Here is a 56847-nt window from a genome sequence, read left to right on the forward strand (position 1 = left end):
GATGATGGCGACGATCACGGCGATCAGGCCGAGACCGACTACGAGACGCCGGCGCCAGTACACCTTGCTCGACTGGGGGCCGACTGGATGCTTGAGCGTCGACATACCGACAGGGTAGGCACCCGCGCCCCGACCGGGGGTGAGGCGCTGCGGCGAGCCGCCACCCTCTCAGGAACACGCCGGCGCAGCATCCGCTCAGATCGACGGAGGGCGCTCACCCGGGCACGCCACGACCTCAGCGCAGCTGCTTGAGCATGCGCGTGTTGCCCAGGGTGTTCGGCTTCACACGGGCGAGGTCGAGGAACTCGGCGACGCCGTCGTCGCGGGAACGCACCAGCTCGGCGTAGACGGCCGGGTCGACGGTCTCGGTGCCCATGTCCTCGAAGCCGTGCCGCTCGAAGAACGGCACCTCGAAGGTCAGGCAGAACAGCCTGGAGAGGCCGAGCTCCCGCGCGTCGTCCTCGAGAACGTCGAGCAGGGCGTGCCCGACGCCGCGACGGAGCCACTCGGGGGCGGCGGCCAGGGTGCGCACCTCTCCGAGGTCCTCCCACATGACATGGAGTGCACCGCAGCCGACGACCTCGCCATCCGCGGATTCGGCGATGCGGAACTCCTGCACGGACTCGTACAGGACGACGCGTTCCTTGCCCAACAGGATGCCGCTCTGCACGAGGGGCTCCACGAGCCTGGCGATGTGGGGGATGTCGCTCGTGCGGGCACGGCGCACGGAGAAGTCGGTCACGACCCCAGCCTAACGAGGCCGCCGTGCAGCATTAACGAGAGGAGGGGCCGGGCGACCCGAACGCCCGACCCCTCGCTGATGATGCTCTCAGTCCGCGGTGATGGCGAGGTCGGGGGTGACCCCACCCGTGCCCACGGATGCACCGGCGTTGATGCCCACACCGGCGGGCACCTCGCGACGCGTGGTGGTGAACACGAACTCGCCGGCGATGAAGTCGACGTGCACGTGGTCGCCCGAGCCGAGCTCGCCGTGCAGGATCTTCTCCGACAGGCGGTCCTCGACCTCGTGCTGCACGGCGCGACGCAGCGGGCGGGCACCGAGAGCGGGGTCGAAGCCGACCTCGATGAGGCGCTCCTTGGCCGGAACCGTGAGCTCGACGGTCATGTCGCGGTCCAGCATCCGCTCGCTCAGACGCTTCACGAACAGGTCGACGATCTGCAGGAGCTCGGCCTTGTTCAGCTGCGGGAAGACGATGATCTCGTCGACACGGTTGAGGAACTCGGGCTTGAAGTGCTTCTTGAGCTCGTCGTTGACCTTGCCGCGCATGCGGTCGTAGTCCGTGGCGCTGTCGCCCTCGAGAAGGAAGCCGACGGGTCCGCCGGAGATGTCCTTCGTGCCGAGGTTGGTGGTCATGATGATCACGGTGTTCTTGAAGTCGACGACACGACCCTGGCCATCCGTCAGGCGTCCCTCCTCCAGGATCTGGAGCAGCGAGTTGAAGATGTCGGGGTGCGCCTTCTCGATCTCATCGAAGAGCACGACGCTGAACGGCTTGCGGCGCACCTTCTCGGTGAGCTGGCCGCCCTCCTCGAATCCGACGAACCCGGGAGGAGCACCGAACAGACGCGAGACGGTGTGCTTCTCGCCGTACTCGCTCATGTCGAGCGAGATCATGGCTGCCTCGTCGTCGAACAGGAACTCGGCGAGGGCCTTGGCGAGCTCGGTCTTTCCGACACCGGTCGGGCCGGCGAAGATGAACGAGCCGGAGGGGCGCTTCGGGTCCTTGAGGCCAGCGCGGGTGCGTCGGATGGTCTTGGCGAGTGCCGAGATGGCCTCCTCCTGACCGATGACGCGCTGGTGCAGGGCCTTCTCCATGAAGACGAGTCGGCTCGACTCCTCCTCGGTGAGCTTGAAGACGGGGATGCCGGTGGCCTGCGCGAGCACCTCGGCGATCAGGCCCTCGTCGACGACCGCTGTGGTCTTGACGTCGCCCGACTTCCACTGCTTCTCGAGGCGCAGACGCTCGCCGAGAAGGTTCTTCTCCTCGTCACGCAGCGACGCGGCCTTCTCGAAGTCCTGGTCCTCGATCGCGGTCTCCTTGGCGGCGCGAACCACGGCGATCTTCTCGTCGAACTCGCGCAGCTCGGGCGGGCTCGACAGGATCGAGAGGCGCAGGCGAGCGCCGGCCTCGTCGATCAGGTCGATGGCCTTGTCGGGCAGGAAGCGGTCGCTCACGTAGCGGTCGGCGAGGTTCGCAGCCGACACGATCGCACCGTCGGTGATGGACACCTTGTGGAACGCCTCGTACTTGTCGCGGAGTCCCTTGAGGATGTTGATCGTGTGGGGCAGAGACGGCTCGGCCACCTGGATGGGCTGGAAGCGACGCTCGAGAGCGGCATCCTTCTCGAAGTGCTTGCGGTACTCGTCGAGCGTGGTGGCGCCGATGGTCTGCAGCTCGCCGCGTGCGAGGAGCGGCTTCAGGATGCTGGCGGCATCGATCGCGCCCTCGGCTGCACCTGCTCCGACGAGCGTGTGGATCTCGTCGATGAAGACGATGATGTCGCCACGGGTGCGGATCTCCTTGGTGACCTTCTTCAGGCGCTCCTCGAAGTCACCGCGGTAGCGGCTGCCGGCGATGAGCGACCCGAGGTCGAGCGAGTAGAGCTGCTTGTCCTTGAGGGTCTCGGGAACATCGCCCTTGACGATGGCCTGCGCGAGGCCCTCGACGACGGCGGTTTTTCCGACACCGGGCTCACCGATGAGCACGGGGTTGTTCTTGGAGCGGCGCGACAGGATCTGCATCACGCGCTCGATCTCCTTCTCGCGCCCGATCACCGGGTCGAGCTTGCCGTCACGGGCGGCCTGCGTGAGGTTGCGACCGAACTGGTCGAGGATCTGCGAGCCACCCTGCGCCTGCTGCTGTTCGTTGGCACCCACCTGCACCTGCTCCTTCCCCTGGTATCCGGAGAGCAGCTGGATGACCTGCTGGCGCACGCGGTTGAGGTCGGCGCCGAGCTTCACGAGGACCTGGGCTGCGACGCCCTCGCCCTCGCGGATGAGGCCGAGCAGGATGTGCTCGGTCCCGATGTAGTTGTGGCCGAGCTGGAGGGCCTCGCGGAGGCTGAGCTCCAGCACCTTCTTGGCACGCGGCGTGAACGGGATGTGACCGGTGGGCTGCTGCTGGCCCTGACCGATGATGTCCTGCACCTGCTCGCGCACGGCGTCGAGCGAGATGCCGAGCGACTCGAGCGCCTTCGCGGCGACGCCCTCACCCTCGTGGATCAGGCCGAGCAGGATGTGCTCGGTCCCGATGTAGTTGTGGTTGAGCATCTTGGCCTCTTCCTGGGCCAAAACGACGACACGACGAGCTCGGTCGGTGAATCTCTCGAACATCTCTACTCCTCTCGGCGCCACGCGCGGATGCGGTGCCGATAGAAAGAGAGTAGCCAGCGATCCGAAGCGAAATGGCGGTGTTCGCCCTCGGCGCACGGACCCTGACGACTGGCTGAGTGCTCGCCCGTTGACATCCGCGATCCAGCCGCCTAACGTATCGATTATCGTTGTTATCGATAATCGTTAGGAGTGCATCGTGACCATCACCGAGACGCACAGGCCGAGCCGGGGCGACAGGATCGGCCTCTGGACCTTCGCCGTGGCCGGAGTGGCGATCGCCGGTTGGGCGGTGTGGACAGCGATCGCTCGGATCATCGAGGTGCTGCCCAACAAGGACGTCGCAGTGCTCGCGGCCTTCTCCGGAACCCAGGCCATGGCCCCCATCGGACCCGACGGCGCCGAGGTGGCCGTCGAGCTCGACCAGGCCATCGTCACGGCGCCGTCCCTTCCTGACGCATCGCTTGCGGCGATCGTCATCCAGCAACTGGTGCTCGCGGCGTCCGTCGTCGGAGTCGTCGTCTGCCTGATCTGGCTCATCCGCAACATGGCCGTCGGCACCGTCTTCAGCCGCACGAACTCCGTGCTCGTCACCTCCGCCGGTTTCCTCGGCATCGCCGGGTACTTCCTGGTCCCGTTCTTCGGCAACATGGCGGCCAACGGCGCCTTCGCTCGAATCAGCGACCGCACCTTCGACAACGTCGTCATCTCGGTGGCGCCGTTCGATCTCGTGATCATCGCGTTCGTGGTCGCGCTCGTTGCGACGGTGTTCGGGGTCGGCGAGCGCCTCCAACGCGACACCGACGGCCTCGTCTGATGGCCCCGGCCGGAACCCCGGACTCCGGGGCGGTGCATTGCCGGCTCGACGAACTGCTCGCCGCCCGCGGCATGACCCTCACCCGGCTGAGCGAGCTCGTGGGCGTGAGCGTCGTCAACCTCAGCGTGATGAAGAACGATCGGGCCCGCGCCATCAGGTTCTCCACCCTCGAGGCCGTCTGCCGGGCTCTCGACTGCGAGATCGGCGAGTTGTTCGTGCTGCGACGGTGACGGATGCCACCGCCCGGCGGATCACAGCTCGCTCCCGGTTCGGGCTCAGCGCATCGCCTTGAGCGTGATGCTCTGGTCGTCGACCCGGATGCTCACGTCGGAGTCGGTCGTGACGTCTTCAGGGGTCGCGAAGACGGTGGTGTGGGGCGCGTAGTCGGCGGTGCAGGCCTTGTCCGGTGGGATGGGGACGACGGACACCACCAGCGAGTTCGACGACGCGACCCGCATCCTCTCGCCGATCGGCGGGCATCCGGAGCTGCCGTAGAGGGTCAATGCGATCTGTTCGCCGCTGTCGAGCCACGACGCGTAGGGCGCCAGCGCGCTCTCCCCACGGTCGACGACGCCCTTCGGGCCGCCCGCGAAGTTCTCGACGGCAGCGCTGCCCCGAGCCCCGCTGCTGCCGCTGCCGCCGCCGGATCCGGCACCGCTGCAGCCCGCGAGCGCCAGCCCCGTCGTGATGACGGCGACGGATGCGGCGAGCCGTGCGAGGCTCCGGGCGCTGAACATGCGGCCAGCCTACGCTCGGGTGCTGATGCTCGGGAAGGCGAGCGCAATAGGCTCTCCCCATGAGCAATCTGGAGAAGCACCCGGCCGAGCTCATCCTCGACGAGCCGGCCGTCGCAGCCCTCGACACTGCCGCCCACGACGTGCAGATTCTGGAGGCGCGGGAGGTGCCGCTCGGCGGGCCTCGGGCGATGAAGGTGCACCGCACTCTGCCGCAGCGCGGCCGCCCCACCATCGGCGCGTGGTGTTTCGCCGACCACTACGGGCCGGGCGACTCCGACAGCATGGTCGTGCCGCCGCATCCGCACACCGGACTCCAGACGGCCAGCTGGTTGTTCGGCGGCGAGATCGAACATCGCGACAGTGTCGGAACCCTGGGACGCATCCATCCAGGACAGCTCAACCTCATGACGGCCGGCCGCGGCATCTCGCACTCGGAGGTGTCGCTCGGCGACGCCACGAAACTGCACGGGGTGCAGCTGTGGATCGTGCTTCCCGACGACGCCCGCCACGGAGAGCCGTTCTTCGAGAGGCACACGGCTGTGGCGGTCTCGGTGGCGGATGCCGACCTGCAGGTGTTCGTCGGCGACATCGCCGGAGTGACGACCGACGCCTCGGTCTTCACTCCCCTGCTCGGCGCCCAGCTCGATCTTCCGCTGTTCGGACGCGCCGAGCTGCCGCTCGACCCCGACTTCGAGCACGGCCTGCTCGTCGACGTCGGGCCTCTCACGGTCGACGGCGTCGAGGTCGCACGCACCGAGCTCGCCTACCTGTCTCCCGGACGCACTACCGTGACGGTGACGGCGGGCGAGGCCGGCGCCCGGGCGCTGCTCCTCGGCGGAGAGCCGTTCGCAGAGCGCTTCATCATGTGGTGGAACTTCATCGGCCGAACGCACGACGAGATCCAGCAGTTCCGGAGCGACTGGCAGACGGATGCGATCACCCACGGCGATCCCGGGGGCCGCTTCGGCATCGTCGACTACGACGGCCGCGCTCTTCCGGCGCCCGAGATGCCGACGGTGCGCCTCAAGCCGCGGTCGTAGCGACCGGATCGCCCATGGCCCGCTCGCAGAGGGCCGAGCGAAGCGACCGCCCGACGCGCAGCCCTGGAGCGCTTCGGCCGCAGACTTCCGTCCCGGTCTCTTCGGGCTACATCACTGCAGAGCGCTCGTCAGACGCGCGAGGTTGTCGAGCACGGTAGAGCGCAGGGGCTGCGCCATCCAGTCCTCGAGGGTGAGCTCCTTGCTGGCGGCACGGTAGTCGTCCTCGACGGCACGCATCTCCTGAACGAAGCTCTTGCCTCGCACCATCAGGGAGACCTCCATGTTGAGGCCGAAGGAACGCATGTCCATGTTGCTCGAGCCGATGACCGCCACGTCCTCGTCGATCGTGAAGTGCTTCGCGTGGAGGATGTACGGCGCCTTGTACATGTAGATGCGCACGCCACTGCGCAGCAGCGCCTCGTAGTAGGAGCGCTGCGCGTGCCAGACCAGCGCCTGGTCGCCGATCTCCGAGACGAACAGGTCGACGGCCACACCCCGTTGCACAGCCGTCGTGATCGCGTAGAGCATCGCCTCGTCCGGCACGAAGTACGGGCTGGTGATGACGATGCGCTCCTGCGCGTTGTAGAGCAGCGCCAGGAAGAGCCGGAGATTGTTCTCGCCGGCGAATCCGGGACCGCTCGGCACCACCTGGCACTCGAGCAGGCGCGGGTCGTCGATCGACTCGAGCACCTCCGCCTCCTTCTCCAGGAGCACGTCGGACTCGATGAACCAGTCGGTGATGAAGATGAGGTTGAGCGCGTCGACGACGGGTCCGTCGACGCGGGCCACGAGCTCCTGCCACTTGAGGCCGCGCTTGATGTTCGACTTCTTGTTGTAGGTGCGATCGATGAGGTTCTGCGACCCCACGAAGGCCGTGCGTCCGTCGACCACCAGGATCTTGCGGTGGTTGCGCAGGTCGAGCCGCTGGTTGTTGCCCTTGAGCGGCTGCACGGGCAGCATCAGGTACCACTCGGCACCCATGTCGGTGAGGCGTCTCAGGGTGGCCTTGTAGTCGCGGGTGTGCGACGAGGCCCAGTGATCGAGCAGCACGCGCACCTTAACGCCCCGCTGCACGGCCGCTTCGAGCGCATCGAAGAAGGCGGCGGTCGTCTGGTCGCACGAGAGGATGTAGAACTCGACGTGCACGTACTTGCGTGCCGTCGCGACCTCGGCCGTCATGGCGTCGATCGATCCCTGGTAGCTCGCGATGAGATGAGCGGAGTTGCCGTCGACCATGGGCATCGCACTCAGGTTGGAGTTCAGTTCGACGATGGCGCCGAACCACGCCGGCCACTGCTCATTCGCCTGCCGCCCCTCAGGGACGTCGGTGTTCGCGCGGATGAAGGCGTCCATCTCCTTCTGCTTCGCGCGCCTCTTGCGCGGAAGCTTCGGATTGCCGATCAGCAGGAAGAGCAGGACGCCGATGTAGGGGATGAAGAAGACGGCCAGCAGCCACGCCGTGGCAGCCGTCGGTCGACGATTGCGCGGAATGATGATGATCGCCGCGATACGGATGGACCAGTCGATGATGAGCAGAAGCGCGACGACAAGCAGCGACAGGTCCGTCGACGACATCTGCGCTCAGACCGCGGGCTTGTCGCGGTGAGGCGCATCGAGGCCGAGCTTGGCGCGCTCTTCTGCCTCGATCTCGCTGTAGACCTTGCGCTCGGTGCGGTCGGCACGGAGCAGGGCACGCATGATGAACCAGAAGATGCCGCCGACGAGTACCGTCGGCGTGAGCGACCAGAGCGCGTTGACCCAGAAGTTGTCCATAGCCCTGCCATTCTACGGCCCCGGATGCCGCTCCCCCACCGGCCGCTCGACCGGCGCCCCGACGGGTACCCGAATGCAGGCCGGATCGCGTCATTCCGCCGAGGACAGGCCAGCCTGGCCTGTTGCCGCGCATCCGGCCTGTCTTCGCAACGCGTCACCCGCGGCTCGGGCGTCCGCATCTCAGCAGCTCGCGGAGCACGCCGATGCATCCGTCGATGTCCGTCATCACCTGGTCGTAACCGAAGCGGTGATAGCGCATACCCCGACGGATGCTCTCCGCGTCACGGCGGTGGTCGACCGCCACCTGCTGAGCCGAGGAGTGCCATCTGTATCCGTCGACCTCGACGATCAGCCAGCCGTCGATGAGCAGGTCGACCCGGCCGACGGATGAGACCTGCACCTGCACCTCCACCCGCCAGCCCTGGGCGAGGGCTGCGAGCCGAAGCAGAGTCTCCACCCCCGAATCCGCGAGCCCGTTCACATCGCGACGCAAACGCCGGAGCCGGCGCGGAAGGCGATCGAACAGCTCGTCGACCCTGTGGGCCGGCAGCAACCCCAGTCGTACAGCGCTGTCGACGGACGCGATCCCGTGGGCGGCCTCCGGTTCGCGGCGAAGCAGATGCTCGAGGGCGTCGATCGCCGACGCCCTCCACGGCCGAGCGTCGTCGACCTGCGGCGGCCGCCTGGCCTGCACGCGGTACTCCCCCTCGCCGACCGGCGACAGCCTGCTGGCCGAGTGCGGCGTCGCCACGCACAGACCGGTGTCGTGGGAGACCCAGACGCCCATGCTGCGCAAGGCGCTCTCCCCACCGAGAAACCCTCGGAGCTCGATCGCCCGCACCGCAGCGGGCTCGACGCCCGGAGCGGCAAGCCAGGACCGTCCGACCGAGCGCAGGATTCCTCGATCTACAGCGGCCCGCATCGCTGCGTCGGTGTGGCCCAGCCGGCGTAGCCGCGAGCGCGGAGCGAGCTGGCCGAGCCCGGCCATATCGGCCGCGAGGGCAGACTCGCGCGCTGCGGCGCGGATCGAGGAGGCTGAGACAGGGCGGGCGCTGAGGGTCTGCATCCGCCCATGCTGCTCTCGATGACGGAGACTGGAGCCGTCGGCGACGCTCAGCGAGCGATGCCGCGGGCGCGCGCGGGTTGGGGAGGATGCTCGAGAACAGGCCGAAGCGCCGAGAATAGGCCAGCCTGGCCTGTTGCCGCGCTGAACGCGCGATCCGGCCTGTTCTCCGACGACGGGGGGGGGTGGGACGCGGCTAGTTCGAGACGATGCCGATGATGCCCGTCACGATCATGTAGACGGCAACGCCTCCGACGGCGAGCCAGATGCCAAGGCGTGTGTTGGAGACGGGCTTCTTCCCGCCGTTGTCGGGTTCGAGCTCGCTCTTCGGGAGATAGTCGTTCATCACTTCACCAGGGGGAACAGGATCGTCTCGCGGATGCCGAGGCCGGACAGTGCCATGAGCAGACGATCGATGCCCATGCCCATGCCGCCGGTCGGAGGCATGCCGAATTCGAGGGCGCGGAGGAACTCCTCGTCGAGGCGCATGGCCTCGGGATCGCCGCCAGCAGCGAGCTTCGCCTGCTCGATGAAACGCTCGCGCTGCACGACGGGGTCGACGAGCTCCGAGTAGCCTGTCGCCAGTTCGAACCCGCGGATGTAGAGGTCCCACTTCTCGACCACGCCCGTGCGCGACCGGTGCGCGCGAACGAGCGGAGAGGTGTCGACGGGGAAGTTCATCACGAAGGTCGGCCGCACGAGGTCGCCCTTGACGAAGTGCTCCCACAGCTCCTCGACATACTTGCCGTGCAGCGGATGCTCCACCTCGACTCCCTCCGAGGCAGCGATCGCGCGCAGCTCATCGATGGGCGTCTCCGGCGTGATCTCCCGGCCGACCGCCTCGGACAGGCTGCCGTACATGGAGATGCGGTCCCACTCGCCGCCGAGGTCGTACTCTGTGCCGTCGGCCCAGGTCACCACGTGCGATCCCGACACGGCCACGGCGGCGTCCTGGATCAGTTTCTGCGTGAGATCGGCGATCGAGTTGTAGTCGCCGTAGGCCTGGTAGGCCTCGAGCATGGCGAACTCGGGCGAGTGCGTGGAGTCGGCACCCTCGTTGCGGAAGTTGCGGTTGATCTCGAACACCCGGTCGATGCCGCCCACGACGGCGCGCTTCAGGTAGAGCTCCGGAGCGATGCGCAAGTACAGCTCGGTGTCGAACGCGTTCGAGTGGGTGACGAAGGGGCGAGCGGATGCTCCCCCGTGCATGACCTGCAGCATCGGCGTCTCGACCTCGATGAAGTCGAGGTCGTCGAACGTTCGGCGCAGGCTCGCGACGGTCTTGGCGCGGTTGACCACATTGGCGCGGGCCTGGTCGCGGGAGATGAGATCGAGGTATCGGCTGCGCACCCGGTTCTCCTCGGAGAGCTCGCTGTGCAGGTTCGGCAGGGGCAGGATCGCCTTGGCCGCGATGGTCCAGTCGCGCACCATGATCGACAGCTCGCCGCGACGACTGGTGATGACCTCGCCCGAGACGAAGAGGTGGTCGCCGAGGTCGACGAGTTCCTTCCACGCCACCAGGCTCTCCTCGCCCACCTCGGCGAGCGAGACCATGGCCTGGATGCGCGATCCGTCGCCGGACTGCAGCGCGGCGAAGCAGAGCTTGCCGGTGTTGCGGAGGTGGACGACACGACCGGCGATCCCCACGATGTCGCCCGTGGCGACGTCGGCCTCGAGGCCCTCGTGACGGGCGCGCACCGCGGGGATGGTGTCGGTGACGGGGACGCTCACCGGGTAGGCGCCGCCTGCTGCATCCGTCGCCTCGGCGATGAGTCGCTCGCGCTTGGCCAGGCGCACGGCCTTCTGCTCCGAGATCTCCTCGGCCGTCGGCTCGTCGGTGGTCGTCTGGTCGTCGGCCATGAATGTCTCCGTGGGTGCGGGCCCCGTGGCCCGCGTCAGTTCAGGGTGATGGTGGTGTTGTCGATGAGCCGGGTCCCCCCGACGAGTGCGGCCACGAGAACTGTCGCCGTTCCGCGGAAATCGTCGTCAACCGGAAGGAAGGTCGCCGGATCGACGACGACGAGATAGTCCAGTTTAACGGCGTCGTGGTCGCCGAACGCCCCAGCCGCCTCGGCGAGCACCTCGGCGACGCCCTCGAAGGCCGTGTTCTCCGCGGTGCGCAGCGCTTCGGAGAGCGTGATGGCCGCGAGTCGCTCCTCATCGGAGAGGAAGCGATTGCGGCTCGACAACGCCAGGCCGTCGTGTTCGCGCACGGTGTCGACGACCTCGATGCTCGATGCCAGATTGAGGTCGGCGACCATCTGCCGCACCAGGAACGCCTGCTGGGCGTCCTTCCGGCCGAAGACGGCGACGTCGGGCTGGGTGATGCCGAGCAGCTTGGCGACGACAGTGAGCATTCCGTCGAAATGGCCGGGCCTGGCTGCACCCTCGTAGAGAGTTCCGACATGACCGGCCGTGACGCGGGTCTCGACAGCACCGGTCGGATACATCTCGTCGACGGACGGGGCGAACACGAAGGCCGCGCCGTGCGCATCGAGCGCTTCGAGGTCGGCTTCAAGGGTGCGCGGATACCGATCGAGATCCTCACCGACGCCGAACTGGAGCGGGTTCACGAAGATCGACACGATCACCGTCTGGCCCAGCTCCCGCGCGCGGTCGACGAGAGCCAGGTGCCCGGCGTGCAGGGCACCCATCGTCGGCACGAGCACGATCCTGTCACCGGATGCCCGTGCCGAGCGGACGCTCTCGCGCACGGAGGCGATCGTCGTCAGAACCGTGACGGTGTGGCCGGCGGTGGTCGTGTGGGTCATCTCACTCCTCGGATGCGGGAGGGTTGTCGAACCCGTATCCGGTGTCGGCCAGCAGATCGGCCACATCGATGGTACTCGCGCCGCTGCGGGCGAGAGCCGCCTCGACCGAGGAGCGCACGAGCGGCGCGATGAACGTTCCGGCGTTCTCGATGCCGATGCCGCGCAACAGCCCGGCGGCCTGGTCGACGATGGCGCTCGAGAACGACACGGCCGTCTCCACAGCCTCGGCGTAGGCGGGACGGTCCGCTTCGGCGACGATGTGCGGCTCGCCGCCCATCTCCACCACGAGTGCCTGTCCGATCGGCAGGACCGGAGCCGGGGCCGTTACGGCGAACCAGGCCTCGGCGAGCCGGGAGATGTCGAGGCTGGTGCCCGTGAACGTCATCGCGGGATGCACGGCGAGCGGGATGGCCCCGCGCTGCAGCGCCGGGGCGAGCACGTCGGTTCCGTACTCGGCCGCGGTGTGCAGCACCAGTTGTCCCGGCTGCCATGCACCGGTCGCGGCGAGTCCGGCGACGAGGGCCGGGAGCTCGGCCGCCGGCACAGCGAGGATGACGAGTTCGCTGCGCTCGACGACCTCGGGAACGGTCAGGACGGGCACTCCCGGAAGCATCGCATCCGCTCGCTCGAGGCTCGATTCGGACACCGCCGAGATGCCGACGAGGGCGTGGCCGGCTCCGGCGAGCGCGGCTCCGAGAACGGGCCCGACCCTGCCTGCGCCCACGATGCCGATGCCCAGCCGCCCTGCGCGGCTCGATGGCGTCGTCGGGCTCATGATGTGCTCCAGTGGTGGCTCGTGTCCGAGGCCGCGTAGGCGACAGCGTCTGCCTCGGCCTCGGCGAACAGGCTCACGGCGGTGGCGGCGTCGGCGACATCGAGTGACGCGACGACCGGACCGGCGACGGTCTGCAGCTGCACCGCCGCCAGCCGCAGCGAACGCTGGAGCGGACCCTGCGTGAGCGAGACGCTCTGCACCCTCGCGTACGGCACGATCGCGAGATGTCGCGACACGATCCCGTGGCGCAGCAGCAGCACTCCGGATGCCGCCCGGAAGCCGGTGCGTCGCCACGAGAACGGACGAAGCCAGGCGGCTCGGCGCGGAACGCCCGTGTAGTCGTCGCCGCCCCGGGAGACGAGCCCGGCGCGGATCACGAGGTCGGCGTCATCGCCGACGAAGGCGGGCAGCATGAGGCCGAGCACGCGCGACACGTCGTCGGCGGTTCCGACGGGCATGACGGTCGTGTGATCACGGTTCTGGCTGTCGCTCCGGGCGCGGCTCGCCGTGTTGACCTGGATGCGCCACCAGCCGAAGGGACGCCAGAGCAGCGGCTGGCTCACGCCGATGGCGTGGATGCGGCCGGGCGGGAGCGTCTCGTTGTTCGTGGAGAGCAGGCCGTACCCGACGCGCACGCCGTCGGGCGTGCCCGCGATGCTGTAGCGGAGCATCCGCGTGACCCGGTTCCAGTAGTAGCTCACGCTTCCGATGAGGATGGGCAGCACGGCGAAGACGGGCCAGATGGCATCGTTGGCGAAGCCGACGATCAGCGCCACTCCCGCTGCCAGCACGAAGACCGTGTAGCCGCTGAGCAGCACGGACCCGATCAGCCGTACGACGGGGATGCGCACGACCGACTCCGGCGGTGCCAGGTCGGCGTCGAGTTCGGGGGCGAGGAACTCGGTGACCCGCTGGTTGATGACTCCGGGAACCGCGGATGCCGGTGCGCGTGGCGGCATGCCCGTGGAAGCGTCACCCTCGGGGGCGGCCAGGGCAGCGGCGGGGTCATCCCCATCGACTCGGGCGCCGGTGGGCGACTCGGCGGGCGACGGGACGTCGCGGCTCGCCCGCAGGCCGGACGCGAGCTGCAGGATCTCGCGGCGGAGCGCATCCGCCGCCGTCGATCCGAGGTAGGCGAGCTGCACGTTGCCGTCGTTGCCCGCGACGGCGACGTCGAGCTTCGCCGCGCCGAAGAGACGGGGCAGGAGGGACCGCGTGATGGTGACGCCCTGCACCCTGTCGAGGCGCGCACGCCGATGGGTGCGGAAGAGGATGCCGCTGCGCACCTCGACGAGATCGTCCGTCACCCGAAAACTGTGCATGCGCCACGAGAGGTAGAAGCCGGCGATGATCAGGATGAGCACCGCGAGCACGCCGAGGAGTGCCCAGCCCACGAGGCCCCGAGAGTAGATGTCGTCGAGGGGGTCGTCGCCGTAGCTCGGCACGTGGAAGAAGAACTCGACGAGCCGTTCCCGCAGGTTGGCGATCACGAAGCCGGCGATGGCGACGAAGGCGATGCCTCCCCGCAGCAAAGGCGATGCAGGATGCAGGCGATGCCACTCGCCGTCGGTCAGGTTCACAGTCCCGCCCGGCGGCTCTCGGCCAGAGTCACGAGCTGGTCGCGCAGCTCCTCGGCATCGGCTTCCGGCAGGCCGGGGATCGCGACGGCCGTCGATGCCGCAGCCGTCACGAAGCGCAGGTCGGCCAGACCCAGGGCACGCGATACCGGTCCCCGCGTGATGTCGACGAGCTGCATCCGCCCGTATGGGACGGCGACGAAGCGCTGGAACATGATGCCCCGGCGGAACACGAGGTCGTCCGCGCGCAGGGCGTAGCCGATGGAGCGCACCCGACGAGGCTCGACGATGATGCTGATGAGGAAGAACACGATCGCGACAGGCAGCGCCCATCCCGCCCACGTCCACTCCCACGCGAGCCAGGCGACGGCGATCAGGCCGCAGACGACGACGGCCGCGATGCCGAGCTGCACGAGCCCGGCGACCAGGTACTTGGGCGACACCCGCTTCCAGGCGATTCCGGGCAGGTCGATGCGCGATTCGGCCGCGGCACCGCTGTCGGCGCCGGCGCTCGCCATCGCGACGTCGTCGTCATGATCGGTCTCAGGCATGTGCTTCCACTTCATCGTCGGGCTCGTCACTGCTGGGCGGGATCGTGCAGAAGTACTCGGCGACGAGGCCTGCGGCGAGCAGGACTGCCGCGGCCACGACCGAGGCGACCGCCATCCAGATCGAGCCGAGGCCCGGGATGGCCGTGCGGGTGAGGAGGTAGACCAGAACGCCGAGGCTTCCTCCGAGGAGCAGGGCGCCGGAGAGGGACGACGCCTTCGCGAGGGCGGCGACGCGCATGGCACGGAACGGGTTGATGCGCTCCTTCGACTTACCGGTGACGGCACGGCGGATGGGCACGGCGAACGCGATCACGACGGCCGCGATGGCCAGGAGCGCCAGAGGCAGCGAGAGCGGCGGCACGAACACCGCTCTTCCCGTCGCGGCGGTCCCCAGCTCGAGGAGGTAGCCGACCACCAGCCCGACGAGGGCGAGGGCGGTGAGGGTCGTCGGATGCGTGCGGGTCATCGCGCCGTCCATCCGGCGTCGGCCGGCCACACCGCGACGGCGTCGGCCGGCGGCAGTGCTGCGAGCAGCGCGTCGATCCGTCCGTGGCCGGGCAGAACCGCATCCGGTTCGATCTCGAGCCAGGGGGCCAGCACGAAGGCGCGCTCCGCGGCCCGCGGATGCGGCAGCGTCAAGCGCTCGTCGTCTGAGCTGAGGTCCCCGAAGGTGATGATGTCGATGTCGAGGGTGCGGTCGCCCCAGCGTTCGTCGCGCGTGCGCCCGTGGTCGGCCTCGATGGAGTTGACTGCGTGCAGCAGGGCATCGGCGTCGAGCGTCGTCGCGATGGCGACCACGGCGTTCAGATATCGAGGGGCCTGATCGTCGGTTCCGGTGAGCTTGACGGCTGTCGACTCCACGAGCTTCGACGCCGCGGTGAGGCGGATGCCGTCGGTGTCGGCGATCTCGGCGATGGCTGTGGCGATCTGCTCGGAGCGGTCTCCGAGGTTGCTGCCGAGGGCGAGCACGGCGTGGCTCTCCACGGCTGCGGTGCGCGGCGCGGCGCTCACGCGCGACCCCGGGTGATGCTGACGGCCACGTCGTCGAATCGCTCGGGGATGGGGGCGTGCGGCTTGTGCACCGTGACCCGGACCTCCTGGGCGGCTGGATGCTCGAGCACGGTGGTCGCGATGCGTTCGGCCAGGGTCTCGATGAGATCGACGGGATCGCGGCGCACGGCCTCGGCGATCTCAACGGCGAGCTCCCCGTAGTGAATGGTCTGCGCCAGCTCGTCATCGGCCGCCGCTGACGAGAAGTCGAGCCACACCGTGGCGTCGATCACGAACTCCTGGCCGTCTCGGCGCTCGTGATCGAACACGCCGTGATGCGCGTCGACGCGCAGGCCGGTGATGGTGATGCTGTCGAGCGTCTTATCCACGCTCTCCACCTTGCCATGCGCGCACGACGTCGAGGGCGCGCCGCGTGCCGAGAACGTCGTGGACGCGCACGCCCCACACGCCCGCGCGAGCGCTCAGAGCGCTCACCACGGCCGTCGGCAGATCGCGATCCGCCACGGGTGCGTCGGCAGGGAGGAGATGCCCGAGGAACCGCTTGCGGGAGGCTCCGATGAGAAGCGGGAACCCGAGACCGGCGAGATCGCCCAGGTTGCCGAGCAGTTCCCAGTCGTGCTCCGCACGCTTGGCGAAGCCGAGTCCGGGATCGAGGATGATGCGGTCGGACCTGATGCCGGCGGCCAACAGGGCCTCGACACGGTCGGCGAGTTCGGTGCGCACGTCGGCCACGACATCGCCGTAGCGAGCGAGATCGTTCATGTGCTTCGAATGACCGCGCCAGTGCATGGCCACGTAGTGGACGTCGAGGTCGGCGACGGCGGCTGCCATGTCGGGGTCGGCGAGTCCGCCCGAGACGTCGTTCACGACCGCGGCTCCGGCTGCGACGGCCTCGATGGCCGTCGAGGCGTTCATCGTGTCGACGCTCACCGCGATTCCCGCGGCGCTGAGCGCTGCGATCACGGGGATTACGCGGTGCTGCTCTGCGACGGGGTCGACCCTCTCGGCCCCGGGGCGGGTCGACTCCCCGCCCACGTCGATCAGGTCGGCGCCCTCGGCGACCAGCATCTCTGCATGGGCGATGGCTGCGTCGGTGTCGACCCAGCGTCCGCCGTCACTGAACGAGTCCGGCGTGACGTTGAGCACGCCGAGGATGACGGTGTCGACGGATGCCGTCATGTCAGCTCCGCGGGGATTCGCCGATGAGCGCCATGAGCTCGGCCCTGGCGACGGGATCCGTCAGCTCTCCGCGACTGGCCACGGTCACCGTCGAACTGCCGGCCTGGCGCGAGCCGCGGGCGACGACGCACCTGTGGACTGCATCCATCACCACGAGGACCCCGCGGGCGCCGAGGCCTGTCTCGAGGGCCTCGGCGATCTCCTCGGTCAGGCGTTCCTGCAGCTGGGGCCTGGTGGAGAGGGTCTCGACGACATCGGCGAGCTTGCCGAGTCCGACCACGCGCTCACCGGGAAGGTAGGCGACGTGCACGATCCCGACGAACGGGAGCAGATGGTGCTCGCAGATCGACCTGAAGTCGATCCCCCTCACGATGACGGCATCGCTTGTCTGCGGCAGGCCGTCATCGCTCACGCCCAGGGGCACGGCGTCGAGCAGATGCGACACGGGGTCGACCTCGAGCCCGCCGAAGAACTCCGCGTAGGAGTCGGCGACGCGCTTCGGGGTCCTCACGAGTCCCGGTCGGGATGGGTCCTCGCCGATCGCGAGAAGCAGCTCGGTCACCGCTGCCTCGATGCGCGGCCGATCGACGCCCGTCACGCGCGCTCCCGGTCTATGCCGTCGCCGGACGCGGCTTCACGGCGCGAGTGCGCGCGGGAGCCGGTGCGGCGGGAGCCTCGGTGTCCGACCCGACTCCGCCATCCGTCACCGTCTCGTCGATCGGTGCAGGGGTCGGGAAGTCGATCGGCGGGCGCTCCGACAACGGACGCGATTCGCTCGAGAGCCACAGCGGACGCTCGGGGAGCTTCTTGATGTCCTTGAAGATCTCGGCGATCTCGTTGTGGTCGAGCGTCTCCTTCTCGAGGAGTTCGCGGGCGAGGTGATCGAGGATGTCGCGGTTCTCGTTGAGGACCTGCCAGGCCTCGTCGTGAGCCTTCTCGATCAGCGCCCGCACCTCGGCGTCGACGCGCTCGGCGATGCGCTCGGAGTAGTCGCGCTGGTGGCCCATGTCGCGTCCGAGGAAGACCTCGCCCTGCGACTGGCCCAGCTTGACCGCTCCGACGTCGGCACTCATGCCGAACTCGGTGACCATCTTGCGTGCCGTGGCCGTGGCCTTCTCGATGTCGTTCGACGCACCGGTCGTCGGGTCGTGGAAGACGATCTCCTCGGCGACGCGTCCGCCCATGGCGTAGGCCAGCTGATCGAGGAGCTCGTTGCGGGTGATCGAGTACTTGTCCTCGAGCGGGAGCACCATCGTGTACCCGAGGGCACGACCGCGCGGAAGGATCGTGATCTTCGAGACCGGATCGGTGTAGTTCATCGCCGCCGCTGCGAGGGCGTGGCCACCCTCGTGGTAGGCCGTGATGAGCTTCTCCTTGTCCTTCATCAGACGCGTGCGGCGCTGCGGACCGGCGATGACGCGGTCGATGGCCTCGTCGAGCGCACGGTTGTCGATGAGCTGGGCGTTCGAGCGCGCCGTGAGCAGCGCGGCCTCGTTCAGCACGTTGGCCAGGTCTGCTCCGGTGAAGCCCGGCGTCTTGCGGGCGACGATCTCGAGGTCGACGCCCTTGGCGAGAGGCTTGCCCTTGCCGTGCACCTCGAGGATCTTCTTGCGACCCTGCAGGTCGGGCGCGTCGACACCGATCTGACGGTCGAAGCGGCCGGGACGCAGCAGTGCGGGGTCCAGGATGTCGGGGCGGTTCGTGGCTGCGATGAGGATGACGTTCGTCTTCGGGTCGAAGCCGTCCATCTCGACCAGGAGCTGGTTGAGGGTCTGCTCGCGCTCGTCGTGGCCGCCTCCCATGCCGGCGCCACGGTGACGGCCGACGGCGTCGATCTCATCGACGAAGATGATGGCTGGAGCGTTCTGGCGGGCCTGCTCGAACAGGTCACGCACGCGGCTCGCGCCGACGCCGACGAACATCTCGACGAAGTCAGAACCCGAGATCGAGTAGAAGGGCACTCCCGCCTCTCCGGCGACAGCGCGGGCGAGCAGGGTCTTTCCGGTACCGGGAGGGCCGTAGAGGAGCACGCCCTTGGGGATGCGGGCCCCGACGGCCTGGAACTTCGCCGGCTCCTTGAGGAAGTCCTTGATCTCCTGCAGCTCTTCGAGCGCCTCGTCGCTGCCGGCGACGTCGTCGAAGGTGACCTGAGGGCTCTCCTTGGTGACGAGCTTGGCCTTCGACTTGCCGAACTGCATGACCTTGTTGCCGCCGCCCTGCATGCCGGAGAGCATGATCCAGAAGAACACGCCGATGAGCAGGAGCGGGAGGAGGAAACCAAGCGCCGAGAGGAACCAGTTGGGCTGCGGAACCTCGTCGGTGAACCCCTTCTTGGGTGCCGCCGCGTTGACGGCGTTGACGACCTCTTCACCGCGAGGGGTGACGTAGTAGAACTGCACCTGCTCGCCGTACTTCGGGTCGGCGCTGGTCAGGGTGAGGTCGACGCGCTGCTCGCCGTCGACGATCTTGGCGCTGGCGACCTTGCCGTCGTTCAGGAACTCGAGGCCCTGCTGGGTCGACACCTCGCGGAAGCCCGACATCGTGATCAGGCTGGACCCGACCCAGACGGCGATGATGGCCAGAATGATGTACAGGAATGGTCCGCGCAGGAGCTTCTTCACGTTCATGGTGCTCTGAGGGTATCGCCCGGCCGCTGTGCACTTGCTCCATGTTCGCTCACGGCTTGCCGCAGCACGGCTGTGCGGGAACGATCACTCGGAGCGCGCAACCGCCGACGGAAGCCTCACGCTCTCGATGAGCTCGCCGATCTCTGGCCTGTTGGGCGTCTCCTCGACCACCGCGAAGCGGTCGCCCGTCCGTCGGTAGAGACCTGCCCGCGGCGGCATGTCCTTGATGCGCGAGTTGTCGACGATGAGGAAGTAGCCGCCGTCGTCGAGGCTGTCGAGCACCGAGGCGACACCGGCGCGGAGCATCTCGTCGGAGAAGTACAGCTGGCGCAGCAGGTTGGCCACCTTGATGAGGGTCGGCCTCGGCTCACCCCACCGCGTGAAGACGTCATGCTGACGGTAGGTGACCCTGGGGTCCGACTCCATCAGGGCTCGCGCGTCGGGATTCAGCAACAGCACCTGCTCGACAGGCACGTCGGGGCGGAGGGAGCCGGTGATCCGACGCCGGTAGAGCCACTTGACGAGGCCGGACAGCGACGGCCAGGCGACCGCTCGTGGACCGACGACGAGGATGCACTCCCCCGACTGGTCGAAGAGGAAGGTGCGTCCACCCGACCTCCGGGCCGTGAGGTGGAAGTACAGGTCGGCGATGATGTACTGGCCGAATGTGGGCAGCTTGCCGATCAGGTCGACCGACGTGGATCCGTCCGATGCGCCGATGTCGACGATGACGGCATCCGTCAGGTCGATGTTGTCGATGATGAGAGCGTCGGCTGCGGGGTGCCTGTCGCCTTCGGTGATCTTGATCGTGTCGCCGACGTGGATCGCCGACATGGCACGACGGAAATCCTCAGCAGAGACGTCGGGATCGAGGATGACACTGGGGTCGCGCCAGAAGAACCGGCTGAACGCCTTCTGCAACGGGGCGGGCCAACGCCCGGAAAGCGGCCTGATCGGGAGTCGCATGGCGTCAATATAGCTTCCGGCCAACCCGATCGCTATGAACGGGGCGAAACTGGCGCGTCGGTTGCCCCGGGGCGCGCGCGGTCCGGCCTCAGCTGTAGACGTGCGGCGCGAGGATGCCGACGCCGCGGAGGTTCCGGTACTTCTCGGCGTAGTCCAGGCCGTAGCCGACGACGAACTGGTTCGGGATGTCGAAGCCGAGGTACTTGACGTCGACCTCGACCTTGGCCGCATCGGGCTTGCGCAGCAGGGCGCAGATCTCCACCGAGGCGGCTCCGCGGGTGACGAGGTTCGACTGCAGCCAGCTCAGCGTGAGGCCCGAGTCGATGATGTCCTCGACGATGAGCACGTGGCGACCCGTGATGTCGGTGTCGAGGTCCTTGAGGATGCGCACGACTCCACTCGACTGGGTGCCGCTGCCGTAGGACGAGACGGCCATCCAGTCCATGTTGGCGTGGATGCGCAGCTCACGTGCCAGGTCGGCCATGACCATGACCGCACCCTTGAGGACACCGACGAGGAGCACGTTCTTGTCTGCGTAGTCGACCTCGATCACCCGGGCGAGTTCGGCGAGCTTCGCGTGGATGTCTTCTTCGCTCAGCAGCATCTCGGTGAGCTGACCGTCGATGTCGTGGGATTCCATGGCCTGGGGTTTCCGTTCCGCTTGGGTCGATCAGGTGTGATCCGGGGTGATCCGGGTGGGATCAGATGGGGGTCGACGCTGCGGTGAACACGATCAGTCCGCCGTCGCGTTTCACTCTAATACCCGGCAGATCGAGGGATTTCTGGCCGTGCCAGTCCGTGACCAGCCGAGCGACCGCCAGCGTCTGCACCCTGCTGAGGCTCACGCCGAACTCGCTGTCCACCACATGGCGAATGATGCGCTGGCGCAGTGCAGCCGGGTTCGCCGCCAGGGCGCCGACCGACACGGCGATTCCGGCCTCGGCCGGCTCGCAGATCTCCTCGATGGTCTCCTCGACCATGGAGTCGAGTGCCTCAGAGTCCTCGCGCAGCTGCTCGGCCGTGCGCGCGAGCGCTTCGGCGATGCCCGGCCCGAGCTGCGCCTCGAGTACCGGCAGCACGCTGGACCGCACTCGCACGCGGGCATAGCCGTCATCCTCGTTGTGCGGGTCGTCCCAGACGTCGAGGCCGGCATCGATGCAGTACTGGCGCGTCGTCGATCGCCGGATGGCGAGCAGCGGTCGCCGCAGGTGTCCGGATGCCGCAGCCATGCCCTGCAGGCTCGCAGCTCCCGAACCCCGGGCGAGACCCAGCAGCACCGTCTCGGCCTGGTCGTCGAGGGTGTGGCCCACGAGCATGGCGAGTGCGCCGGTCTCGGCGACGGCGGCGTTCAGGGCCCGATAGCGGGCGTCGCGTGCTGCCGCCTCTGGCCCGCCGGCATCCGTCGACGAAGCGACATCGACGCGAGCGACCAGCACCGGATCGAGGCCGAGCGAGCGCGCCTGGACAGCCGCTCGCTCCGCAACGGCGGCGGAATCCGACTGCAGGGAATGGTCGACGATCACGGCGCCGGCACGCATCCCTGAGCGCGGCGCCTCGAAGGCCGCTGCAGCGGCGAGGGCGAGGGAGTCGGCACCGCCGCTCAGCGCGACGAGGAGGAGTTCATCCATGGAGGCGGGAGCCAGATCGTCGATGCAGCCGCGCACCGCACGGCGGACGTCGGCGATGGCGGGGGTCAGCCGGGGACGGCGCTCGGACTCCATCCAGTAACCTTAAGCCGACTTTGCCGACACCCAAGGAGAACAGAACATGGCCGCATACGACGTCGTCGTCGAAATCCCGAAGGGGAGCCGCAACAAGTACGAGGTCGACCACGAGACCGGTCGTGTCTACCTCGACCGCGTGCTCTTCACGAGCTTCGCGTACCCGACCGACTACGGGTTCTTCGAGAACACCCTCGCCGATGACGGCGACCCTCTCGACGCGCTCCTGCTGCTCGAGTACCCGGTCTACCCGGGCGTCGGCGTCTCGGTGCGCCCCGTCGGCTACCTCGACATGAGCGACGAGGCCGGCGGAGACGCCAAGGTCATCGTCGTGCCGGCCAAGGACCCCCGCTGGGCGCACATCCAGGACATCGACGACGTTCCGGAGCAGACGAAGAACGAGCTCAAGCACTTCTTCGAGCACTACAAGGACCTGGAGCCGGGCAAGTGGGTCAAGGTCGAGGCGTGGGGCACGGCCGCTGAGGCCGAGGCGATCATCCAGAAGTCGATCGAGGCGTTCCCCGGGCACGAGAAGCACTAGTCCTTCCCGCGTGACGGAACGCAGAAGGGGCGAGCTGCGGCTCGCCCCTTCTGCGTTCCCGGAGAGAGCCGGTGTCGTCTAGCCCGGGCGCCCGACCATGCCGGCGACGTCGTAGCCGCCCCAGATGTACCACTCGCGTACGGGCTTGCCCCAGTCAGCGGCCTCGAGGATGCGGTCGCCGCCGAGGTAGATGGCCACGTGGTAGTAGTCGCCGCCGCTGCCCCAGAAGATGAGGTCGCCGCGCTGACGCTGGGAGTAGGGCACCAGGCGCCCCTGTCCGGCCATGGTCCAGTACTGGTTCGTGGCCGAGTGGGTGCCGATGTAGGAGCCCGCGGCCGCGTAGGCGGCCTTGGTGAGTCCCGAGCAGTCCCAGGTGTTCCAGCTGTCGCCGGGAGACGCGTAGGGCTTGCCGAGCTGGGCCGAGGCGAATCCGATGGCGGTCTCCACCAGGTTCCCGTTCGGAGCCGGAGCCGGAGCGGGCGCGGGGGCTGGAGCCGGGGCCGGTGCCGGCGCGGGAGCCGGGCCGCTTCCGCCGCCGCCTCCTCCTCCGCCGCCATTGTTGGCTGCCTCCTCGGCCGCCTTGTCGGCCGCAGCCTTGTCGGCGGCGGCCTTCTCGGCAGCGGCCTTCTCGGCAGCAGCTCGTTCTGCTGCCGCTGCGGCCTCCGCCGCGGCGATGCCCTGGATCCGATCCTTCTCGAGCGCAGCCGTCGTGTCCTTCAGCGTGGCGAGCTGGCTGTAGAGCTCGTCGGAGTACTTCACCTGTTCGGCGTAGGCGTCCTCGGCCGCCTTCGCCGCGACCTGAGCACTGGCGAGCTTGGTCTCGGCATCGGCTGCGAGCTTCTTGCGCTCGGCAGCAGCGGAATCGGCCGCTGCCGCCAGAGCTCGCGCCGTGTTCGCGTCCTGCAGGGCCTCGGTGTAGATCTCCTGCGACTGCTCGCTCAGCTTCGATGCCGACCCGAGGCGATGCAGCAGGTCCTGAGCTTTGTCGCCGTTGAGGAACAGGTCGACCGAGAGATCCTTCCCGCCCGAACGTGCGAGATGGGCTGCGATGAGGCCGGCGCGCATCTTCGACGTCTTCGCGGTCTTCGCCGCGGCATCCGCCTGCGAGCGCAGGTCCTTCTCGCGCTCCTGGGCCGCCGTCAACGCCTCGAGGGCATTGCGGTAGGCCTCGGCGGCGATCTGGGACTGCTTCGACGCCTCCTCGGCTGCCGCGGAGAGTCCGGAGAGCAGCTCGGTCACGCGACCGATCTCCGCCTTCTTCGTGGCCTCGTTCTTCTTCGCGGCCTGGATCTCGTCCCACGACGGATATCCCGGGTCGGCGAGCGCTGGAGCGACGATGCCGACGGATGCCGTCACGGCCCCGGCCGTCACCACGGCGAACAGCGAGAACGGGGTCAGTCGCGATCCGCGCGAGCGGTCCTTCTCAGCCAAGCGGTACTCCGAGTCCGGCCATCCACGGGAATGGGTTGATGCGGTAGTCGCCCTGGTACACCTCGAAGTGCAGGTGGCATCCCGTCGATGCACCCGTGGTGCCGACGCCCGCGATGTTCTGGCCCACATTGACGTGCTGGCCGACGCCGACGTACGTTCCGCCGTAGGCGATGTGCGCGTAGCCGGTGTAGATGCCGTCGCCGTGGTCGATCTTGACGTAGTTGCCGTAGGTGCCGAGGTACCCGGCGTAGACGACGGTGCCGCTGGCCGCGGCGAAGATGGGAGCACCGCATCCGGCGCCGATGTCGGCTCCGTAGTGGAAGGAGCCGCTGCAGCCGCCACTGCCACACAGCGACGCACGCGGGCCATAGCCGTCGGTGATGGGTCCGCCTGCAGGCACACCCCACAGGCTCTGGGGAGAGACGTAGCCACCGGGCAGGCCGGCACCGTTCCAGCCGCCGCCTCCTCCGCCGCCGCCACCGCCACCGCCACCTGCGGCAGCTGCTGCGGCGGCCTCGGCTGCGGCAGCAGCACGGGCTGCGGCCTCGCGCGCCAACCTCTCCCGCTCGAGGCGGGCTCGCTCCTCGACGCCCTTCTGGTACGCCGTGGCGACCTTGGCCTGGGTGTCCTGGAGGAAGGCGAGCTGGGCCGCGAGTTCTGCGCTCTTCGCCTGCGACTCGGCCAGCGCGGCCTCGGCCGCCTGCTGGGCCTCGATCGCGGCGGCGAGGGCGTTCTCGGCTGCGATGCGCAGCTTCTCGCGCTCGCCCTGGGCGACCTTCGCCTGCTCCCCGAGCGACTTGGCCGTGTTCGCAGCCGTACGCGCTGACTCGTAGATCTCCGAGCTGCGCTCCACGAGCTTGCTCATGCTGCCGAGCTGGGACAGCAGGGCATCGGACCTCGCCGCATTCTGGTCGAGCATGAGATTCGCGGTGAGGTCGGTTCCGCCGGTGCGGTAGAGCTGGGCGGCGAGCTGGCCCGCCTGCGCCGTCGCGGCGTCGGCCTCCTTCTGGCTCGCGTCGGCCTGCGCCTGGATCTCGGTGGCCTTCCGCACGGCCTCGTCGTAGGCGTCCTGCGCGAGCTGCAGTTCGGTGCCGCGCTTCTCGGCCTCTGCCTGGGTCTCGGCCACCTGCACCTCGATCTGAGCGATGAGGTCGGTGATCTGCGCGACCTTGTCGGCAGCGGCGGCGGTGTTCGACTTCGCCTTCTGCAGGTCCTCCCAGGTGGGGTATTCGTCGGCGGCGGCCGGCGAGACGAGGCCACCCGTCAACGCCAGCGCGATGACGACGGCGATGGCGGCAAGCCGCGAGCCGGCGCGCAGGCGCAGCGAACGAGAGCTCGCATCCGGTCGTCTCCGGCGAAGCCCGTACTTCCGCTCGCGGTGTTCCATGGGTCCCCACTCGATCGCGCTGGGGGGTCGCGCAATCACTCTGGTCACTTCTGTAACTCTAACAACAGCGGCGAAACACCCGACTGATGGCAGCCGAGTGCGTCGACGGGATCCGCCGCGAGGAATCTAACCCGATGCCGAAGCGAAAACCGGCTCATCCGGCGCCTGTCGCGGAATTCGGATGCAGGCGCATGTTTCCGGGGCAGACACGGGGATTCCTGCCTCGATTTGTCACTCCGCGCGCCACACCGTATGCTTATGCGTCGGTGGTCATCGCTTGATGGCTCATCCGGCCCCATCGTTTAGAGGCCTAGGACGGCGCCCTTTCACGGCGTTAACACGGGTTCGAATCCCGTTGGGGTCACCGAGAAATCGGATCTCTAAATTGAATATAGAATGGTTTCACATCGAGGCCCTGTAGCGCAGTTGGTTAGCGTGCCGCCCTGTCACGGCGGAGGTCGCGGGTTCAAGTCCCGTCAGGGTCGCAAAGGCGACAAGCCCTTTCGAAAGAGAGGGCTTCTCCTTTAAGCGGCATCGAGAATGCCTAGGCTCTGTAGCTCAGTTGGTAGAGCGCACGACTGAAAATCGTGAGGTCACGGGATCGACGCCCGTCGGAGCCACCACAAGCCCCTGGTCCCCACGGATCGGGGGCTTTTTCGCGCTCGTGCTGCGCTGGACTGTCAACACCGTTCTCCTGACCAGAACGCGAACTTACCCCCACTCTGGGGTCATTCCCCTCCCCCGTGGATCGATAGTGTCGAACCATGCATAGCTGAGCACAGTTCAGCTTGCGTATACCCGATGCAGTACCTGTAAACCCGAAATGCAGGGAACGAACCGCCATGTCAGCACTTTGCGCTGGCTTCTGCCTACCTGAAGCCACCAATCCATCCCCTCGGCCACGCGCCCCCTACGCGCCGTCCGGACTCCAGATCGTGGAGTCCGAATGAGCGAGAGTCGACCCACACCCACACCCACGCCCGCAGCGGCGGCTGAGCCTCCGCGCACCCTGCGTCTCGTCGAGACGCAGGCGACGTCGAGCGTTCCGCCGCACGTCGACACACACCTCTCCGGCCTGCTCTGGGCTCGTCGCTATCGCGACCTGCTTCGCACCTCCGACTCGGTGATCGTCGTGCTCGCCATCGGAACCGCGCTCGTCACGGGGCTGCTGACGACAGGGGCCCCCGTGGGCAACCTCCTGTCCTACAGTGTCGGTCCCATCGCGCTCGCGGCCATCTGGCTGGCATCGCTGGCCGCATTCCACACGCGGGGCTCGCACACCATCGGTGTCGGCGCCCTCGAGTACAAGCGGGTCACCAACGCCACGGCGCTGGCCTTCGGACTCTTCGCGATCGGATGCATCGTCTTCACGGTCGACTTCGCCCGCATCTACTTCCTGGTCGCCCTGCCGGTCGGGCTCGGTGGCGTGGTCGGCATGCGCTGGCTGTGCCGCAAGTGGCTGCTGCGCCAGCGGCGCTTCGGCCACTACCTCGCCCGGGCCATCATCGTGGGCGACCGCGCCGACGCCGAGTACGTCGCCCAGCAGGTCGAGCAGAAGTCCGGTGCCACGTTCGTCGTCGTCGGAGCAGCCCTCGACGGAGACAACGTCGCGGACCTCGTGGCCGGTGACCGCCACATCCCCGTCATCTCCGACGTCAACGGCGTCGCACAGGCCGCCGCCGAGTGGCGCGCCGACACCGTGATCGTCGCCGGTCCACGGGCCGGCGAGAGCGACTACATCCGCACTCTCGGCTGGAGCCTCGAGGGTACGGCGACCGAACTCGTGCTCTCGAGCCGGCTCACGGATGTCGCAGGGCCCCGCATCCACTTCCGTCCTGTCGAGGGCCTGCCACTCATCCACGTGGAGATCCCGACCTTCGAAGGGTGGAAGCACGTCCTGAAGCGCACCTTCGACGTCGTATTCGCCGCGACCGCCCTTCTGATCCTCGCGCCGGCACTCGTCGTGATCGGGTTGTTCGTGCACTTCGACAGCCCAGGGCCGGTGCTCTTCCGTCAGGAGCGCTGCGGTCGCAACGGGCGCACCTTCCAGATGGTGAAGTTCCGTTCGATGGTCGCAACAGCCGAGGACGACCTCGCTGGCCTTCTCGATCGTAACGAGGCCAACGGCGTGCTCTTCAAGCTGCGCAACGATCCCCGCGTGACCCGCGTCGGGCGCCTCCTCCGTAAGTACTCGCTGGACGAGCTCCCTCAGATCTGGAATGTGCTGAACGGTGACATGAGCATCGTCGGCCCGCGCCCACCGCTGCGATCCGAGGTCGACTCCTACGAGAAGGACGTGCACCGCCGCCTCTTCATCAAGCCGGGCATCACCGGGCTGTGGCAGATCAGCGGCCGATCCGACCTCAGCTGGGAGGAGAGCGTGCGCCTGGACCTCTACTACGTGGAGAACTGGTCGCTCACCGGAGACATCATGATCATCTGGCGTACCTTCAAGACCGTCCTCCGTCCCGTCGGGGCCTACTGAGATGCGGATCGCGATGATCGGCACCCGGGGAGTGCCAGCCGCCTACGGCGGATTCGAGACCGCAGTCGAGGAGATCGGCCGCCGCATGGTCGAGAACGGCCACGAGGTCACCGTGTACTGCAGGAGGACGGACGAGCGCCCCCAGTCGAGCTACCTCGGCATGAACCTCGTGCACCTTCCGGCCCTCCACCTGAAGACGGCCGAGACCCTCTCGCACACGGCGTTCTCCGTTGCGCACGCGGTCACCCATCGGCGGCCCGATGCTGCTTTCGTGTTCAATGCCGCCAACGCGCCGTTCCTGCCCGCCCTGCGTGCACGCGGCATCCCGGTGGCCGTGCACGTGGACGGCCTGGAGTGGAAGCGTGACAAGTGGGGTGCCAACGGGCGTCGCTACTACCGGTGGGCCGAATCCATGTCGGTGCGCTGGGCCGACGCGCTCATCGCCGACGCCGACGGCATCAGCCGGTACTACCGCGACGAGTTCGCGGTTCCCACCGAGCTGCTGACGTACGGGGCCAAGATCCTCACCGACACCCCGTCCGACCGGCTCGCCGAGCTCGATCTCGAGCCAGGCGGCTTCCACCTCGTCGTCGCCCGATTCGAACCCGAGAATCACGTCGACGTCATCGTCGAGGGCTACAGGCAGAGTGCGGCCACCAAGCCGCTGATCGTCGTCGGCAGCGCACCGTACGCCGCACAGCACACCCAGAGCATCCGTGAGGCGGCGGGCGGCGACCCCCGCATCCGGTTCCTGGGCGGCGTCTACGACCAGGATCTGCTCGACCAGCTCTACGCCCACGCCATGACCTACCTGCACGGTCACTCGGTCGGCGGCACGAACCCCTCTCTGCTCCGGGCCATGGGCGCGCGCACGGCGATCATCGCGTGGGACGTCGAGTTCAACCGTGACGTCGCCGGCCCGAGCGCCCAGCTGTTCGGCAGCCCAGCCGACGTCGCGAGGCTCGTGGGCATCGCCGAGTCGCGCCCGGATCTGGTGGACGCCGACGCGGATGCCGTCCAGAAGCGAGCCGAGTCCGTCTATCGCTGGGACACCGTCGCCCTGGGCTACGAGGCCCTCGCCGAGCGACTCGTCCTCGGCTACTCCACGAGCGGGGAATCCCACCCACGATCGACCAACTCGGAGCGATCGCACGCCGTCAAGCCACGCCTCGTCTCGACGGACACGGCCCTGAGCGGATCGAGGCGACGATGACCGGGGATGCCGCCACCAGCCCTCGGGCGGAGCGATACTCGGACATCGTGCAGCGGCTGGCCGGAGCCCAGAAGAAGCGCGCCCGTGGCGCGCCGGCCTACTCCGTCTACATCAATCGTCCGGCGGGCCGCCGCCTCGCGGCCGTCGCGTACCTGGCCGGGCTGACGCCCAACGTCGTCAGCATCATCAGCGCTGTCTTCACCTTCAGCGCCATCGTCGTCATCGCCGCGGCTCCAGCGGTCCCGTGGATCGGGGTGCTCGTCGCGGCCCTCCTGCTCATCGGCTACGCGCTCGATTCCTCCGACGGCCAGCTCGCCCGCCTGCGCGGCGGCGGAACTCCGGCCGGCGAATGGCTCGACCACGTGCTTGACGCCGCGAAGACCTCCGCACTGCACCTGGCCGTGCTCATCACCTTCTACCTGCACTTCCCGATCACCAACGCGGCCTGGCTGCTCGTACCGATCGGCTTCACCATCGTGGCGACGGTGTCGTTCTTCGCGATGATCCTCAACGACCAGCTCAAGGGACGGCATCCGTCGGCCGTGGAGGCGCCACAGCGCGCCAGCAGCCCGCTCCGCTCGCTGCTCGGAATCCCGACCGATTATGGGGTGCTCTGCCTGTCCTTCCTGCTTCTCGGGTTCCCGCCGGCCTTCCTGGTCGTGTACACGCTCCTCTTCGTCGCCAACGCGGCCTACCTCCTCCTGGCCCTGGTGAAGTGGTTCCGAGACATGGGCGCCCTCGTGCCCGCCGGGAAGTCGTGACGCCGCAGCAGGCTGGAGCCCCCAAGACCGCGATCGTCGTCGTGAACTACGGGTCGTCGGCACTTCTCTCCGCCAATCTCGCCGCGGGCGACGCACCGGGCGCCGCCACCGAGACCGTCATCGTCGACAACTTCACCAGCACGGCTGAAGCCGAACGTCTCGCACATCTGGCGGCGGAGAACGGATGGCGCGTCGTCTGGAACGAGCGCAATGTCGGATTCGGCACGGCGGTGAATGCCGGCGTCGAACACGCCAGGTCACTCGGGTGCTCGGCGTTCATCGTCTTGAACCCGGATGCGATCATCACGGCGGCGGTGGCGGCAGAACTCTTCGCCAGCGTCGTGAGCAACCGCAACGTCCTGGTCGCGCCGCGGATCGTGCGAACCGACGGACGCCCCTGGTTCGAGGGAGCGACGCTCGACACGACGACGGGATTCACCTCGACGGCGCCGGGGTCGGACAGTGCGTCCATCGACGGGTGGATCACCGGAGCCTGCGTCGCCGTCCATGACGACCTGTGGACGCGATCCGGCGGCTTCGACGACGACTACTTCCTCTACTGGGAGGACGTCGACCTGTCGTGGCGATGCCGGACGGCCGGCGGGTTCCTCAGAGTACGCGCCGACCTCGAGGTCGTGCACGATGTCGGCGGCACTCAGGCCGGCACCGGCAAGACCCCGGCCTACGTCTACTACAACTGTCGCAACCGGCTGTTGTTCGCTGCCAAGAACCTTCCTGCCGAGACGCGCAGGGCCTGGAGCGCACGGAACGTGAGCTACGCCTACAGGATCATCACGCGCGGGGCGGGCCGACGCGTGCTCTACCGCAGGCCCCGGCTCATCGCCGCAGCCATCAGCGGCACCTGGGCCGGTGCTCGAGGCAGGACAGGGGCGCAGAGATGAGCAGCCCCGCGTCCTCGCGCAGCCTCCGAGTGCTGGTCGCGCATCCCGGAGCCGAGCTCTTCGGGTCTGATCGGATGCTCGTCGAGAGCGTCGCGGGTCTCCGGGCAGCCGGCCACGCCGTGCTGGTGACCGTGCCGACGGGTGGTCCGATGCTCGACGTCGTCCGCGCGATGGGGGCCACTGTGGTCATCACCCCGACCCTCGTGCTGCGCAAGAGTCTCATCGCTCCGACGGGATGGCTGAAGCTCATCTCCGGCACCGTCCGCGGCCTTGTCGCCGGCATCCGGTTGGCACTGCGTGCCCGACCCGACGTGATCTACGTCAACACCGTGACGATCCCCTTGTGGATCGCCGTCGGACGGGTGACGGGTCGACCGGTGCTCTGCCACGTGCACGAAGCCGAGCGCTCGGCCCGCCCTGTCGTGCGTCGCGCGCTCTCGGCACCGGTGCTGTTCGCTCGAACTGTCGTGGCCAACAGCGCATTCAGCGCAGGGGTCCTCGAGGACTCCTTCCCCGAACTCGGGCCGCGCGTGGGCGTCGTGGCGAACGGGGTGGCCGGACCTGCCGAGACGACGAAGGCGCGCGACGGCATCGACGGACCGCTGAGGGTGCTCTACGTCGGCCGCCTGTCCGACCGCAAGGGTGTCGATGTGGCGATCGCGGCCCTGGCCGAGCTGCGGAGAGGGGGGACCCCCGCCGAGCTCGAGGTGGTCGGGTCCGTGTTCGCCGGCAATGAGGAGTACGAGGAAGCACTCCGCGACCAGATCCGTGACGAGGGACTGGGTGGAGCCGTCAGCATGCTCGGCTTCCAGCCCGATGTCTGGGACGCCTATCGGCGATGCGACGTCGCGGTCGTTCCGTCCCGGGTCGACGAGCCGTTCGGAAACACCGCCGTCGAATCCCTGTTGGCGGGCAGGCCCGTCGTGGTGAGTGACACGTCCGGCCTGCGCGAGGCGTCGTCGGGGTTCGAGAGCGCCCAGCGGGTGAGACCTGGGGACGCCGGTGCTCTCGCCTCTGCGCTCCGCCGCGTCTACGACGACTGGCCGACCTTCCGTGACGCGGCGCTCGTCGACCGCGAGGTCGCGCATTCCCGCCACAGCACCGAGCTCTACCGGACGCGCATGGCGGCCGCGGTCGAGGCCACCGCCGCCGGCCGTCCCTGGGGCGCAGGGGACTCCGATGTCGGCACCTGAGGTTTCATCGGCCGACCGGGTAGTGTTGCGGCAAAGAGAAGGAGGGGGAGGGATGGATCCGCGGATGTACCTCTCGGCGCTGCGCCGCCGTTGGCCGTTGATCATCATCCTGGGCATCCTCGGTGCAGCAGTCGCCTTCTTCTACGATTCGACGTTGCCGACGCTCTACAAGTCCACCGCGAGCGTCTTCGTGTCGACGCAGCGAGGCGATACGACGAGCGAGCTCGTCCAGGGGTCGAACTTCGCCCAGGCGAACGTGCAGTCCTACGCCCGACTGGCGACGACACCCCTGGTCCTGCAGCCCGTCATCGATGAACTCGATCTCGACACGAGCGTGAACGGCCTGGCCTCGGTCATCTCGGCCGATACCCCGCTCAACACCGTGATCATCCAGATCACGGTGCAGAACAGCGATCCTGCACGTGCAGCGATGATCGCCGACGCCGTGACCTCCTCCCTGTCGACCGTCGTCGAGAAGATCTCGCCGACCAGCGCCGACAAGACTCCGGCCGTCAAGATGACCCAGATCGCGTCGGCGCAGGTGCCGGCGGCGCCCTTCGCCCCGAACACACGGCTCATCGTCGCGACCGGGCTGGCCGTCGGACTCGCGCTCGGACTGGTCCTCGCACTGATCTGGGAACTTCTGGACACTCGGGTCCGCAGCGAGAAGGAACTGACGGCAATCACGGGCCTTCCCGTGCTGGGAGCCGTGGCCAAGGGTCCGTCGAAGAAGCCCGGCTGGATCGCCATGCGCAGTGATTCGCACAGCATGCAGGCCGAGTCATACCGAAGGATTCGGGCCAACCTCGAGTTCGCCGACATCGAGCGAGCCGTGCGGAGCGTGATCGTGACCTCCGCGACCGCCGGCGAGGGCAAGTCCACGACGTCGCTGAACCTCGCTCTCGCCATGGCTGAACGCGTCGGTCGGGTCCTGCTCATCGATGGCGACCTGCGCCGCCCCACCATCGCGGATCGCTGCGGACTCGAAGGCTCCGTCGGCCTGACCACGGTTCTGCTCGGCAAGATCTCCGTGGCTGACGCCGTGCAGCGCTACGCGCGCACGGTCGACGTCCTGGCGTCGGGAGTGATCCCCCACAACCCCGGGCAGCTGCTCGGTTCGTCGGCGATGGCCGCGCTGCTCGCCGAGGTGTCGAAGACCTACGATTTCGTGGTCATCGACACTCCGCCACTCCTCGCCGCCACGGACACCCTCGGACTCGCCCATGCGACCGACGGTGCGATCGTGGTCGTCAAGTACAAGTCGACGCGTCGTCAGCAACTGGCCGAGGCTGTCGGATCGATGCGCACCGTCAACGCCCGGTTGCTCGGCGTCGTGTTCGACCGGATCCCGACGCCCAAGGCGATCGAGTACTACTCCTACCACGCGAAGCACTCGAACGGCTCGGCCGACCTGACGGCGTCGGGGCTGGACGAAGTGGACGAGACGGCACCTTCCACCATCGCGCCGGCGGCGCAGCCGGAGTCGCCGGTTCCCGCCGAGGACGTCGAGCCGGCTCGGGAACCAGCACCCTCGGCCGAGCCGCAGGCGGTGGCTCCGACCGTGACCCGCACCAAGAAGACGCGCCGCGCTCGATCGGACGTGATCCACACGAGTGACGCCGGAGCGACAGTCGTCGTGGAGAGCTGACGCCGGTGCACGCACAGGGTCCGGAGAACTCGGGCCTCACCATCCGATTGGTCGCAGGCTTCGCAGTCCTGGCCGCCGGCTCCCGGATCTTCGTGGGCGGCAGCCTCACCGTCGGATTCGTCGTCGCCCTCGTCCTGCTCCCCCTGTGGGTGCCGGTGCTGCGGCGGTACTGGGGTGCCACCGTGTTCGCCGCCCTGGGGATCCTCGCCGCGCTCTCGGGGATCTGGCTGCGCGAAGTGACTGCGGTGAACCACGCCTCGAGCGTCTCCGGCATGATCGCGGGCGTCATGATGCTCCTCGGGATCGTCACCGCCGTCGGCGTGGTGCTGTGGGCCCGCACGATCATCCCCGACTGGATGGTCGGCGCCCTGTTCGGTTTCGCGATGCTCGCCAGCGCCACCCTCGGCGCCGAGACCGGCAACGACAACCCGTGGAAGTTCGGCGTCGGCTTCCCGGTCATGATCATCGTGCTGTCGCTGGTGAGTCGCCCCGGCCTGCGCACCCTCGAGGCCATCGCTCTGCTCGTCTTCGCCGTCGTCGCCCTCGGGACCGATTCGCGCTATCGATTCGCGACGCTCATGATCACGGCGGTCCTCGTCCTCTGGCAGATGCTCCCCCAGTTCCGCACCCGTCGTGCCAGCTCGCTCGCCATGGTCGCGATGGTCGGCATCATCGCCGCCATCACCTACAACCTGGCGACTGCCCTGATCGTCGACGGCTATCTCGGCGAGCAGGCCCAATCACGCACGATCGCCCAACTGGAGGCATCCGGCTCACTCCTGCTCGGAGGTCGGCCTGAGGCCGCGGCGAGCATCGCGCTGTTCCAGTCGAACCCGTGGGGGTTCGGAGTCGGCGTTCAGCCCAACCTCGACGACATCCTCGTCGCCAAGACCGGCATGGCGTCGATCGGGTACCAACCCAACAACGGCTACGTCGAGACCTATCTCTTCGGCGGAGGGTTCGAGCTCCATTCCGTCGCGGGCGACCTCTGGAGTCAGTACGGCATTCCCGGGCTGGCGTTCGTGGCGTGGATCGTCGTGCTCGTGCTGCACACGCTGGGGCAGGGGCTGTCGACGCGTACGGCCACGAGCATCACGATGTTCCTCGGCATCTCGACGCTGTGGAACGTGCTCTTCAGCCCCATCTACGGTTCCCTGCCCACGCTGGTGCTCACCGTCGGGCTCGGGCTTCTCCCGCTGGCAGCCGCGAAGCCGCTCGGCTCGGATCCGCCTGCCCTCGTCTCAAGTCGAGACGCCCTGAGCCCGCTTCCGTAGTCGGAGCGCCGGGCGCTCGACGAAGACCCAGCTCGCCACGGCGAACGGGATCGTCAGGGCGATGGACAGGACGACGAAGCCCGGGATGCCCCAAGCCGCAGCGCCGAGAAGCACGAGGGTCTGCTGGATCGGGAACGCGTAGACGTAGATGCCGTACGAGATGTCGTTCCGCAGCCAGAAGATCCGCTGACGCAGCAGCGCGCCGGTGGTGATGACCGCATAGGCGAGAGGAATGGCGGCGACGACCCTGTAGTCCGGAAGCCAGGCCGAGGCGATGACGATCGCCATCGCGACGATCACCAGCGTCCAGGACGCGCGAATGCGGTGTCGGAAGTGGTACACGAGGCCGCCGGCGAGGAACATGATTCCGAAACGCGCCGCGGCGTAGACGTAGAAGTTGTCGATCGGGCCGTACGACGTCGCGAGCACTCCGATCACGCAGAGGACGAAGGCCGCCGGGAGAGCCCAGCTGCGCTTGATCAGTCCGGTGACCCCGAGGAGGAGCACGCCGAGGTAGCAGAGGAACTCCCACCACAGGGTCCAGATCGATCCGTTCCAGACACCGGAGTCCGGCACCCCGAGCGGAGTTCCGGCGATGTCGTACTGGAAGATGCGCAGGCTGGAGTTCTTCAGCACGTAGCCGACGGCATCCGCCCAGAAGCCCGGTGGGAACACGGAGCCGGACAACCAGATGGCGAGGGGCGCGATCGCGAAGGCTGTGATGATGAGGCAGGTGTAGAAGGCCGGAAGGATGCGGAGCAGCCGGGCGCTGAGGAAGGCCCACCAGTTCGGTCGACGCATCCAGCTGGAGACGATCAGGAAGCCCGAGGCGGCGAAGAAACCGTCGACCCAGATGAAGGCCAGGAGCTGACGGAGCGGTCCGTCGGGGATGTCCTGGCCGGTCAACGGGAAGGCATGCCAGACGATCACGCCGCTCGCGAGCAGCAGTCGCACGGCGTTCAGGCCGTTCGCCCGCGGATCGAAGCGGGCGTCGAGCGTCATCGTCGACCGTTCGGCGACTCTGACCGTCATGAGACGGCGTCCGACTGGTCGACTCTCATGAAAGGCCGCAGAGGGTCCTGGGCGACTCCGTGGCTGAGGTAGTCGGGTTCGGCGTGCGGGTTCACCGGGGTGTCGAGGATCAGGCGATCACCAGCGAGGTGCTCGGCCAGGTGGATGAAGCTCGAGAAATGGGGACCGATCAGGTAGCCGGATGCCGCCAGCAGGTAGAGATCGACGATCGAGGCGCGCACGGCCTCGGCCGAGTTGTACGCGCCCTTGTCGGTCTGCGCGACGACTCCGGGCACCGTCGCGATGATGCGCTCCTGCACCTCGGGGACATCGCAAGAGAGGAAGAACCGGACGTCGGGGTCGGCATCCCTGATCTGCTGCATCCGTGCGACGAACCACTCCACCGGGGACGTCTCGCGGGTCACGGAGTGGGACACGGCATGCGCCCGCACCATGACACCGACGTACGGGGCGCCGCGAAGGTGTGTGTCGAAGAAGGCCGTGACGGCTCGCGCGATCTCGTCGGCGGGCTGGAGGGCGCGGAACTCCTCCTGCCAGGACCGGGCACCGGCCGGGAGCTGGATCGGACTCCCGGTCCTGATCTGCCAGACGTGCTGGCGCCGCTTCTCGTCATCGAGCCAGGTCAAGGTCTCGTCGACGTAGGGGTACACCTTCGCGAGCACTCGGGATGTCGCACGAGAGATCGTGCGACCCGAGAAGTCCCACAGCTCGGGGAACTTCGGGCCGAAGAGCTTGCCGGTGGGCCAGACGTAACTGAAGTCGCGGTTCTCGTGGTCGGCCAGGCTCTTGCAGCCGAGCACAACACGCACCCGGTTCCCGAGTCCGGAGTCGTATCCGTTGTAGGCCACGATCGACGGGCGCAGCAGGGGGAGGGTCATCTCCTCACCTCCCGCGGAACGCGCAGCGCCGGACGGGACCGGTGGGGACCGCCCGCACGTGTCGCGAGTCTACCCACGCCACCGCGCCGGACGACGCGATAGGTTGGGGATCGCTCAGCTTCCGTCATCCGTTCACCCGACTCGAAGGACGACCGACCATCACCAGCCCGTCCCGTCTCCCGCATCCGCCGCTCCGGATCCTGCAGTCCTTCGGCGAGCCGGGGCCGACGACGAATCCCTACCTGACGCAGCTGCTCCGCCGGGTTCCCGGTGTGGCGCAGAGGCCGTTCACCTGGCGCACCGCGCTGTTCGGACGCTACGACGTGTTCCACCTGCACCTGCCCGACGTGCTGTTCCTCCGCAGCAGCCGACTGAGATCCGCCGGCGGCGCTCTTCTGTTCCTGGCCCTGCTGGTGCGGCTGCGGCTGACCAGAACGGCCCTCGTGCGCACCGCCCACAATCTCGCGCCGCACGAGCGTCGCGGTGTCGTCACCACGGCACTCGATCGGCTCAGCGCCCGCGGGACCTCGCTGTGGATCCGGCTGAACGATCGCACGACGGTTCCGGATGGCGCCGCCGCTGCCACCATCCTGCACGGCGACTACGTCGACTGGTTCGCCGGGCGACCGCATCCGTCCCGCCAGCCCGGACGTCTGCTGTTCTTCGGGTTGATCCGTCCGTACAAGGGAGTCGAGAACCTCGTCTCCGCCTTCCAGGACGTCGATGACCCGGATGCCGCCCTGCGGATCGTCGGCCGCGCCACTCCCGAGCTCCAGGCCGAGATCGAGGCTGCCGCCGGTGGCGACGCACGCATCGACGCGGCGTTCGAGTACGTGGACGACGAGCGTCTCGCCGCGGAGGTGGGTGCAGCGGAGTTGGTCGTGCTCCCCTACCGCGAGATGCACAACTCGGGGGTCGCCATCCTGGCACTCTCCCTGGACCGGCCCATCCTGGTTCCGGAGAACCCCACGAACGCCGATCTCGCGGCGGAAGTCGGAGCGCCGTGGGTGCAACGCTTCACGGGAACAGTGGATGCCGCCGACCTCACCCGCGCGCTGAGTGCTGTGAGTGCTCTCGGACCGGATCGCCCCGACCTGTCGAGGCGATCGTGGAGCACCGTCGGCTCGCAGCACGCTGAAGCGTACGAGCGCGCAGTGCGCATCCGGCGCGGGTAGTTGGGCCACGGAGCTCAAGCGCGCCTGTACTCCGAGTAGACGTGGCCCCATGCTCCCGCCACCATCCCGAGCCCCCGATTGAGAGTGCGCTGGCCGTGCGCGTCACGTGACGTCGAGCGCGCCAGACGGCCCCATCCCGACCGCGCGGCGCCCTGGGCGACTCGGGCCGCGCCGCCGGCCGTCAGTGACAGTCGAGCGAGGAGACGGCTGGGCGTGGATCGGCTGAGCAGGAGAGTGGTGCGGCTCCAGGTGTTGCCCATCCTGTAGTAGCGCTGAAGCACCCAGCGGCGGGTGAGACGGGACGCAGGCACGATGTCGAGGACGACGGCGTCATCGCACCACACGATCCGCTCGCCGGCCACGGTCAGGCTGCGGGTGAACAGCGTGTCAGATCCGCCGCTGAGACCGAACTCCTCATCGAAGCGCAGGCCGAGCCTGCGCACCACGGCGAGGTCGAGAAGCAGGTTGTTCGTCGCAGCGACCTCGACCTCGGTGCCGGTCGCGAACCGCTCGCGCGCGAAGAAGCCGCCGCCGACGATCCACGGGTCCGGCTCCTCCTCGTAGTGGGAGATGACGGGCCCGGCGATGCCAGCCGGTCGTTCCGCACGATAGGTGGAGAGCAAGGCCGCCAGCCACTCGCCGACGGGACGTTCATCGTCGTCGATGAAAATGAGCAGGTCGGAGCTTGTCGACTCGTCGATGGCGCGATTGCGGGCGGCCGCGATTCCCGGCGTCGGCTCATGGATGTAGTGAACGAATCGCGGGGGGAATGTGCGGGTCGTCTCCTCGGCCGAGGCCTCCGGCGCATTGTCGATGACGAGGACGTGCACGTCATCGTCCGACGCCTGTGCCTGCTCCACGAGTACGGGGAGGATCGCCACGAGGTCGGCGGGGCGACGATACGTGAGCACTCCGATGGTCACCACGAGCGTGGTGTTCTCATCGTCAGCAGTACGCATCGTCGCCCCCTCCAGCGATCCTTCGGCGACCTCTCTACTGGGAGGCTGTTGCGAACAGGTTGTCGAAGCGACCGGTGACGGGCGCGTTCGTCGCGGAGCTGGGGAGGAAGACCTGAATGGCCACTCCGCCTGCGACCTGCATCGCCGCCGTCGAGTCCGTACCGGTGACCTGCCAGGTCGTCGGTTCCAGTTCTCCGACGCGCCAGACCTTGGCGCGCGTGGTCGTCGGGGAGGTACCGGTGACCTGGACTCGCACCTGCAGCTGCTCGCCGGGCGTGTAGCTGAGCCCTGGAAGAACGATCGCCGTGCCTCCTGACGCCTGCAGTGTGACTGCACCCGTCGCGAAGAACCTGAGCTTGGCACCGTAGGTCCCCGTGCCGACCGTGCGTCCGTAGACCGAGGCGTACGTGCCCGTCCCCGTCGGAACCTTGTCGATGGAGACCTGCGTGCGAACCTCGGAATCCGTCGTCGAGACCCCGTTGAGGTAACCCGTGAGCGTTCCGCCGAGCGGCGCCTTCAGGTTCGCGGTGCCCGAGCCCACCGAGAAGTTCGCCGTACCACCCGACACCGTCCAGGCGCCGCCGACGTCGGCGGTCCCGAGTCCGTTGCTCGTGGTGCGTCCGAAGGCGTCGGTGGCGTACACGGCCGGGCCGGGAGGCGCGACCGTGGTGACGCTGCTGCTGGTGGTCCCTGTGCCGGACGCGTTGTCCGTCACCGTCAACGTCACCGTGTAGGTTCCGGCCACCGCGTAGTCGTGCGTGGCAGTCGCCCCTGTTGCGGTGCCGCCATCACCGAAGTTCCACGCGTAGGCGGTGATGGTGCCGTCGGTGTCCGACGACGCCGATCCGTTCACAGCCAGGTTGAGGTTGTTCACCGTCGTTGTGAAGGATGCCGTCGGCAGTGCGTTCGGCGGCGGAGCGGACACCGTGACCGAGGTGGTCTTCGTGTTGGTCGCCCCGTCATCGTCTGTAACGGTCAGGGAGACCGTGTACGTGCCGGCGGCAGCGTAGGGATGCGTTGCGGTGGCCGTCGTGGCCGTTGCTCCGTCTCCGAAGTCCCAGGCGTAGCCGGCGATCGTGCCGTCGGAGTCGGTCGACGTCCCGCCGTCCACCGAGAGCGAGAGGAAGTTCGCACTCGTGGTGAACGCAGCGGTGGGGGCGACGTTGGGCGGCGGCGCCGGTGCGACGATCACCTCACTGGACGTCGTCGTGGTGGCCCCCTTGTTGTCGGTGACAGTGAGGCCGATGGGGAACGTCCCCGCGGCCGCGTACGAATGCGCCGCGGTCGGACCGGTTGCGGTCCCCCCGTCACCGAAGGTCCACGCATAGCTGGCGATCGTGCCGTCGGAATCGGTCGATCCGCTGCCGTCGACGGTCACGTCGAGGTTCGTCACCGTCTTGGTGAAGGATGCCGTCGGCGGCACGTTCGGCGGCGGCGACGACACGACCACGGATGAGGAGGTCGTTCCGGTCGCACCCTTGTTGTCCGTCACCGTCAGCGACACCGTGTACGTTCCGCCGGCCGCGTAGTCGTGGGTCGGCGAGACTCCGGTGGCAGTACCGCCGTCACCGAAGTTCCACGCGTAGCTCGCGATGGTGCCGTCGGAGTCGGTGGAGCCTGATCCGTCGACCGCGACCGTGAGGACGCCGGGCGTCGACGTGAATGACGCTGTCGGAGCGACGTTCGGGGTGACTCCCGTGCCGAGGGCGTAGTGCGCCGAGACGTCCGTGGCGCTCAGCACGGTGCTGTACACGGCGGCCTCGTCGATGCGTGCGTTGATGAACGCGCTCGATGAGCCCCAGGTAGTGTCACCGCCGACGCGCCAGTACCCGTCGTAGCCCTGGGCGTCGGTCTGCCCGTTGGTCCCGATGAGTTCGCCATCGAGGTAGAGGGCCATACCGGTCGACGTGGACTGCGTCGCCACCATGTGGTGCCAGAGACCGTCGTTGTATGCCCCTGGGGTGGTGATCGTGTTCGTGAATCCGGTCCAGACCCCGAACACCACCTTGCCGTCGTCCTGCATGTAGACGTGGCGGTCGTAGCTGCCCGAGGTGCCCGAGTTCGCGGAGCCGAAGCCGATGAGCTTGCCTCCACTGTTCGTCGTGGTGTTGAACCACAGCTCCTCGGAGTAGTTCTTCGGGTTGCTGAACACCGTGTTGCTGGCCACCAGCCCGTTGGAACCGTTGAACGATGCGGCCTTGTTCGTGGTGCCCGCGATGGCGCCGGTGACGCCCTTGGTCACGCCCCCCGAGTAGGAGCCGTCGTTGTCCGCGGTGCCGGAGTCGTTCGCCGTCCCGGCTCCGACGCCCTCGTTGAGGCGCCAGTACAGGTCGGGAGAGTCATTGAACACTCGAGCCCCGTAGCTGTCGGCCGGTGCGGTCGGGATGCTGCTCGTGCGGCCGGACTTCACCCAGTGCGAGTCGACCTGCTGGAGCGACAGCGGAGCGGGGTAGATGGCGACGTCGTCGATCGTTCCCTGGAAGAAGTTCGCACCTGCCCAGGACGAGTCGCCACCGATGCGCCAGAAGCCCGAGTAGGCCTGACCGTAGGTGGTGTCGGAACGCTGTCCGACGCGCAGGCCGTCCACGTAGAGCTGCATGCCCGACGGGCCCAGGTTCCCCACCACGTGGTGCCACTGTCCGTCGTTGTACCCGGTCGCGCTCTGCAGCGTTCGTGACTGGCCCGGGTACACCCCGAACAGCACCCGACCGGCGCCGTCCATGTACACGTGACGGTCGTAGTTCGACGACGTTCCCGTGCTCGAGTTGCCGAATCCGACGATCTTTCCGCCGGCGGTGCTCGTCGTCTTGAACCACGTCTCGATCGCGAAGCTGTCCGGGCCCGGGATCGCGGCCTGAGTCGACACGAGACCGCTCGAGTCGCCCGAGAAGGTGGCCGCGGTGTTCGAGTCGGAGCCGATGGCTCCGGCCGCACCGAAGGTCACGCCGGAGCCGGCAGCGGAGTCCTGCGAACCGGCCCAGTCGTAGACCGTGGGGCCAGAGGTCTCACCCAGTCGCCAGAAGTCGGTCGGGTCGTCGTCGAGCACGTCGGTGGCGTACGCCGAGAGCGATCCGGTCGATGCGACGACGACGCTCACGTTGTTGCCGTTGACGACGTTGCCGAACGGGTCGGTCACTCGGATGCGGTAGGTGTACGTCGCTCCTGGTGTCAGGCCGGTGTCGACGAACTTCATCGTCGGCAATGTGTAGAAGTTGGAGTTCACCGTCGTCGTGTAGACCGGGCTGGCGGTGGCGCCGTTGCGGATCACGTCGTACTTGAGGCTCGCATTGTCACGATCCCAGTTCGCCGGCCACGCGATGCGTGCCGTGCCGGTCGCGAACGAGACGACGTTCGGGACGTAGTTGGCCCCACTGAGTCGGGGCGCATCCTTGTTGGGAGCGACGGTCTTGGCGGCGAAGCGCACGAGCCCCTGCTGCTTGATGTTGTTCACGCGGGTGAACTCGCCGCCGTAGAGGACGTACTTCTTGTCGGCGCTGCCGCTGACCGACCAGCCGCCCTGGCCGACGCCGGTGAAGGTTCCGGTGTTGATGTCGGGGAACCAGTCGAGCAGGGCGGGACGAGGCGTTCCGCCCCAGTTCGTGTAGCCGAGCGGGTCGTTGGTGATGGTGCCCTGCACCGTCTTGGTGAAGGCGAGCGCGCGGTGCATCTGCCACGGGTCGGTCTGCGGGAAGGCGCCGATGTTTCCGCAGTAGTGCGCGTGACTCGTCGTGTAGATCGTGTCGCCGGCCGGGTACACCGAGTACGTGTCTCCGTGGCAGTCCTCGACCCAGATGATGTCTCCTGTGTCCCAGGTCGCGTAGAAGGTGCCCTCGAGCGTGCCGGATCCGTAGTGCTGCCCGGTGCCGTAGACGCCGCCTTCATCGGAGGCGAGGCTGCTGATCGCAGCGTTGGCATCGGCGTTGCGGACCTTGTTGTTGACGTTGAACGTCTTGATCGCCGCGGTGGTTCCATCGAGGGAGGCCAGGCCGTAGCCCGGGTTGGACGAGCCGTTCACGCTCTGGAAGTATCCGCCGATGACGACAGTCGACCCGTCGGACTTGACGACGATGGACGTGGCCTGACCGTTGGCGATCTGCGGAGTCCAGGCGGTCCTCGTGGCGCCGGTCGCGGCGTCCAGGGCGGCGCCACCGGCCACCGCGACACTGTTCGCGGCCGTGAACTGGCCGACGACGTAGACGGTGGAGTCGGTGACCGCGACGGCGTTGATCTTGCCGTTGATCACGGGCTTGAAGGTGGGGATCAGGGCCCCGGTCGCTGTGTCGAATGCCGCGATGCGGTAGCGCGTCGCTCCTGCGATCGAGGTGAAGCTGCCGACAACGTAGAGCCGCTTGCCGTCGGGCGAGACCGCGAGGTTGCGCACCCGGGCATTGGCGTTGGGAGCCCACGAAGCGTCGAGGACGCCTGTCGTGAGGTTGTACGAGAGGATGTTGTTCCGGACGACAGTGTTGACCCCGGGATCGGCGCCGGCTGGCCTCGCCGTGCCGAACTCACCACCGGCGAACACCTTGTTGCCGACGACCTCCTGGTCCCAGACGACGCCGTCTATCTGGACCGTGGGGAGCACGTCCGAGGAGACGGTCTCAGGTGTACCGGCTATCGGTGGCGCCGTATCGGCGACCGCCGGTTGAGCGACCAGTACGAGTCCGGCTGTGACAGCCAGGACTGTAGCGATGGAAAGTACACGTGAGCGGGCGAAGACACGCATCGGGCAGGCCTCATTCGGGTATGGAGGCGACCTTCGGGTGATCGCCAGCCTGAGGCAGAGTTTAGTGACGAATACTCAAACTCAATCCCCCCCAAAAGGGGCCGATTCCTTAACCGGCGACAGAACCCTGGAACGCCGTCACGGGAGTTCCGACCTGGTAATCGAACGTGATCAGGACGTCGTCCCGCTGGTCCTCGGGAATCGTGAAGATGAGAACCCCCTCGGCCGTCCCGCCGGCAGCCACCTCCGCCGGCAGCGGAACGCCCCCAGGCTCGGGCAGGCTGTCGGCCGGCGTCTGTTCCGGCCCGTAGTACACGTTCACCAGCGCGCCGGCGAGGGAGACGGCGGCGGCCGTCGTGTTCGACACCGTCACCGTGAAGCGAACGGCCGGACCGGCGACATCGCCTGCGAGCTCGGCCTCCCCCTCCACTGCCTCGAAACCGCTGACGGACACCGCGACACCTGGTGCGGGCTGCGCCGTCGATTCGATGGGCACGGTGGTCTCGATGGGAATGGGCGGTGTCGGCGTGGTGGTCGGTGTCGCCTGGTCGGATGGCGCGATCTCGCCGCTCGTCGAGGTTCCGGTGGGCTTCTGCGAGCTGGACCCGCCCGGACCTCCGGGCGTACCGGCGGCGTTCCCGATCAGTGCGATGACGATCGCGACGACGGCGAGCACCACCAGTCCCGCAGCGATGAGCAGGATGATGCGGCGCCGCGACGGATCTGCGCCCGCCGAGGTGTTCGGATCGGTCATGGCTGAGCCTCTCTGGGGGAGAGGTCACACTATACGAGCATCCGCCCCACCCATGCCAGAGACGCCGCCCCACCCGTTCGCGGCACGCGCGAGCGGGTGGGACGGCGTCGGGTCAGCCCTGGGGATCAGCCCTTGCGGACCGACACCGGCGACATGTCGTCGGCCCAGTAGTTGCGCTGGGTGTCGATCTTCGTCGTCGTCGGAGCGATGATCGCGCAGTTCGCGACCGACGTGTTGCGCCCGAAGGTGCTGTCGGTGATCTTCAGCCCGGTCACCGGTCCGAGGCTGCCCTGGGCGATGTTGATGGTGCAGCCACCGCCGTCGGCATAGTTCCGCGTCCAGCTCAGGTTGGTGACCCTGGCGCGGTCCTGCGTGACCATGAGCGCCGCATTGTGAGCGCCGGTCAGAGTGTTGTGATCGATGGTGATGTTCGATCCACCCTGCACCTGGATGCCGTCGTCATGGGTCGGCGTGCCGTTCCAGGCCGGGTCCTTGTCGAGGTGGAGGTTGTCGTGCAGCCAGGAGTCCTTGAGCGTCACCTCGCCCTCGGTCAGGTGGATCCCGTCGGTCACGTGGTGGATGTTCAGCCGCGTTGCGGTGAAGTGCGAGCCCATGATCCCGCTGACACGTCGATCCATGGCCGCGAACAGCTCCGAGTCCTGGATGACCAGGTTCGGGTTGTGCAGCAGGTTGTTGACCAGCGGGCCGGAACCGGCCCGACCGCGGATGATCGAGTTCTTGATGGTCACGTTCGCCGCCTTGACGACGATCGAACCATGCACATCGAGGGAGTCGATGACCGTTCCTGCCGCCGTCACGGTGATGTCACCGTCGTGGACCTTGAGCGTCGTGCCCGCGGGCACTCCGGTGTTCTTCGGACCGGGCATGCCGCCCGTCGGAGCCGGTGCCGGTGCCGGGGGCTTCGGCGCGGTCGTCGGGGTCGGAGTCGGAGTCGGCGTCGGCGTCGGCTTCGGAGTGGCCGTCGGCGTCGGCTTCGGAGTGGCCGTCGGCGTCGGCTTGGCGGGAGGCGTGGGCGCCGGGGTCGGAGTGGCCGTGGGCTGGGGTGCCGGAGCACTCGAGCCGGTCGGCACGACCTGGGCGAGGACCTCGAGCTTCAGACGCACGCTGGCGGAGGAGTTGCGGATCGAGACGGCTCCCGACTTCGCGACGAGCGGCAGCAGCACGGTGTTCGTGGAAGCCTGGCCGGGTTCGGCGATGAGGGCCGTGGTGGGGCAGACGGTGGCCGTCGAGCACGCCGACACCGTGGTCGATCGCCAGGCGCCGCTTCCGACGATGCGGACGAGCGCGGCTGTGGCAGTGGTCGACACTCCGGCGAGGGGCACTGATGCCGAGCCGCCGGGAGCAAGGACGATCTCGGAGGTCGCGCTCGGAACATCCGAGAGGACGCCACCGGCGCCTGCAGTCGACCGGAAGAATCCGGCGACGGTGCTGCGCAGCGTTCCGCTGCCCGCGTTGTTGTAGAACTGCACCTGATTGCGAGCACTGCCGCCCAGCTTGACGATCGTGGACTTCTGGCGGTCACCGCTCGGAAGCGGGTTGAGGACCGAGGTTCCAGCACAGTCCGCCTTGGCCTGTCCGGCCGGGCATGCCGAGACATAGCTCGACGAGCTGAATCCCGAAGAGGTGAGGTTCAGCGCGACGGCGGTCGCACCGGCCGGCACACCTGGCACGGTCAGCGTCACGAGTTCGCGAGCGCCGATCTTCTGCGTGGACGTCGACGGGGTCGCGACCGGCGAATACGTGCCGGCACCGCTGGTTCCGCTGGGAACCGAGTACCCGACGACGTCGAAGGCGACGGCGACGGGCTTGGTGGCGTGCACGGTGATCTGCGACTGGCCTCCGAGGACAACACGGACCGGGGCGGATGCCGGGGTCCCGGTGGGAGCGATGAAGGCCGGTGCGACACGGCATGCCTGCGGGGCAGTCGACCCGGCGCAGACGGAGACGGCGGAAGCCGCTGTCGCGCGGGCCGCGGTCACCGACAGCCACACGGCTGTCGCGCCCGTCGGCACGGAGGGAAGAACGGCGGTGGTGGTGCCGCCGGCAGCGAGCGAGGTCCCGGGAAGGACCCGCTGGGGAGCCACAGCCTGATACAGCGACCCGGATGGAGTGGCTGCGTCAGCCGGTGTGGCGACGAGGGGGGTGAGGATCAGCGCAGAGAGAGCCAGGAAGGCACCTGCGATGGTGATGGGGGCGAACAATGGGCGGCTTTGTGTGGTGCGTAAACGCATCGAGGGGGCCTCTAACGGTCGTCGGTCAAAATAGCTGTAGGGAGCTGACACCCGTTCGGGGGATTGCAGCAACCTTACATATGGCCTCGTGGATTGTCACATCGACCTCGGTGCTGCACCGGGGCCTTCACGATAGCGAGGAAGCCTCAGGCGCCTCGATACCCAGAGCAGGGGCCAATTCCGCGCCGAGGTAGGGCGTGAGGGTGTCCGCGAAGAGCGCAGTCATGTGATTTCCGTCTCCGTAGACCAGAACGCCCCCCAACACGGCGGGACAGCTGTCGTCGATGCAGAAATAGGGAGAGAGATCGATGACCTCGACCGAACCGAGCGTGCGAGCTGCTGTCACTTGCGGGTCGGTCACGAGGGACGCCGACAACGTCGTGGCGCACGCCGTCGGATCCGGGTTCTCCATCACACAGGTCGGGGTGTCGTACACGCCGCCGTTGGCCGGCTGGGGGATGTCGTGGATGGCGATGACATCCGCACCCGACTCCTGGATGTCGGTCCAGGCTCCGACCATCGCCGATGCGTCCGCTGCCTGCTGGCTCTCCGGCTTGGCGCCGCCGCCGACGACGCTGCTGCGGGTGGAGACGATCACCGCGTCGTAGTGCTCGCCGACGATCGCACGCAACGCCTTTCCGTTCCATTCCGCACAGCGCTGAGCGCCGCCGATCGCGGAACCGGGGAGCTTCGCGAGCCCGCATCCGCTGCGCAGATAGGTGTCGAGATGCCAGCCGGACTCGACGGCCAGGGTCTTCAACGCACCCATCCACTGCCCGGCGTGGGAATCGCCGGCCAACGCCACCCGCAGCGCACCGGGCTCCTTCGAGCCGAACGAGCAGACGAGCACCTCCGTCGAGCCAGACGACTGCTGACAGCCGTCGGCGGCGCCGTCGTCCCGCGCGATGATCGGGTCGGGAAGAACGCCATCGGACGTCGTCGCAGGTGCGCACCCCGACCCCGGGACCGCAGCGGCGGCGCCGAAGCACGGCGTCCCGGCGGGATCGACGACCGCGCGCATGGCCGCTTCCGATTGTGCGATCCTGGCCTCGCTCGTCGCCCATTGGGCGGCTCCGATGGATGCGACCACGATCATGCCTGCGGCCGCCATCGCGAACACCACCCGCGGACGAACGGCCGGATTCGGCGTCGCGGCGCCGGATCGCCACGAGATCGTTCCCGAGCGGAACGGATCCTCGATGTACTTCTTCGACAGCCATCCCACCAGCAGCGACCCGAAAAGGAGCGCGATCCGGAGCGGGGTGTCCAGCGCCCTCTCGAGCATGATCGGCAGCAGGACGATGAGCGGCCAGTGCCAGAGGTAGACGGAGTACGAGATGGCACCCACGAACTGGACGGGACGCGAGCGCATCGCCGGAGCGAGCGAGAGCCGTCCATCCGCGTGACCGGCGGCGATGACCGCCGCCGTCCCGAGTGCCGGAAGAAGGGCGATCCAGCCGGGGAACAGGGAGTTCGACGTGTACAGCACGGCGGACACGAGGATGGCCGCGAGCCCGGCCCAACTCGCCGCGATGGACTGCCACGGGCGGAGCCGCAGACGTGCGGCGAAGACCGCGAGAACACCACCGATCGCGAATTCCCACACCCTGGTGAAGGTGTTGAAGTACGCGCTCGACTGGTCAGAGTACGTCGCGATCACCGAGAACGCGAGAGAGGCGACCGCGATGCCTGCGAGCGCGAGCCCGAGACGCGTGCGAGCACCCCCGGAGCGAGCGATCACGAACCACGTCGCGGCGATCAGGATCGGCCAGAACAGGTAGAACTGCTCCTCGACGGAGAGCGACCAGAAGTGCTGGACAGGGCTCGATTCGACGGCAGCGCCGAGGTAGTCGACCGAGTTGACGACGAGCGCCCAGTTCTCGACGTAGAAGGCGCTGGCGACGATCTGCTTGCCGGTGTCGTTCCAGAGCGTCTGCGGCGCCCACAGGAAGGTGGCGATCCCCACGACCGCGAGCACGACCAGCGCTGCCGGAAGCAGACGCCTGATCCGGCGCACGTAGAAGCCCGTGAGCGAGAACGACCCCTTGTCGACGACCTGCCGGATGATGTGGGCGGTGATCAGGTAGCCGGAGATGACGAAGAACACGTCGACACCGATGTATCCGCCCGGGAGGTAGCCGGGCCAGAGGTGGTACACGACGACGAGCAGGACGGCCACTGTGCGCAATGCCTGGATCTCCGGCAGGAAGCCTGCTGCAGTGCGCGCCGGAGTTGCACTGACGGGGAGATCAGCAGTGGTGGTTGCACTCATATGGCCGTCGCATTCGGGTTGGTCCGGTCGAGTCGCTCGCCTCGGCCCTCTCGGGCATCTCCACTGTGACACTCTCTCGCTCGCCACACCAGTGGGGTCGCCGGGTGATGTGCGGATAGTCTCATCGCATGCTCAAGCGGATCAAGCGTGCTGCAGCCCGGAGGCGACGGGATGCCGAGATGGCCACGCTCGTCCTGGCCGGGAAGATCCCGATCCATGCCGTCAGGGTCGTCATGCTCCGCTGGTGGGGCGCCACCATCCACGACACCGTCACGATCTCCCATGGCTTCGAGGTGCGCCGCGCGACCGGGCTGAGGATCGGACCGCGGTCCTCCATCGGCAACGGTGCGATCCTCGATGCTCGCGGGGGCCTGACCCTCGGCTCGGACGTCAACCTGTCGACGAGCGTGCACATCTGGACGGGTCAGCACGACTGGCGTTCGCCGGACTTCGCCTACGAATCGGCTCCGGTCTCGATCGGCGATCGAGCCTGGATCAGTGCGCGCGCGACGATCCTGCCGGGGACGACGATCGGAGAGGGTGCCGTGGTGGCGGCCGGCGCCGTGGTCTCGGGGGACGTCGCGCCATTCACGCTGGTCGGGGGAGTTCCGGCCAAGAAGCTCGGCGACCGCCCGAGGAACCTCACCTATCGGTTGCCGGACCGCAGGCTGAAACCCTGGTGGTGGTGATGAGGACACTGGTTCTCTGGGCGAACGACATCTCCACCAACCTCGGAGTCAGGGCGCTCGCCGCAGGTACGGCCGCACTGGTGCATGGTGCGATTCCCGAGGCGACCTTCACCTTCCAGAGCTTCGGCCAGCCGAACCGGCACCTTCCCGGCGGACGGGTGACGAGCATCGCCAAGGAGCGCGTGACGGGTCGGCTCGGGATGCAGAAATGGCTCTCGCAGTTCGATCTCGTGGTCGACACCCGGGCCGGCGACAGCTTCGCCGACATCTACGGGGCTCGTCGGCTGGCCGTCATGTCCGCCATGGCCGAGTGCGCACGCCAGGCCGGCGCCGTCGTCGTCATGGGTCCCCAGACGATCGGCCCGTTCACGTCGGCTCGAGGCCGTGCGACAGGCCGGTTCTCCCTGCGGCGCGCCGACGCAGTGCTCGTGCGGGACAGCAACAGCCTCGACCACGCCAGGAAGCTCGGGCACTCCGACGCGACGCTCACCACCGATGTTGTCTTCGCGCTCCCGGTTCCCGCGGTCCGGAAGACCCGGGACGTCGTCCTGAACATCTCCGGCCTGCTCTGGCGCGACAATCCCCACGTCGACGCCGTCGCCTACCGTGCCGTCGTGACGAGCCTGTACGACCGACTGACGTCATCCGGCCGTACCGTCGCCCTGCTCCCCCATGTTCTGGACTCGAGCGATCCCGACAACGACTTTCCCGCCATCCGTGAGTTCGCGGCCGCCCATGCCCCCGACGCCGAGGTCCTCGCACCGACGGGTCTGGATGACGTCCGTGCCATGGTCGCCTCCGCGGAGCTGGTCATCGGATCGCGGATGCACGCGTGCCTCAACGCCCTCTCCGTCGGGACCCCGGCGATTCCGCTGGCGTACTCGCGGAAGTTCAAGCCCCTGCTCGACGATCTGGGCTGGAGGACGACGGTGGATCTGCGCACGGATCCGGATCCCGCCGCGGCCACCGATGGCCTGGCGTCGAACGCCGAGCTGGTCGCTGCCGTCGAGACGACCCTCGATCGGGCACGGGAACGGCTGCTTCCGGCGACCGACGCCATCCGTTCGGCGATCAGCTAGCCGTGACGCTTCCAGAGGAACCACCACGCCGGAGTCTCGGGCAGGCCGCCGCGCGTGGCGCCGCCGTGACCTTGGGCGGCCAGGGTGGGCGCATCGCGATCCAGGTCGCGTCGGTGGTCGTGCTCTCCCGGCTTCTCACGCCCCACGACTACGGGCTGCTCGCGATGGTGCTCACCATCATCGGGATCGGCGAGATCTTCCGTGACTTCGGACTGTCGTCTGCAGCCATCCAGAGCCCGACCCTCACCCGTGGCCAGCGCGACAACCTCGTGTGGATCAACTCGGGCATCGGGCTGGTCCTCACCGCCATCGTCGCGCTGTCCGCTCCCCTCGTCGCCGCCTTCTACGGCGAGCCGGAGCTCGTCGACCTGGTGCGCGTGCTCTCGCTCACCTTCCTCATCAACGGCATCACCACGCAGTATCGAGCAGATCGCAACCGGGCTTTGAAGTTCACCGTCCTGGCGGCCAGCGACATCCTCGCCGCGGCGGTCGGCCTCGCCGCGGCCATCGCGACAGCCTTGGCCGGATGGGGATACTGGGCGCTCGCCGTGCAGCAGTTGTCCGGCTCCGTCGTCGGTCTCCTCGTCGTGGTCTCGAGTGCCCGCTGGCTTCCCCGGCTCCCCCGCCGGGGGCAGTCCATGGGAGGGCTGCTCCGATTCGGCTGGCACATGGTCGGAACGCAGCTCATCGGCTATGTGAGCAACAACGTGGACTCGGTGATCATCGGCTTCCGGTTCGGAGCCGGCCAGCTCGGAATCTACAACCGCGGTTTCCAGCTGCTGATGCAGCCGCTCGGCCAGCTGCGATCGCCGACGACACGCGTGGCCCTTCCCGTGCTGTCCCGTCTCAGCAATGACAGCGACCGCTACGCCGCCTTCATCCTGCGCGGTCAACAGGCACTCGGATACACGCTCGTGGCCGGGCTGGGAATCGTGATCGCAGCCGCAGACCCGCTCACTGCGATCCTCCTCGGCCCGCAGTGGAGTGGGGTCACACCGATCCTCCGCCTACTCGCGGTCGCGGGGATCTTCCAGACCATCTCGTACGTCGGATACTGGATCTACATGTCGAAGGGACTCACCGGCGACCTGTTCCGCTACACCCTCGTGACCTCGGCGATCAAGGTCACCTGCATCGTCATCGGATCGTTCTTCGGTGTGATCGGGGTTGCCGTCGGCTACGCCGTCGCACCGGCGATAGCGTGGCCGATCTCGCTCGCGTGGCTGTCGCGCCGAACCGTCATTCCCACGCGCCGGCTGTACATGCAGGCACTGCGGGTGATCGCGGTCGTCACCGCGGGCGCGGCCGCGGGGTGGGGAGTCGTGGTGGGGCTCGGAGCACTGCCGACATTCGTGGCACTCATCGGCGGCATCGTCACCGTGATCCTGACGTACGCCGTTGCGGCGCTCCTGATCCGACCCGTCCGCAACGACGTGCTCGACGTGCTCTCGCTCCTCCGCCTGCTTCCATCGCTCCGACGCAGACCGCCCGCAACGGAATGAGGCGAAAACCCCTCAAGCGGGGGTGATTCGGTCGCGAAGCCTAGGCGTCGACGGATCCGGCGGTCTACGATCTGAGAAACTCTCACACCCGAGATCGGTGCGCCCGAACTGCGCCGAACGAGAGGACTCCCGTGACGATCGACGCTTCCAGACCCCGGATCGGCTATGCCGCCGGCGCCTTCGACCTCTTCCACGTCGGCCACCTGAATCTGCTGCGCCATGCCAAGAGCCACTGCGACGTGCTGATCGCGGGCGTCGTCTCCGACGAGATGCTGCTGCGCACGAAGGGGGCTCCCCCCATCGTGCCCCTGGCCGAACGGCTCGAGATCGTGAGCCACATCTCCTTCGTCGATGAGGCGCGTGCCGAGGTGCTGCCCGACAAGCTCGACACCTGGCGCGAGGTCGGCTTCGACGTCTTCTTCAAGGGTGACGACTGGCGCGGCACCGAGAAGGGCCTGCGCCTGGAGCGCCGCTTCGCCGAGGTCGGAGTCGACATCGTGTACTTCCCGTACACGGTGCACACCTCGAGCACGATGCTGCGCAGGGCCCTCGAGGCTCTCGATCGCGGCGACGAGGCCGTCGCCAGCGAGGCCTGAACCTTTTAGCGGATCGGCTGCACCAGATCGAGCAGAACGTCTTTGCGGCCGCGCGCGAAGCGCCCGTATGCTCCCGAGGACGCGACGCGAAGCACGGGAACCGCGCGCCGCAGTCGGTTGACCGGGAAGGCGCTTCTCGCCCGTTCGTGATCGAGCTTGCGGCGCGCCAGCGCGAGACGCGCCGTCGGCACACGGTCGCCCAGGGATTCGAGCGTGGCGACCAGCACCTCGGCGCGCGCGCGCAGGCGCTCGTTCCGGCCGGCTCCCGGGGCCATCAGCAGCGCGACCCGCTCACGGACACCCCGGCGGCGGACGCCCGTCTTGTTGGAGCTGTGCTGGCGATAGCCGATGGTCGGGTCGCCGAGGTAGTCGGTGCCGCCGAGGCCGGCGGCGACGATCCCGAGCCACTCGTCGTACACCCAACTGCGCGGGAACGGCGTGGCCGCGTCGAGAAGCACGCGACGGAACGCCGCGGTCGCGCCCGTGACGATGTTCCGACGGATCAGCACGTCGAGCGCCTCGCCGGCGCGATAGCGCTCTCGCTCCCAGTCGGTCACGGCCTGGGTGGCCGCCAGGCGCGCGCCCATCATCGCTCCGCTCTCGTCGATGAGGTCTGCATCGCCGTGGAGCAAGAGAAGGTCGGGTCTGGTCTCGAATTCCTTCCGGATGGTCTCGAAACGGTCGGGATAGCTGATGTCGTCGTGATCGCAGACGACCACGATGTCCGCAGTGCACGCGGCCATCGTCCGCTCGATGTTGCCGGCGATGCCATGGTGCTCGGACGGCAGGAGGGTCCAGACGATGCCTGCGCTCTCCGGTCGCGCTGCCGCCTCGGCTCGAACGGCCTCGATGACCGCCCTCGTGCCGTCGGTCGAACCGTCGTCGCCGATCACGATCTGATCGGGCACGACCGACTGGGTGATGAGGGAACGGAGGTGATCTCCGACGAAGCGCTCGCTGTTGTACACCCGCATCGCGACGGCCATGGTGAGGTGTCGGCCGTGATGCTCTGCAGTCACTCGGGTGCATCCTTCGACTCGTGCTCGCTTGGCAGCCGGCAGGCCGCTCGTGCTCAGGATAGGGGCGCTGCGCCGACGCGACAAGACCACTGGACCGGCGCCGTGACGTCGAGGACCGGACCGCTAGCATCGGTGCATGCGCATCAGAGCCACGAGGAGTGATGCCGGCGAGGGAACAGCCCTCGACAGGGCGATCGGTCGGGTCGTGGCCGAGGGGAACTGCTCGGGTTGCGGCGCATGCACACTCCTCGACAGCGGCCTCACGATGAGGATCGACGAGAGCGGCTACAGCCGTCCGAGCCGCGTCGATCATGGCGTCGCCGTCGACGGCGCCCTCGACACCTTCCGCCGGGCATGCCCAGGTGTCATCGTCCGCGCTCAGGATGCCGCAGGCTCGCGGCGTCATCCGACCATGGGACCCGTCGTGCAGGCGTGGGCGGCGTGGGCGGCAGACCCCGAGATCCGGCGACAGGGAAGCAGCGGCGGCACGATCACAGCCCTGGCCGCCTGGCTCCTGGAGTCGGGCGAAGCGGCGCGGGTGATCGGCGCCCAGGCCGAGACGGGGAATCCGCGGCGCACCGTCAGCGTGGCCATCATGACGAGGGATGAGGCACTCGCGTCGGCAGGATCGCGCTATGCCCCGGTCTCGATCGCCGCGAATCCGTTGGTGCTGGCGGCAGGATCGGCTGTCGTCGGAAAGCCGTGCGAGGCATCGGCACTGCGCGCGATGCAGGCTCCCGCCTCTCCGGAGGCGGAGTCGCCGCTTCTGCTGTCCTTCTATTGCGCCGGGACACCCAGCCAATCGGCCACGGACTCGCTCGTCACGGCGCTGGGCGTGCGGCAGGGCGGGGTGCTCCGCGACCTCTGGTACCGCGGAAGGGGCTGGCCAGGACGCTTCACCGCTGTCACGTCGGAGGGCAGCGAGCACTCCGCGTCCTATGACGAATCCTGGGGCGACCACCTCGGTCCCACCGTGCAGTGGCGCTGCAAGATCTGCCCTGACGGGGTCGGCGAGAGTTCCGACATCACTGCCGCTGATTTCTGGCGATCGGATGAGCGTGGCTACCCGGACTTCACCGAGGGCGACGGCGTCAGCGCACTGATCGCTCGCACGGTGCGAGGGCGCGACGTGATCGCCCGCGCCATCGCGGCGGGAATCCTCGTCGCCGAGCCCCTGTCGATCGACGACCTCGATGCGGTCCAGCCGCTTCAGCGCAAGCGACGCCAGACCCTCGCCGGCCGGCTCGCGGGTGCGCGCGCCGCCGGCATCCGCCCGCCCCGATACGTCGGGTTCGGTCTCCTCGGCTTCGCGGCCGGGCGCCTGGGCCTGATCGTTCGCACGGCCAGGGGCACCTACAGCAGGGTTCGGGCCGATCGGACCCGTTCCCAGCGCCCCTGAGGGCCATCAGGCGTCGAGTACCCGGGGCCTGCGCGGTTCCGGATGCCCGTGCACCTCGCGGTGCAGGCGCTCCATGGTCTCATCGAGCCGCGCCGCCGTCTCTGCGGCTTCGGTGAGGCCATCGACGAGGTGCTGCGGAACCTGCTTGTCGTACTTGTAGTAGGTCTTGTGTTCGAGGCTCGCCCAGAAGTCCATCGCAATGGTGCGGAACTGCACCTCGACGGTGACCGGGACCGGCCCGTCGGAGAGGAAGACCGGAACCTCGAGGATGACGTGCAGGCTGCGGTACCCGTTCGGCTTCGGGCGCGCGATGTAGTCCTTGATGCTGAGTACGCGGACGTCCTGCTGCGCCGTGATCATGTCGACGATGCGGTAGACGTCGGAGACGAAGCTGCAGGTGACGCGCACCCCGGCGATATCGGTGATCGACGAGCGGATGGCCTCGAACGAGGGCTCGACACCCTTGCGGTCGAGCTTCTCCAGCACGCCGTCAGTGGACTTGAGACGGCACGAGATGTGCTCGATCGGGTTGTGCCCCTCCTGCTCGCTGAACTCCTCGCGCAGGATCGAGAGCTTCGTGACGATCTCGTCCATGCCGAACTTGTAGCGCTGGAGGAAGCGACTGAACTCGTCGCGCAGCGCCTTCATCTCGGTGAGGGTGTCGAGGTCGAGCTGCTGGAACAGCTCGCTGGTGCGAGGAGTGAGGAGCGGCCGCGTGAGAGCGGTCAGCCTGGGCTTGTCATCGGGGATCGTGTCCACGTCTCGACGCTACGCAACGCTCCTCTGCGATCCGTGTGAATCGGCTACGAGAAACGGCCGGCTCAGAGTTGCGTGTCGCTGACGGAGAAGGTGTCGCAGGCGGCAGCTCCGCCGTCGTAGCCAGCCTGGAACCAGTTCTGGCGCTGCTCGCTCGATCCGTGGGTCCACGCCTCGGGGTTCACATCCCCGCCGGACTGCTGTTGGATGCGGTCGTCGCCGATGGACGCTGCGGCGTTCAGCGCATCCGCGATCTGAGCGGGCGTGACCGGCTTCAGCAGCGGCACGTCCGAAGCGGCCGTCGGCTGCGTCGACGCTGCCGCGACCCAGGCGCCGGCGTAGCAGTCGGCCTGCAGTTCGACCCGAACACTGCCGGATGCGGCCCCCGTCGTGCCGTCCTGCGATGCCTCGATGGCACCGGTGAGGTTCTGGATGTGGTGCCCCCACTCGTGCGCGATGACGTACATCTCGGAGAGCGGGCCGCCCGATGCGCCGAACCGGCTGCGCAGGTCGTCGTAGAACGTCGTGTCGAGGTAGATGAGCTGGTCGGGCGGGCAGTAGAACGGTCCGACGGCACTCGTCGCGTTGCCGCATCCGGTCTGGACCCCGTCGGAGAACAGCTTCACATTCGTCGTGGTGTACGCCGCGCCCAGCGCGGGCGCCTCCTCGGCCCAGTAGGCGTCGAGGGACTCTGCGGCACCTTCGAGACGGCATTCGATGCCCGCGTTGGCGTCCGCCCCGGTCTCGCAGTTGGTGATGACCTCGTCGCTCGACGAGTCGACTGCACCGCCACCCCCGCCGGCTCCCACGATGCCTGACAGGTCGACGCCGAGAAGCTGGCCGATCAGCACGATGGCGATGACGCCGATGCCTCCGCCCACACCGATGCCCACATTGCGGCCGCGCTTGGATACCTTGCCGCCGCCGATCTTGGCGTTGTCGTCGAACGTCATGCCGCAAACCT

At 68.0% G+C, this 56847-nt stretch carries 52 protein-coding genes and 3 tRNA genes (2 of these 55 cut by a window edge); 20 read left to right on the forward strand and 35 right to left on the reverse strand.

Annotation, left to right across the window (positions count from 1 at the left end):
- The 3 genes from ASC59_RS09995 to ASC59_RS10005 all read right to left on the reverse strand — a co-directional run.
- Positions 1-105, reverse strand: the 5' end (the start) of a protein-coding gene (locus ASC59_RS09995) for a hypothetical protein (RefSeq protein WP_055821593.1). 537 nt of this gene lie to the left of the window's left edge; 105 of the gene's 642 nt are visible here — the first part of the coding sequence; it begins with the start codon at positions 103-105; its stop codon lies off the left edge, out of view.
- A gap of 130 nt (positions 106-235) precedes the next feature.
- A complete protein-coding gene (locus ASC59_RS10000; RefSeq protein WP_055821597.1) occupies positions 236-742 on the reverse strand; it encodes an amino-acid N-acetyltransferase in 507 nt (168 codons plus the stop codon).
- A gap of 87 nt (positions 743-829) precedes the next feature.
- Complete coding sequence (locus ASC59_RS10005; protein WP_055821600.1) at positions 830-3355, reverse strand: ATP-dependent Clp protease ATP-binding subunit; 2526 nt, start codon at positions 3353-3355, stop codon at positions 830-832.
- A gap of 196 nt (positions 3356-3551) precedes the next feature.
- On the opposite strand from ASC59_RS10005, the gene ASC59_RS10010 reads away from it, so the two are divergent.
- Both ASC59_RS10010 and ASC59_RS10015 read left to right on the forward strand, forming a co-directional pair.
- Positions 3552-4169: a DUF2975 domain-containing protein gene (locus tag ASC59_RS10010; RefSeq protein ID WP_055821603.1), complete on the forward strand. Its 618-nt coding sequence runs from the start codon at positions 3552-3554 to the stop codon at positions 4167-4169.
- A complete protein-coding gene (locus ASC59_RS10015; protein ID WP_055821606.1) occupies positions 4169-4399 on the forward strand; it encodes a helix-turn-helix domain-containing protein in 231 nt (76 codons plus the stop codon). The genes ASC59_RS10010 and ASC59_RS10015 overlap by 1 nt, the downstream gene beginning before the upstream one ends.
- A gap of 45 nt (positions 4400-4444) precedes the next feature.
- Here ASC59_RS10015 and ASC59_RS10020 read toward each other — a convergent pair whose 3' ends face one another.
- Positions 4445-4906 (reverse strand): hypothetical protein, encoded by a 462-nt coding sequence (locus ASC59_RS10020; protein WP_055821609.1) that lies wholly within the window; start codon positions 4904-4906, stop codon positions 4445-4447.
- A gap of 59 nt (positions 4907-4965) precedes the next feature.
- Here ASC59_RS10020 and ASC59_RS10025 point away from each other — a divergent pair, with 59 nt between their 5' ends.
- Positions 4966-5946 carry a pirin family protein gene (locus ASC59_RS10025; RefSeq protein WP_055821613.1) on the forward strand — a complete coding sequence of 327 codons (981 nt, stop codon included), beginning with the start codon at positions 4966-4968 and terminating at the stop codon, positions 5944-5946.
- Positions 5947-6057: 111 nt separating this feature from the next.
- On the opposite strand, the gene cls is transcribed toward ASC59_RS10025, so the two are convergent.
- From cls to tilS, 18 genes are all read right to left on the reverse strand, one after another.
- Entirely contained in the window at positions 6058-7521 is a 1464-nt protein-coding gene (cls, locus tag ASC59_RS10030) for a cardiolipin synthase (RefSeq protein WP_055821616.1), read from the reverse strand.
- A 6-nt stretch (positions 7522-7527) separates the two neighbouring features.
- Positions 7528-7719: a hypothetical protein gene (locus ASC59_RS10035; protein WP_055821619.1), complete on the reverse strand. Its 192-nt coding sequence runs from the start codon at positions 7717-7719 to the stop codon at positions 7528-7530.
- Between the two features lie 154 nt (positions 7720-7873).
- Positions 7874-8785 carry an endonuclease domain-containing protein gene (locus ASC59_RS10040; protein WP_055821622.1) on the reverse strand — a complete coding sequence of 304 codons (912 nt, stop codon included), beginning with the start codon at positions 8783-8785 and terminating at the stop codon, positions 7874-7876.
- Between the two features lie 193 nt (positions 8786-8978).
- Positions 8979-9128 carry a hypothetical protein gene (locus tag ASC59_RS17240; RefSeq protein WP_157487979.1) on the reverse strand — a complete coding sequence of 50 codons (150 nt, stop codon included), beginning with the start codon at positions 9126-9128 and terminating at the stop codon, positions 8979-8981.
- Positions 9128-10642: a lysine--tRNA ligase gene (gene lysS, locus ASC59_RS10045; protein ID WP_055821625.1), complete on the reverse strand. Its 1515-nt coding sequence runs from the start codon at positions 10640-10642 to the stop codon at positions 9128-9130. The genes ASC59_RS17240 and lysS overlap by 1 nt, the downstream gene beginning before the upstream one ends.
- Before the next feature lie 35 nt (positions 10643-10677).
- Positions 10678-11553, reverse strand: coding sequence for a pantoate--beta-alanine ligase (panC, locus tag ASC59_RS10050; protein ID WP_055821627.1), 876 nt, complete (start codon positions 11551-11553; stop codon positions 10678-10680).
- Between the two features lies 1 nt (position 11554).
- Positions 11555-12328: a Rossmann-like and DUF2520 domain-containing protein gene (locus ASC59_RS10055; protein WP_055821630.1), complete on the reverse strand. Its 774-nt coding sequence runs from the start codon at positions 12326-12328 to the stop codon at positions 11555-11557.
- Positions 12325-13908, reverse strand: coding sequence for a PH domain-containing protein (locus ASC59_RS10060; RefSeq protein WP_055821633.1), 1584 nt, complete (start codon positions 13906-13908; stop codon positions 12325-12327). Before ASC59_RS10060 ends, ASC59_RS10055 begins: the two co-directional genes overlap by 4 nt.
- Positions 13905-14456: a PH domain-containing protein gene (locus ASC59_RS10065; protein ID WP_157487980.1), complete on the reverse strand. Its 552-nt coding sequence runs from the start codon at positions 14454-14456 to the stop codon at positions 13905-13907. Before ASC59_RS10065 ends, ASC59_RS10060 begins: the two co-directional genes overlap by 4 nt.
- Positions 14449-14922 carry a DUF3180 family protein gene (locus ASC59_RS10070; RefSeq protein WP_055823158.1) on the reverse strand — a complete coding sequence of 158 codons (474 nt, stop codon included), beginning with the start codon at positions 14920-14922 and terminating at the stop codon, positions 14449-14451. The genes ASC59_RS10065 and ASC59_RS10070 overlap by 8 nt, the downstream gene beginning before the upstream one ends.
- Positions 14919-15467 carry a 2-amino-4-hydroxy-6-hydroxymethyldihydropteridine diphosphokinase gene (gene folK, locus ASC59_RS10075; RefSeq protein WP_055821636.1) on the reverse strand — a complete coding sequence of 183 codons (549 nt, stop codon included), beginning with the start codon at positions 15465-15467 and terminating at the stop codon, positions 14919-14921. The genes ASC59_RS10070 and folK overlap by 4 nt, the downstream gene beginning before the upstream one ends.
- Positions 15464-15835 carry a dihydroneopterin aldolase gene (folB, locus tag ASC59_RS10080; RefSeq protein ID WP_157487981.1) on the reverse strand — a complete coding sequence of 124 codons (372 nt, stop codon included), beginning with the start codon at positions 15833-15835 and terminating at the stop codon, positions 15464-15466. The genes folK and folB overlap by 4 nt, the downstream gene beginning before the upstream one ends.
- Complete coding sequence (gene folP / locus ASC59_RS10085; protein ID WP_055821641.1) at positions 15828-16646, reverse strand: dihydropteroate synthase; 819 nt, start codon at positions 16644-16646, stop codon at positions 15828-15830. The genes folB and folP overlap by 8 nt, the downstream gene beginning before the upstream one ends.
- Position 16647: 1 nt before the next feature.
- Positions 16648-17244 (reverse strand): GTP cyclohydrolase I, encoded by a 597-nt coding sequence (gene folE, locus ASC59_RS10090; protein ID WP_055821646.1) that lies wholly within the window; start codon positions 17242-17244, stop codon positions 16648-16650.
- A gap of 13 nt (positions 17245-17257) precedes the next feature.
- On the reverse strand, positions 17258-19273 hold the full coding sequence (gene ftsH / locus ASC59_RS10095; RefSeq protein WP_055821649.1) for an ATP-dependent zinc metalloprotease FtsH: 2016 nt from the start codon (positions 19271-19273) through the stop codon (positions 17258-17260).
- Positions 19274-19357: 84 nt separating this feature from the next.
- Positions 19358-20239 (reverse strand): hypothetical protein, encoded by an 882-nt coding sequence (locus tag ASC59_RS10100; RefSeq protein ID WP_055821651.1) that lies wholly within the window; start codon positions 20237-20239, stop codon positions 19358-19360.
- Positions 20240-20327: 88 nt separating this feature from the next.
- Positions 20328-20879, reverse strand: coding sequence for a hypoxanthine phosphoribosyltransferase (gene hpt, locus ASC59_RS10105; RefSeq protein ID WP_055821656.1), 552 nt, complete (start codon positions 20877-20879; stop codon positions 20328-20330).
- 61 nt (positions 20880-20940) lie between these two features.
- Positions 20941-21960, reverse strand: coding sequence for a tRNA lysidine(34) synthetase TilS (gene tilS / locus ASC59_RS10110; RefSeq protein WP_055821659.1), 1020 nt, complete (start codon positions 21958-21960; stop codon positions 20941-20943).
- A gap of 46 nt (positions 21961-22006) precedes the next feature.
- On the opposite strand from tilS, the gene ASC59_RS10115 reads away from it, so the two are divergent.
- Positions 22007-22501: an inorganic diphosphatase gene (locus ASC59_RS10115; protein ID WP_055821662.1), complete on the forward strand. Its 495-nt coding sequence runs from the start codon at positions 22007-22009 to the stop codon at positions 22499-22501.
- Positions 22502-22579: 78 nt separating this feature from the next.
- Here the strand turns inward: ASC59_RS10115 and ASC59_RS10120 are convergent, their stop codons facing one another.
- Complete coding sequence (locus ASC59_RS10120; RefSeq protein ID WP_055821665.1) at positions 22580-23932, reverse strand: C40 family peptidase; 1353 nt, start codon at positions 23930-23932, stop codon at positions 22580-22582.
- On the reverse strand, positions 23925-25367 hold the full coding sequence (locus tag ASC59_RS10125; protein ID WP_157487982.1) for a M23 family metallopeptidase: 1443 nt from the start codon (positions 25365-25367) through the stop codon (positions 23925-23927). The genes ASC59_RS10120 and ASC59_RS10125 overlap by 8 nt, the downstream gene beginning before the upstream one ends.
- A 243-nt stretch (positions 25368-25610) precedes the next feature.
- Here ASC59_RS10125 and ASC59_RS10130 point away from each other — a divergent pair.
- The 10 genes from ASC59_RS10130 to ASC59_RS10175 all read left to right on the forward strand — a co-directional run bounded on the left by ASC59_RS10130 (position 25611) and on the right by ASC59_RS10175 (position 34795).
- Positions 25611-25683, forward strand: a tRNA-Glu gene (locus ASC59_RS10130).
- A 47-nt stretch (positions 25684-25730) separates the two neighbouring features.
- A tRNA-Asp gene (locus tag ASC59_RS10135) sits at positions 25731-25804 on the forward strand.
- 62 nt (positions 25805-25866) lie between these two features.
- Positions 25867-25942, forward strand: a tRNA-Phe gene (locus ASC59_RS10140).
- Between the two features lie 323 nt (positions 25943-26265).
- Positions 26266-27804: a sugar transferase gene (locus ASC59_RS10145; protein ID WP_055821670.1), complete on the forward strand. Its 1539-nt coding sequence runs from the start codon at positions 26266-26268 to the stop codon at positions 27802-27804.
- A 13-nt stretch (positions 27805-27817) separates the two neighbouring features.
- The gene (locus tag ASC59_RS10150) at positions 27818-29017 is read left to right on the forward strand and encodes a DUF1972 domain-containing protein (protein ID WP_442915089.1); all 1200 of its coding nucleotides are present in this window, start codon (positions 27818-27820) and stop codon (positions 29015-29017) included.
- Positions 29014-29778, forward strand: a complete 765-nt coding sequence (locus ASC59_RS10155; protein ID WP_055821676.1) for a CDP-alcohol phosphatidyltransferase family protein — start codon at positions 29014-29016, stop codon at positions 29776-29778. Before ASC59_RS10150 ends, ASC59_RS10155 begins: the two co-directional genes overlap by 4 nt.
- Positions 29775-30680, forward strand: a complete 906-nt coding sequence (locus ASC59_RS10160) for a glycosyltransferase family 2 protein (protein ID WP_055821680.1) — start codon at positions 29775-29777, stop codon at positions 30678-30680. Before ASC59_RS10155 ends, ASC59_RS10160 begins: the two co-directional genes overlap by 4 nt.
- Complete coding sequence (locus tag ASC59_RS10165) at positions 30677-31873, forward strand: glycosyltransferase (protein ID WP_055821684.1); 1197 nt, start codon at positions 30677-30679, stop codon at positions 31871-31873. Before ASC59_RS10160 ends, ASC59_RS10165 begins: the two co-directional genes overlap by 4 nt.
- A gap of 52 nt (positions 31874-31925) precedes the next feature.
- Entirely contained in the window at positions 31926-33521 is a 1596-nt protein-coding gene (locus tag ASC59_RS10170; RefSeq protein WP_162243183.1) for a polysaccharide biosynthesis tyrosine autokinase, read from the forward strand.
- Between the two features lie 5 nt (positions 33522-33526).
- On the forward strand, positions 33527-34795 hold the full coding sequence (locus ASC59_RS10175; RefSeq protein ID WP_055821692.1) for an O-antigen ligase family protein: 1269 nt from the start codon (positions 33527-33529) through the stop codon (positions 34793-34795).
- Here ASC59_RS10175 and ASC59_RS10180 read toward each other — a convergent pair.
- Together ASC59_RS10180 and ASC59_RS10185 are read right to left on the reverse strand one after the other, a co-directional pair.
- Complete coding sequence (locus ASC59_RS10180; RefSeq protein WP_200942359.1) at positions 34763-35827, reverse strand: acyltransferase family protein; 1065 nt, start codon at positions 35825-35827, stop codon at positions 34763-34765. The two genes, ASC59_RS10175 and ASC59_RS10180, sit on opposite strands and share 33 nt — an antisense overlap.
- On the reverse strand, positions 35824-36705 hold the full coding sequence (locus tag ASC59_RS10185) for a hypothetical protein (RefSeq protein WP_055821696.1): 882 nt from the start codon (positions 36703-36705) through the stop codon (positions 35824-35826). Before ASC59_RS10185 ends, ASC59_RS10180 begins: the two co-directional genes overlap by 4 nt.
- Positions 36706-36746: 41 nt before the next feature.
- On the opposite strand from ASC59_RS10185, the gene ASC59_RS10190 reads away from it, so the two are divergent.
- A complete protein-coding gene (locus tag ASC59_RS10190) occupies positions 36747-37880 on the forward strand; it encodes a glycosyltransferase (protein WP_200942360.1) in 1134 nt (377 codons plus the stop codon).
- 14 nt (positions 37881-37894) lie between these two features.
- On the opposite strand, the gene ASC59_RS10195 is transcribed toward ASC59_RS10190, so the two are convergent.
- The 5 genes from ASC59_RS10195 to ASC59_RS10215 form a co-directional block, all read right to left on the reverse strand.
- A complete protein-coding gene (locus ASC59_RS10195) occupies positions 37895-38839 on the reverse strand; it encodes a glycosyltransferase family 2 protein (protein ID WP_055821699.1) in 945 nt (314 codons plus the stop codon).
- Positions 38840-38873: 34 nt separating this feature from the next.
- Positions 38874-43424, reverse strand: coding sequence for a PKD domain-containing protein (locus ASC59_RS10200; protein WP_235492651.1), 4551 nt, complete (start codon positions 43422-43424; stop codon positions 38874-38876).
- Between the two features lie 250 nt (positions 43425-43674).
- Entirely contained in the window at positions 43675-44319 is a 645-nt protein-coding gene (locus ASC59_RS10205; protein WP_055821706.1) for a hypothetical protein, read from the reverse strand.
- Positions 44320-44444: 125 nt separating this feature from the next.
- Entirely contained in the window at positions 44445-46541 is a 2097-nt protein-coding gene (locus ASC59_RS10210; protein ID WP_055821708.1) for a right-handed parallel beta-helix repeat-containing protein, read from the reverse strand.
- A 157-nt stretch (positions 46542-46698) separates the two neighbouring features.
- A complete protein-coding gene (locus tag ASC59_RS10215) occupies positions 46699-48843 on the reverse strand; it encodes an acyltransferase family protein (protein ID WP_055821710.1) in 2145 nt (714 codons plus the stop codon).
- A gap of 128 nt (positions 48844-48971) precedes the next feature.
- On the opposite strand from ASC59_RS10215, the gene ASC59_RS10220 reads away from it, so the two are divergent.
- From ASC59_RS10220 to ASC59_RS10235, 4 genes are all read left to right on the forward strand, one after another.
- Entirely contained in the window at positions 48972-49532 is a 561-nt protein-coding gene (locus tag ASC59_RS10220) for an acyltransferase (RefSeq protein WP_200942361.1), read from the forward strand.
- Positions 49532-50611 (forward strand): polysaccharide pyruvyl transferase family protein, encoded by a 1080-nt coding sequence (locus tag ASC59_RS10225; RefSeq protein WP_235492706.1) that lies wholly within the window; start codon positions 49532-49534, stop codon positions 50609-50611. Before ASC59_RS10220 ends, ASC59_RS10225 begins: the two co-directional genes overlap by 1 nt.
- Before the next feature lie 2 nt (positions 50612-50613).
- On the forward strand, positions 50614-52113 hold the full coding sequence (locus tag ASC59_RS10230; protein WP_055821717.1) for a lipopolysaccharide biosynthesis protein: 1500 nt from the start codon (positions 50614-50616) through the stop codon (positions 52111-52113).
- 131 nt (positions 52114-52244) lie between these two features.
- The gene (locus tag ASC59_RS10235) at positions 52245-52709 is read left to right on the forward strand and encodes an adenylyltransferase/cytidyltransferase family protein (RefSeq protein WP_235492652.1); all 465 of its coding nucleotides are present in this window, start codon (positions 52245-52247) and stop codon (positions 52707-52709) included.
- 5 nt (positions 52710-52714) lie between these two features.
- Here the strand turns inward: ASC59_RS10235 and ASC59_RS10240 are convergent, their stop codons facing one another.
- Positions 52715-53728, reverse strand: coding sequence for a glycosyltransferase (locus ASC59_RS10240; RefSeq protein WP_055821720.1), 1014 nt, complete (start codon positions 53726-53728; stop codon positions 52715-52717).
- A gap of 136 nt (positions 53729-53864) precedes the next feature.
- Between ASC59_RS10240 and ASC59_RS10245 the strand changes: the two genes are divergently transcribed.
- A complete protein-coding gene (locus ASC59_RS10245) occupies positions 53865-55127 on the forward strand; it encodes a Coenzyme F420 hydrogenase/dehydrogenase, beta subunit C-terminal domain (protein ID WP_055821723.1) in 1263 nt (420 codons plus the stop codon).
- 6 nt (positions 55128-55133) lie between these two features.
- Here ASC59_RS10245 and ASC59_RS10250 read toward each other — a convergent pair whose 3' ends face one another.
- From ASC59_RS10250 to ASC59_RS10260, 3 genes are all read right to left on the reverse strand, one after another.
- Positions 55134-55775: a GTP pyrophosphokinase gene (locus ASC59_RS10250; RefSeq protein WP_082513631.1), complete on the reverse strand. Its 642-nt coding sequence runs from the start codon at positions 55773-55775 to the stop codon at positions 55134-55136.
- A gap of 173 nt (positions 55776-55948) precedes the next feature.
- Complete coding sequence (gene ypfJ, locus ASC59_RS10255) at positions 55949-56836, reverse strand: KPN_02809 family neutral zinc metallopeptidase (protein ID WP_055821725.1); 888 nt, start codon at positions 56834-56836, stop codon at positions 55949-55951.
- A 9-nt stretch (positions 56837-56845) separates the two neighbouring features.
- On the reverse strand, positions 56846-56847 hold a 2-nt sliver of the coding sequence (locus tag ASC59_RS10260; protein WP_055821728.1) for an acyltransferase family protein. The gene runs 1102 nt beyond the window's last position; just 2 of its 1104 coding nucleotides fall inside the window; its start codon lies off the right edge, out of view; the stop codon is cut by the window's right edge — 2 of its three bases fall inside, at positions 56846-56847.

It is taken from the genome of Leifsonia sp. Root1293 (assembly GCF_001425325.1).
Taxonomy (GTDB): Bacteria; Actinomycetota; Actinomycetes; order Actinomycetales; family Microbacteriaceae; genus Orlajensenia.

What these genes read in the sequence shown, in the direction of transcription:
- ASC59_RS10150 (WP_442915089.1), top strand. Translation starts at nt 27,818, where the DNA reads ATGATCGGCACCCGGGGAGTGCCAGCCGCCTACGGCGGATTCGAGACC.
- ASC59_RS10195 (WP_055821699.1), bottom strand. Translation starts at nt 38,839, where the DNA reads ATGCGTACTGCTGACGATGAGAACACCACGCTCGTGGTGACCATCGGA.
- ftsH (WP_055821649.1), bottom strand. Translation starts at nt 19,273, where the DNA reads ATGAACGTGAAGAAGCTCCTGCGCGGACCATTCCTGTACATCATTCTG.
- ASC59_RS10005 (WP_055821600.1), bottom strand. Translation starts at nt 3,355, where the DNA reads ATGTTCGAGAGATTCACCGACCGAGCTCGTCGTGTCGTCGTTTTGGCC.
- panC (WP_055821627.1), bottom strand. Translation starts at nt 11,553, where the DNA reads ATGACCCACACGACCACCGCCGGCCACACCGTCACGGTTCTGACGACG.
- folP (WP_055821641.1), bottom strand. Translation starts at nt 16,646, where the DNA reads ATGACGGCATCCGTCGACACCGTCATCCTCGGCGTGCTCAACGTCACG.
- ASC59_RS10220 (WP_200942361.1), top strand. Translation starts at nt 48,972, where the DNA reads ATGCTCAAGCGGATCAAGCGTGCTGCAGCCCGGAGGCGACGGGATGCC.
- ASC59_RS10165 (WP_055821684.1), top strand. Translation starts at nt 30,677, where the DNA reads ATGAGCAGCCCCGCGTCCTCGCGCAGCCTCCGAGTGCTGGTCGCGCAT.
- cls (WP_055821616.1), bottom strand. Translation starts at nt 7,521, where the DNA reads ATGTCGTCGACGGACCTGTCGCTGCTTGTCGTCGCGCTTCTGCTCATC.
- ASC59_RS10205 (WP_055821706.1), bottom strand. Translation starts at nt 44,319, where the DNA reads ATGACCGATCCGAACACCTCGGCGGGCGCAGATCCGTCGCGGCGCCGC.
- ASC59_RS17240 (WP_157487979.1), bottom strand. Translation starts at nt 9,128, where the DNA reads ATGAACGACTATCTCCCGAAGAGCGAGCTCGAACCCGACAACGGCGGG.
- ASC59_RS10250 (WP_082513631.1), bottom strand. Translation starts at nt 55,775, where the DNA reads ATGAAGGCGCTGCGCGACGAGTTCAGTCGCTTCCTCCAGCGCTACAAG.
- ASC59_RS10245 (WP_055821723.1), top strand. Translation starts at nt 53,865, where the DNA reads ATGCGCATCAGAGCCACGAGGAGTGATGCCGGCGAGGGAACAGCCCTC.
- ypfJ (WP_055821725.1), bottom strand. Translation starts at nt 56,836, where the DNA reads ATGACGTTCGACGACAACGCCAAGATCGGCGGCGGCAAGGTATCCAAG.
- ASC59_RS10070 (WP_055823158.1), bottom strand. Translation starts at nt 14,922, where the DNA reads ATGACCCGCACGCATCCGACGACCCTCACCGCCCTCGCCCTCGTCGGG.
- ASC59_RS10180 (WP_200942359.1), bottom strand. Translation starts at nt 35,827, where the DNA reads ATGACGGTCAGAGTCGCCGAACGGTCGACGATGACGCTCGACGCCCGC.
- ASC59_RS10020 (WP_055821609.1), bottom strand. Translation starts at nt 4,906, where the DNA reads ATGTTCAGCGCCCGGAGCCTCGCACGGCTCGCCGCATCCGTCGCCGTC.
- ASC59_RS10055 (WP_055821630.1), bottom strand. Translation starts at nt 12,328, where the DNA reads ATGAGCCCGACGACGCCATCGAGCCGCGCAGGGCGGCTGGGCATCGGC.
- ASC59_RS10040 (WP_055821622.1), bottom strand. Translation starts at nt 8,785, where the DNA reads ATGCAGACCCTCAGCGCCCGCCCTGTCTCAGCCTCCTCGATCCGCGCC.
- tilS (WP_055821659.1), bottom strand. Translation starts at nt 21,960, where the DNA reads ATGGAGTCCGAGCGCCGTCCCCGGCTGACCCCCGCCATCGCCGACGTC.
- ASC59_RS10025 (WP_055821613.1), top strand. Translation starts at nt 4,966, where the DNA reads ATGAGCAATCTGGAGAAGCACCCGGCCGAGCTCATCCTCGACGAGCCG.
- ASC59_RS10015 (WP_055821606.1), top strand. Translation starts at nt 4,169, where the DNA reads ATGGCCCCGGCCGGAACCCCGGACTCCGGGGCGGTGCATTGCCGGCTC.
- ASC59_RS10115 (WP_055821662.1), top strand. Translation starts at nt 22,007, where the DNA reads ATGGCCGCATACGACGTCGTCGTCGAAATCCCGAAGGGGAGCCGCAAC.
- ASC59_RS10100 (WP_055821651.1), bottom strand. Translation starts at nt 20,239, where the DNA reads ATGCGACTCCCGATCAGGCCGCTTTCCGGGCGTTGGCCCGCCCCGTTG.
- ASC59_RS10225 (WP_235492706.1), top strand. Translation starts at nt 49,532, where the DNA reads ATGAGGACACTGGTTCTCTGGGCGAACGACATCTCCACCAACCTCGGA.
- ASC59_RS10215 (WP_055821710.1), bottom strand. Translation starts at nt 48,843, where the DNA reads ATGAGTGCAACCACCACTGCTGATCTCCCCGTCAGTGCAACTCCGGCG.
- lysS (WP_055821625.1), bottom strand. Translation starts at nt 10,642, where the DNA reads ATGGCCGACGACCAGACGACCACCGACGAGCCGACGGCCGAGGAGATC.
- ASC59_RS10065 (WP_157487980.1), bottom strand. Translation starts at nt 14,456, where the DNA reads ATGCCTGAGACCGATCATGACGACGACGTCGCGATGGCGAGCGCCGGC.
- hpt (WP_055821656.1), bottom strand. Translation starts at nt 20,879, where the DNA reads ATGGAATCCCACGACATCGACGGTCAGCTCACCGAGATGCTGCTGAGC.
- ASC59_RS10185 (WP_055821696.1), bottom strand. Translation starts at nt 36,705, where the DNA reads ATGACCCTCCCCCTGCTGCGCCCGTCGATCGTGGCCTACAACGGATAC.
- ASC59_RS10170 (WP_162243183.1), top strand. Translation starts at nt 31,926, where the DNA reads ATGGATCCGCGGATGTACCTCTCGGCGCTGCGCCGCCGTTGGCCGTTG.
- ASC59_RS10145 (WP_055821670.1), top strand. Translation starts at nt 26,266, where the DNA reads ATGAGCGAGAGTCGACCCACACCCACACCCACGCCCGCAGCGGCGGCT.
- ASC59_RS10155 (WP_055821676.1), top strand. Translation starts at nt 29,014, where the DNA reads ATGACCGGGGATGCCGCCACCAGCCCTCGGGCGGAGCGATACTCGGAC.
- ASC59_RS10035 (WP_055821619.1), bottom strand. Translation starts at nt 7,719, where the DNA reads ATGGACAACTTCTGGGTCAACGCGCTCTGGTCGCTCACGCCGACGGTA.